Consider the following 56779-nt stretch of genomic DNA (forward strand, 5'->3'; position numbering starts at 1 on the left):
AGCCCAGTTGAGCAAGGGCCCGAGCAGCCAGCGCAGCGGCCCGCCGCCGAACACATCGCCGAAGCCGGCGCCCGTCGACCCCACCGAACCGCCCAGCGTGATGCGCGGGTAAAGGTCCGCCGTCGCGACTCCGATACGCGCGGTGTCGGCGGCCAGGCGGCGCTCGGCGGCGCGAATGTCGGGACGGCGCTTCAAGAGCGCCGCCCCATCACCGACCGGGATGGGATCGGTGATTTCGAGGCCGATGTTGCGTGTCCCCGCGATGGCGGGAAGCGCAGCGGGCGCACGACCGGTCAGGGTCGCGAGACGGAACAGGGCCGCCTGCCGCTCGGCCTCGATGGCGGGAATGTCGGCGGCGCGCTGGTCGCGGAGCGTCGTGATGCGCGCGAGGTCGAGCCCCGTCGCCATCCCGACCTCCTTGCGCCGCTGGGTCAGCGTCACCTGCTGACCCAGCAGGCCCACGATCCGCCGCGCGACGTCGAGCCGCGCCGCGCCCGAGGCGGCGTCCGCATAGGCCTGCGTCGTATCGGCGGCGACGATCACGCGCACCGCGTCGGCGTTGGCTTCGGCCGCTTCACTATCGCCGCGCGCAGCCTCGACCGAGCGGCTGACGCGGCCGAACAGGTCGACCTCGTAAGAAATATTGGCGCCGACATCGACGGTCCAATCCTCGCGGTCGGCGCTCGGGAGGCGCTGGCCTTCGGGATTGCGCCCGTAGTTGGCACCAGCACCGATCTGTGTCTGTGGCAGCCGGTCCGAACGCGCCCCGCGCAACGCCGCGCGCGCCCTGGCGATATTCGCGACCGCGACGCGGACGTCGGTGTTGCTCGCGAGCGCGTCGGCGACGAGCCCGTCGAGCACGGGATCGTCATAGAGGCGCCACCAGTCGGCTTCGACGGGCGCGAGCGAGACGGCGGGGCCGTTCGCCGAAACGAACGCACCCGTCGCGGCGGGCGCCGACGCTGACTGCGGCGCCTTATAGCCGGGGCCGACGGCGCAGGCGGCGAGCGCGAGTGCCGATACGGCGGTGACAAGGTTGCGGAGCATCATCATCTTTCTCCTTATTCCGCCGGCACGGGCAGCGCCGCGCCATGGTCGTCCGTCCCGCGCCGGCGGCGCGCGGCGAACCGGTCGCCGAGCGCGCGGCAGACGACGTAGAAGGTCGGCGTGAAGATCAGGCCGAACGCCGTCACCCCGATCATCCCGAAGAACACCGCGGTGCCGAGCGCCTGGCGCAGTTCCGCTCCCGCCCCGCTCGCGATGAGCAAAGGCACCGCGCCGAGGATGAAGGCGAAGCTCGTCATCAGGATCGGGCGCAGACGGTCGCGCGCGGCGCGCACCGCGGCATCGATCGGCGACAGGCCATCCTGTTCCTCGGCCTGCTTGGCGAATTCGACGATCAGGATCGCATTTTTCGCCGCGAGCGCGATGAGCACGACGAGCCCGATCTGCGTGAGGACATTATTGTCCATGCCGCGCAAATTCACCCCGATCATCGCCGCGAGCAGACACATCGGCACGATCAGGATGATCGCCAATGGCAGCACGAGGCTTTCATATTGGGCCGCGAGCACGAGGAAGACGAACAGCACCGCGAGCGCGAAGACGATCCCCGCGGTGTTCGCGGCCGCCTTCTGCTGGAAGGCGATGCCCGTCCATTCGGTCCCGTAACCCGCGGGCAGCGACTCGGTCGCGAGCTTTTCCATCGTCGTCAGCGCCGCGCCCGACGATGCGCCCGGCGCGGTGTCGCCGTCGATCTCGACCGCGGGGAAGAGGTTGTAGCGCGTGACGCGGTACGGCCCCGTGCGATCCTCGAAATTCGCGACCGACCCGATCGGCACCATCGCGCCGCTGTTCGACCGCGTCTGGAGGTTGGCGATGTCGGAAACGCTCTGGCGGAAGGGCGCGTCGGCCTGCGCGGTGACGCGATAGGTGCGGCCGAGCAGGTTGAAATCGTTGACGAACGCCGATCCCAGATAGACCTGCAACGCCTCGAACACCCGCTCGGGCGGCACGCCGAGCGCATTCGCCTTCGCCCGGTCGATATCCGCGAAGACGCGCGGGTTGGTCGGGTCGAAGAAGGTGAAGACGTTGGCGAGGCCGGGGGTCTGGTTCGCCTTGCCAATGAGATTGTTCGTCTCGTTCGCGAGCGCCGCATAGCCGTGGCCGCCGCGATCCTGCACGATCATCCGGTAACCGCCCGCCGAGCCGATGCCCTGGATCAGCGGCGGCGGAATGATCACGATCTGCGCCTCGGTGATGTCTGCGGTGCGCTTGCGCGCCTCGTTGATGATGTCGTCGAACTCGACGCCGAGCTTCGCCCGTTCCTCGAACGATTTGAGCGGAAAATAGGCGGCGGCCGAGTTGGGCGCGAGCGTCTGCGACGGGCCGTCGAAGCCCGCGAGCATCACCGACCCGAGCACGCCGTCGACCGGCAGCACGCGCGCCGCGACCTTTTGCAGCACTTCATCGGTGCGCTCGACCGAGGCGCCCGAGGGCAGCTTGGCGACGACGAGGAAATAGCCCTGATCCTGCGCCGGGATGAAGCCCGTCGGCGTCGCCCAGAACAAGCCGGCAGTGGCGGCGATCAGCCCCGCATAGGTGACCATCATCTTCTTCGGCGCGCGCACTAGCCGGTCGGTCAGCCGCGCATAACCATCGCTCATCCGCTCGAACCCGCGGTTGAACGCGTCGCCGGCGCGGCGGACATATTGCATGCCCTTGCCCTCGTTCGCCGGCGCCGAATGGCCGCGCAGCAGGATCGCGGCGAGCGCCGGCGACAGGGTGAGCGAAAGGATCAGCGAGATGATCGTCGCGGTCGAAATCGTCACCGCGAACTGCTGATAAAAGGCGCCCGACAGCCCGGTCAGGAACAGCGTCGGCACGAACACCGCGCACAGCACGAGCACGATCGCCACCAAGGCGGCCGACACTTCGTCCATCGACGTGCGCGCGGCCTCCAATGCGCTCATGCCCTTCTCCAGATTGCGCTCGACATTCTCGACGACGACGATCGCGTCGTCGACGACGATGCCGATCGCGAGCACCAGCCCGAACAGCGACAGATTGTTGAGGCTGTAACCGACCGCCGCGAGCACCGCGAAGGTGCCGATCAGCGACACCGGGATCGCGAGCACCGGAATGATCGCCGCGCGCCATTTCTGCAGGAAGACGAGGATGACGATCACGACGAGCACGACCGCTTCGAGCAGCGTATCCATCACCGCGTCGATCGACTGGGCGATGAACTCGGTCGGGTTGTAGATGACCCGATATTCGAGGCCCTTGGGGAAATTCTTCGACGAGGCGACCATTTCGGCCTCGACCGCTTCGGCGGCGGCGAGCGCGTTAGACCCGGGGCGCTGGAACACCGCCATGATGACCGTGGGATCGCCCGAGAGATAGGTGTTGCTGTTATAGTCCGACGCGCCAAGCTCGACGCGCGCGACGTCCGACACGCGGACCTGCCGCCCGTCGGCATCGCTGCGGATGACGATATTGGCGAAATCCTTGGGGTCGGAGAGGCGCCCCTGCGTTTCGACGTTGAGCTGGAAGTCGCTGCCATTGGCATGGGGGGGCTGGCCGAGCGTCCCCGCGGCGACCTGCACATTCTCGCGGCGCAGCGCGGCGACGATTTCGCCGGCGGTGAGGTCGAGCGCGGCGGCGCGGCCGGGGTCGATCCACACACGCATCGCATAGTCGCGCGCACCGAACAGCCGCACGTCGCCGACGCCGTCGATGCGGGAGAGCCGATCGCGAAGCTGGGTCAGTGCATAGTTGGAGATATAGGCGCGATCGAGCGACTTGTCGGGCGAGACCAGATTCACGACCATCAAAAAGTCGGGCGAGGTCTTGCGCGTCACGACGCCGAGGCGCTGCACCGTCTCGGGAAGGCGCGGGGTCGCGATCGCGACGCGGTTCTGTACCAGCACCTGCGCGGCATCGAGGTCGGTGCCGATCTTGAAGGTCACGGTGATCGTCACCGCGCCGTCGCCCGTCGACTGACTGCTCATATAGAGCATATTGTCGACGCCGTTGATTTCCTGCTCGATCGGCGCCGCCACCGTGTCGGCGACGGTTTCGGCCGAGGCGCCGGGATAGCTCGCCGACACCGTCACCGTCGGCGGGACGATGTCGGGATATTGCGACACGGGCAGGCCGATATAGGCGACCGCACCGACGATGGTGATGATGACGGCGAGCACGGCGGCGAAGATCGGCCGGTCGATGAAAAAGCGTGATAGGCGCATGGGAGAGCCCCTGTTCTATGATCTGTCAAACCTCCCCTCCCGCTCGCGGGAGGGGCAGCGAGACTTGCGAGCTTGCTCGCTAGTCGCAGCGGGGAGGGCTGCGGAACGTCACAGCCCCTTCCCCGACCCCTCCCGCAAGCGGGAGGGGAGAAGAAAGGCTATTTCGCGAAGGTCGCCTGCGCCGATACCGGCTCGTTCGGCCCTGCCGCGCCCTTCTCGGGCGCGTCGGCGGCGATCTTGCCGGCCTTGGTTTCGGCCTTGGTTCCGGGCCGCGCGAACTGGTATCCGTTGATGACGACGCGGTCGGTCGGCGCCAGCCCCGAACGGATGACGCGCAGGCCATCGACCTCGGGGCCGATCTCGACCGGCTTCGCCGCGACCATGCCGTCCTTGCCGACGACATAGAGGATCTTGCGCGCCTGGTCGGTCTGCACCGCGGCGGCGGGGACCAGCAGCGCACGCGCGGTCTGGCCCGTCGACAGGCGCATGTTGCCGAACATGCCCGGGGTCAGGAACATCTCGGGATTGTCGAAGCGGCCGCGGGCGCGGATCGTGCCCGAGCGCGGGTCGAGGCCATTGTCGGTGAAGTCGATCCGGCCCTTCCAGCGATAGTCGTTTTCGTCCTGCAAGCGGACTTCGACGTCGGCACCCTTCTGGCCACCCTCGCGCTTGGTCTTGAGGAACAGCGCCTCCGAACCCTGGAAGGTGAAATAAATGGGATCGAGCGCGTTGATCGTCGTCAGCAGCGTGCCGCCGGCGTCGCCCGCCGACACGAGGTTGCCCGCGTCGATCTGGCGGTCCGAGATGCGGCCGGCGAGCGGCGCGCGGACGGTGGTGAATTCGACGTCGAGCGCGCGCGCCGCGATGCGCGCATCGGCTCCCGCGAGCGCCGCCGTCGCCGCATTGACCGTGGCCCGAAGCCGGTCGATCTCGCTCTGCGACACCGCTTCTATATCGACGAGGCGGCTCGCGCGGTCGAGTTCGAGCCTTGCGAGCGCCAGGTCGCTGCGCGCGCTGGCCGCCGAGGCGCGCGCTTCGGCGAGCGCGGCGCGATAGGGGCGCGGATCGATGGTAAAGAGCGGCTGCCCCTTGCGGACGATCTGCCCGTCGGTGAAGTGAATCGCGGTGATCGCGCCCGAGACGCGCGGGCGCACCTCGACCGCCTTCGACGCCTCGAAGCGCCCGATATATTCGTCCCACAAGGTGACATCGCGCGCGATCGGCGCCGCGACGGTCAGCACCGGCGCGGGGGCGGCGGCCGCCTGCGGCGGACCCTCGCGCAGCAGCCACCAGGCGCCGACGATCAGGATGAGGAACGCGCCGATCCACGCGGCGCGGCGGCCGCGCGCGGGATGGAGCAATGTCTTGAGTTCGCGGCGGACCTTCGCGTCGGCGGGGTCGAGCTTTTCGATCGGGGTGTGGACGGTCATGGATATGCCCTCTTCTTTTTCGTTGGTTTCGGCCGCCTGCGCCCCGGTGGGAGGGGAGGGGGCGCAGGCAGCCGATGCCGGAAGCGCATGCCTCCGGCCGGTTTCGCTTTTGGTCCTTGGTGCCGGAGCGCCTCTTCGAAGAGGACGGCCGCCCCGTCCCGTCACACGCATCCCATGCGCGTGCGGGGTCCCTGTTATGTCTTGCGGGCGAACGCCAGCGGACGCCCGACCGGAACGAGATCCGCTCCGGCAAAAATATTCGATGGTGAAACTTCCGGCCGCCGCATGATCTTCGTCAGGCGGCGGCCGGTCTCGGGGGAGAGACTCTTTGTATACTGATCGGTATATAACTTATGTTGCGCTGCGTCAAGCGCATTCTGTACCGGGCAGTAAAATTTTTCTTTCAGGCGATTTACCGAACGGCGATGTCGCCTTTTACGCGCTTTGCCCGCTGGTTAGCGCCCCGGCCACAGCTTCAGGCTGGTTTCGACCAGCCGTTCGAGTTCGGCGCGCGTGGCGCCCGCGCCCGCCTGCACCGACATGCCCTGATTGACCGCGGTCAGGAAAGCCGCGAGCCCTTCGGCGTCGGTGTCGGGCGGAAAGTCGCCCTCTTCCTTGGCGCGCGCGAAGCGTTCGAGCATGGCCCGCTTCGCCACGGCGCCGCGTTCGAGGACCGCGTCGCGAATACATTCCGCCTCCGCGCCGCACGCGACCGAGGTGATCACGCCAAGGCAGCCGTCGGGATTCTCGGGACAGCTATACATGTCGAGCGCGCCGTGCATAAGCCGCTCGGCGACGCCGCGCGCCGTCGGGGCGGCGAGCGCCGCCTGCATATAATCGAGCTTCTCGCGCTCATAAAGGTCGAGCGCCTTGTTGAAGAGCGCCTCCTTGTTGCCGAAGGCGGCATAGAGGCTGGGTTTGGTAATCCCCATCGCCTCGGTCAGATCGGCCATCGAGGCGCCCTCATAGCCCTTCGACCAGAAGACGCGCAGCGCCGCCGCCAAGGCCATGTCGACGCAGAATTCGCGCGGGCGGCCCTTGTGCGGTGGAGCGACGGTGGCGGTCTCTATTTCCATAACGGCTGGTATATAAGTGAGGTGGGACAAAATGTCCAGTGGCGCTGCGGTCAGGGTCAGGACCTATTAATTGCGCGTTCGAGGTTTGAAGCGATTTTGTTCAGTGCGAGGAGGCAAGGCGCAGGAATATGTCGATATTTCCAGACTTGCCGACGACGCAATGGACAAAATCGGTCAAATCCCGAAGGGACGCCGAAATGGCTTCGATCTCGGGCGCGTGCGGCCTTGCGGGTAGCGATGCTACCCGCTGCGCCCGCCCGAACCCGATATCTTCGCCATTTCGACGCCTCGAACGTGCAATTAATAGGTCCTGACCCTAAGCGAGGCGCGTATCGATCGGCAGCCCGCTCTTCAGCGTCAGCGTCACCGGCGTCCGCTCGGCAATGTCGGCGAGTCGCGCCTTCTGCTCCTCGTCGAGTCCGGCGATCGTCAGCACCCGGTCGACACGCGGCCCGTCCTTGTTGACGAGCTTCAATCCGACCTCGACCGAGTCGAGCGGCCACTCCTTGCGGTCGGCATACATGCGCAGCGTGATCGCGGTGCAGGCGCCGAGCCCGGCCAGCAGGAAATCATAGGGCGCGGGCCCTAGGTTCTTCCCGCCGAGCCCCGGCCCCTCGTCGCCGACCAGCGCATGGCCGCCGACCTCGATTTCGGTGCGATAGTGATCCTTGCCGATGCGGGCGGTTCCGTGGGCCATATTGCTGTCCTTCGTTCAAGCGAGCTTGCGGGACTCTATCTTTCCCGCCGCGACCGGCAAACGGCAAGGCCCGGTTTTCGCCATCTCTTGAATCGATCGCCGAAAAGCCTAGATTATGATCATCGTCAACAAGCGAAAGGAGGTGGTCGAATGTCTCATTGTCCCACGCCGCATGCGGCAGATTTGAGCATGACCGTCCTCGCGGGGGTCAAGCTCGGCTAAGCTGTCCGCGACAGGCACGACAATGGAGGGGCCGTCCCGCCAAGGGGCGGCCCTTTGTCGTTGCGGCGGAAGCCGCGGTATCGATCTACAGGATTTTGGAGGCCCGAGCCGGAATCGAACCGGCGTGCAAGGATTTGCAGTCCTCTGCGTAACCACTCCGCCATCGGGCCTCAGACGCAGAAATGCGTGGAGACAGCGCCCCTAGCGGTTTCATTTCGCGACCGCAATCCGATTGTTTCGCTATTTCGGGCAAATATCGCGTCTTTCCCGGCGCGATGCGGGGTTGGCGGCCCGAACCGGGCGGGCTATGCGCGCCGCAGCGGGCCGCTTGGCTGTATTATCATTGCAATACAGCATCGCTTCGGCTAGAGCTGCCCCGCAACGGCTTAACCCCAGGGAATCGGAACAAGGCTGATGGCGACGAAGTTTAGCGAAATCACGGCGGCGGAGATGCGCTCCGCCATGATCGATAGCCAGCTCAGGACGAACGACGTCATCGATCCCGCTGTGATCGGTGCGATGGCCGCGGTGCCGCGCGAGGCGCATGTGCCGTCCGCGCTCGCCAGCGTCGCCTATACCGATCGCGCGATCGCGCTCGGTCACGGCCGCGCGCTCAACGCGCCGCTGGTCACCGGCCGGATGCTGGTCGCCGCCGCGGTGCGCCCCGGCATGCGCGTCCTGCTCGTCGGCGGCGCCACCGGCTATACCGCGGCGCTGCTTGCCCGGCTCGGCGCCGAAGTCCATGCCGTCGAGGAGAATGCGGAGCTGATGGCGACGGCGCAGACGGCAACCGCAGACGCTAATATCCATTGGGTCCAGGGCCCGCTCGCCGCGGGTGCGCCCGATGCCGCCCCCTTCGACCGCATCATCGTCGAAGGTGCGATCGAAACGCTGCCCGCCGCGCTCGCCCGGCAGCTCGCCGATGGCGGGCGGCTCGTCGCGGCGCGCCGCGAAGGCGCGGTTACGCGGCTGGTCGAAGGCGTCAGCGTCGGCGGCACCGTCGCGTTGCGCAGCTTCGCCGACATGGACGTCGCGCCGCTGCCCGGCTTCGCCGCACCCGCGGGCTTTCAGTTCTGACGACCGGGCCCACCCCCTTGCTACAGGCGGACACCACGATGACCGATACAGATAAGAAACAGTCCCTTCGTCGTGCCCACTGGCTTGCCGGCCTCGCCGCGGGCGCGCTGCTGCTGCCGATGGCGGCACAGGCGGAAACCCTGCAAGGGGCGCTCGCCAAGGCGTATGAAAACAACCCGACGCTGACCGGCGCGCGCGCGGGCCAGCGCGCGAACGACGAAAATGTCCCGATCGAAAAAAGCTACGGCCTTCCCGACATCGGCACGCAGGCGAGCTACGAAGAAAATCTGATCATTCCCGGCAACAGCTTCAACGCGCCCGGGCGCTCGCTGACGATGGGCGGCCAGCTGACCGTGCCGCTTTATCAGGGCGGGGCGGTGCGCAATGCGGTGCGTGCGGCGAAATTTCGCGTCGAGGCGGGGCAGGCCGACCTTCGCGCGACCGAGGCGAGCATCTTCTCGCAGGTCGTCGGCGCCTATATGGACGTCATCCGCGATCAGGCGATCGTCCAGCTCAACCAGAAGAATGTCGCGGTCCTGCGCACCAATTTGCAGGCGACGAGCGACCGGTTCGAGATCGGCGACCTGACGCGCACCGACGTCGCCCAGTCCGAGGCACGGCTCGCGCTGGCGGAGGGCGATTTGCGCACCGCCGAGGCCAATCTGATCGCCAGCCGCGAAGGCTATATCCGCCTCGTCGGCGAGGCGCCGGTCGATCTGCAGGCGCCGCCGCAGCTGCCGAACCTGCCGGGGACCGCCGAGGACGCGGTCACGGTCGCGCTCGGCAACAATCCCGACATCGAATCGGCGAACGAGCAGGTCAACGCGTCGAAGGCCGACATCGGCACCGCCAAATCGAGCCGCGCGCCCAAGGTTTCGGCGATCCTGAGCGGCGGCTATAATAATTTCCTCGGATCGCTGAACAGCGGCGTCCCCGGCGTCGGCGTGCTCCAGGAAACGTCGAACGCGGCGGCGGGGGTGCAGGTGACGCTGCCGATCTTCACCGGCGGCCGCCGCTCGGCGCAGGTGCGCCAGGCGCAGTCGCGCAGCAGCCAGGCGATCGAGCAATATATCGAGGTCGAACGCGGCGTGATCGCGCAGACGCGCGGCGCCTATGCCGCGTGGCAGGCGAACGAACGCATCATCGCCGCGACGCGGCAGGCGGTGAGCGCGAACGCGCTGTCGCTCGAAGGCGTGCGCGCCGAAAACAGCGTCGGCACCCGCTCGATCCTCGACATTTTGAACGCCGAGCAGGAATATCTGAACACACAGGTCCAGCTCGTCTCGGCGCAGCGCAACAGCTATGTCGCCGCCTTCTCGGTGCTCGCCGCGATGGGCAAGGCCGAGGCGCGCGACTTGGGGCTCGAGGGCGGCGCGCTCTATGATCCCGAAGTCAATTACCGCCGCGTGAAGGGCGAGCTGTGGGACTGGGCCGACGATCCGGCGCCGCAGCAGGTCGCGAACGATACCCGCGCGGTCCCCGCCGCCAACGCCGGCGTCCCCGAAGGACCCCCCGCGCTCGCGCCACAATAAGGCTTGGCAAAACCCGCCCCGAACCGGTAGAAGATGGTTAACCGCCCTGTTTTCGTGGGCTGAGGGGGCTTGGTGATGGGCGATATGTCGCGGGAACCGTCGATGGAAGATATCTTGTCGTCGATTCGGCGCGTGATCGCTCGCGACGAGGCGCCGGGCACGGCGCGCGACGCCCGCGCCGCCGAAGCCGACGATATTCTCGACCTTCAGGAGCAGGAAGATCGCGCCGCTGACGCTGCGGCCGAAGCAGCGCCCGAGACCGAAGAACTGGTCTCCGAAGCGAGCGCCGATGCCGCGCGCCAGTCGCTCGAAGCCCTGACCGCCGCCGTCACGCCCGGCGCTGCCGCGGCGCCCGCCGCCGCAGCGCCGGCCGCGAACGGTCGCACGATGGAAGACGTCGTCCTCGACGCGCTGCGCCCGATGCTCAAGGACTGGCTCGACACCAACCTGCCCCCGCTCGTCGAAGCGATGGTGGCAAAGGAAATCGGCCGCATTACGGGCCGCAAAGTTTAGGCGCTCCTTTCCGCGCGCCTGACGACTGCTTTCGGCTGATAGCGGAAGTTGGCAATGTAGGGGATTGTCGCCGAATGATTCGCTTAAACCGCATTGGCGCGCTCGACATTGCGGGTGCGCTGTCCGAGCGTATCGGCTCATACGTCGACCTTTACTCCATCGAGTTCATGGCGGTTGAAGGCAGCCGCATTCATTGCTGGTATCAAAGCCCGCTGCCCGAAGGACCAGTGTTCCACGTCGAGATCACTAGAATCGGCGAAGAATGGATACTCAACTTGAATGAGCATCCGCCGGGGACCGAGCAGAAAATCGAAGTGGCCTAGCGTCCGCTTCCCACCCCAAAGCCGACACCCACCGGCTCCCTACAGCCCCGCCCAATCCTCCAGCAGATACCGCGCGATCGCCAGCGACGGCGGTGCCAGGAACGGCGCGCCCATGTCGCTCGCGAGTGCCGCGCGCACCTCGGCGCGGTCCACCCACATCGCCGCCTCGATCTCGGTCGTGTCGAGCGTCAGCGCCGGATCCTTCGCAACCGCGCGGCAGCCGATCATCAGCGAGGAAGGAAAGGGCCAGGGCTGGCTCGCGACGTAAGAGACGTCCGAAACATGGATGCCCGCCTCCTCGAACAATTCGCGCGCGACCGCCTCCTCGAGCGATTCGCCCGGCTCGACAAAGCCCGCGAGCGCCGAGAAGAAGCCCGGCGGAAAGCCGCCCTGCCGCCCGACGAGGACGCGGTCCTCAAATTCGGCGAGCATGATCACGACCGGATCGACGCGCGGGAAATGCTCGGCACCGCACGCGCCGCAGCGCCGCCCCCAGCCGCCCCGGAACAGGTCGGTCGGCGTCCCGCACACCGCGCAGAAACGGTGCCGCGCGTGCCAGTCGACCAGGCTGCGCGCGCCGCCATAGAGCGCCGCTTCCTCGGCCGACAGCAAGGGCAGCAGCCGCATCACGGTGCGCGTGCGCGCATCGACACGCGCCCCCGCCGCCGCCTCGCGCACGAAGCGCGGCGCCCCCGCATCGTCGATCCCGAGCAGCATCAGCGCGCGATCATCCGCCGGATCGAGCGGCTCCCACAGCAGCCCGCCGCTCGCCCCCGGCACGAAATCGATGCCGTCGAGCGTCAGGCAGGTCGCGCGCGGATCGGCAATCGCCGCGGCGAACGCGGCTTCGTTCGTGCGCATCTGGTCGGCGCGGTCGAGCCGCGCGCCGGTAAAACCGAGCGGCAACGGCATCAGCTCGTCACATCCTTGAAGAAAGTCTCGCCGAACTTCGCCTGAAAGGGCACGGCATCGGGCGGCATGATCTGCGTATAGCCCGCGGCGCGATAGCCGAGCCCGCGATGGACGAAGCCGATCGTCCCCGCCGCGCCCGCCCAGCCGAAAATGCCCTCGCCGCCGGGCGAGCTCGGCAGCGACACGCGCCCGCCCGCGCCGAAGCCTTCGCCGTCGATGAAGCTGCCCTTGCGGTCGACGCTGTCGTCGATCAGGTTCGACATCGCGAGCCGCGCGGTTGCCGCCTTCATCACCCGCACTCCGCTGGTTGCCCCTCCGATTTGGCCTTCCCCCAGCAGCATCGCGAGGAAACGGTCGTAATCGCGCGCGCTCGACACGAGCCCGCCGCCGCCGAACGGATAGGGCGGGGGATCGAGATAGATCGAGTTCGCCGCGGGATCGAAGGGGATGAGCGCGCCGCCGAACGGCGCATAATTGCTCGTGAAGCGCCCGACGTCCTCCGCCTTCACCATGAACCCCGTGCTCGCCATGCCGAGCGGATCGAACAGTCGCGCCTTCAGGAAGGCGTCGAACGCCTGTCCCGACACCACTTCGATCAGCCGCCCCATCAGGTCGAGGCTGATCGAATAGCTCCACTTCGTCCCCGGCTCGTAAACCAGCGGCAATTCGGCGAGCCGGTCGGCCATCACCGCCAGGCTCGGTGCTGGCGTCACCTCGGCAAATCCGGGAATCGGCAGGCGGCTCGCCTGGCCGCCGACGATGCCCGCGCGGTCATAGGCGGCCTTGATCGGCCCCTTCTGGATGATGTTATAGCCGAGCCCGGCGGTGTGGGTGAGCAATTGCCGCACCGTGATCGGGCCCTTGGCCGGGCGCACGTCGGTGAGCGATCCGTCGGGGGTGTTCTGCACCTTCATATTGGCGAAGGCGGGCAGAAAATCGGCGATCGGCTGGTCGAGCGTCATCTTGCCGTCCTCGATCAGCAGCATTGCCGCGATCCCGGTGATCGGCTTGGTCATCGAATAAAGCCGCCACAAAGTGTCGGGACCGACCGGCGTCGGCAAGCCGTTCGACTGCACCCCGGCGCCGATGAACACCGGCGCTTCCTGCCCCTTGCCGATCGCGGCGAGCGTGCCGGCAAGTTCGCGGCGGTCGACGAAGCCCTTGATGAACGCGCTGGTCGCGGGATAGAGCGCCGTGCCGTCGACGCGCCACGCGAGCGCCGCGCGCGGCAGCAGCGCCCCCGCGCCGGCCAGCGCCATTCCGCCCATCAGCGCGCGGCGCGAAACCATCCTGTTCATACATCTCTCTCCAGCATCTTGTCGGTCAGCTTGCGATAGAGCGTCGGCAGCCCGGCGGCGTCAAGCTCCGCGATCGGCCACCATATACCTTCCCCTGCGGCGCCGAGGGATTCAGGCGGGGCTTCGGGCGGGGCTTCGCGGCGCACCAACGTCAGCGTCAGGTCGAAATGGGTGAAGCCATGATCGACGCGGACGATTCCCGACTCGGCTGCTCCCGATTCGAGCGGCGGATCGTCCGCCCAGTCGCCCCCAGGCAGCGCGCGCATGCCGCCGAGCATGCCCTTGTCGGGTCGCCGTATGAGCCAGATCGCCCCGTCGCGCTCGATCCACCAGGCGATCCCGTGCCGGTGCGGCTTCGCCTTTTTCGGCGGTTTCACCGGCAGGCGCTCGATGTCGGGCCGCCCGCGCGCGCGGCAGTCGGCCATCACCGGGCAGATGCCGCAGGCGGGACTGCGCGGGGTGCACACGGTCGCGCCGAGGTCCATCAGCGCCTGCGCGAAATCGCCCGGCCGGTCGTCGGAAACGAGCGGCGCCAGTGCGGCGCGAATCTCGCGCTTCGCCGCCGGGAGCGAGGTTTCGATCAGCCGGTGGCGCGCGATCACGCGCTCGATATTGGCGTCGATGACGACCGCCGCGCGCCCGAAGGCGATCGCCGCGACCGACGCCGCGGTATAGTCGCCCACCCCCGGCAGCGCGCGCAGCCCCGCCTCGCTATCGGGAAAGCGCCCGCCATGATCGGTGACGACGGCGCGCGCGCAGGCGAGCAGATTGCGCGCGCGGGCATAATAGCCGAGCCCCGCCCACGCCGCCATGACGTCGGCATCGTCCGCCGCCGCAAGATCGCCGACCGTCGGCCAGCGTTCGGTAAAGCGCGCGAAATAGCCCGCGACCGCGGCAACCGTCGTCTGCTGCAGCATCACCTCGGCCAGCCAGATGCGATAGGGATCGGGCGTCTCCGCGCTCCCCGGCGCGATCCGCCACGGCAGCACCCGCGCCGACCGGTCGTACCAAGCGAGGACGCGGTCGGTGAAGTCCCGCGCCATCATCTGGACGAAATACATAAGCCCCTCCCCTTCAGGGGAGGGGTTGGGGTGGGGTCTCGCGAGATAGCGCAAGGCTGATGGACCCAAGCTGCCAAGTTTCGCTGCCCTCCCCTGAAGGGGAGGGCGAAATCGGTGTTACTCGCAAGTTCGATAGTCTGGACGCTCACCCCCCGCCTATGGCATGGCCTCCGGCATGACGAAAGAGACGGGAGACGGCACGCCCGCCAAAAAGGCGAAGGCGAAAGGGAAGGCGAAAGGCGGGGCAAAAGCCGCGAAGGCGCCCGCGCGTCGCTATGAACGCCCGCGCGGCGGCGAGGCGCGCGCGATTTCCGATCTCGTCCCCGAAATCGGCCGCACCGCCTTTCGCAAATTCGGCTTCGTCCAGTCGTCGGTGGTCAGCCGCTGGCGCGAGATCGTCGGCGACCGGCTCGCCGACGTCACCCAGCCCGCGATGATCCGCTTTCCCGCCGGGCAGAAAGCGGGCGGCACGCTCCACCTGACGATCAGCGGCGCGCACGCGCCGATGCTTCAGCATGTCGCGCCCGACATCATCGCCGCGGTGAACCGCTTCTTCGGCTATGCCGCGATCGCCGCCGTCCGCATGACGCATGGGCAGGTCACCCCGGCCGCGCCCGTTCAGCCGCCGGCAATGCTCAAACCCGTACCCGCCGAGCTGGGGGACAGTTTGCGCGACATCGGCGACCCGGAGCTCAGGACCGTGCTCGAACGCATGGCCGCCGGCCTCGCCGCGCCGCCCACGCTCCCCAAGATCAGTTAGGACCACCATCATGTCCGCATTCGTCGACCCGCTTCTCGACCGCCGCACGGCGGTGCTCGCGCTCTCGGGCGCCGCGCTCGGCCTGATCGCGGCGGCACCCGCCAAATCCGCTCCATGGTCGCAGAGCGTCACGACCAGCCCGATCGGCGCCTTCGTCGCCGGCAATCCGGCCGCGAAAGTCCGGCTCGTCGAATATTTCAGCTACACCTGCCATATCTGCGCCGATTTCGCGAAGGCGAGCGCGCTCCCGCTCAAGAGCGGCTATATCGACCGCGGGCTGGTGCTCGTCGAATATCGCAACCTCGTCCGCGACCCGGTCGACATGACCGCGGCGCTCCTCGCGCGCGTCGGCGGTGCCAAGGCGTTCGCCGGCAATCATCAGGCGATCTTCGCCGCTTTCCCGGCGATGATCGCAAAGGTCCAGAACGCGACCGAGGCGCAAAAGAAAAGCTGGTTCGAAGGCACCACCGCCGAGCGCGCGCGCAAGATCGCCGCCGACACCGGCCTCACCGCGCTGATGCGCGCGCGCGGCTATACGCAGGCGCAGCTCGACGCGGCGCTCGACAGCGAGGTCGCGCAGGCCGAACTCACCGGCATGACCAACATCGGGCGCAGCGCCGATAACGTCCAGGGCACGCCCAGCTTCTTCATCAACGGCCGCAATGCCGAAGTCACCGCCTGGCCCGCGCTCAAATCGAAACTCGACCTCGCGCTCAAGGCCGCTTAAAAGCCCCGCATTCGCCCCTTTGTGGAGAAAGAAAGATCATGACCCTGCTGCGTACCGTCCTCCTGACCTCGATGGGCGCGCTCGCCCTTGCCGCCTGCGGCGAAAGCAAGACCGATCCCGCCAAGGAGCAGGAGGTCGTCGCGAAGGTCGCGCCGCCCGCCGGCAAGACCTGGTCGCAGGTCGTGCGCGTCGATGGCGACGGGATGATCATGGGCAACCCCGAAGCCCCGATCAAGCTCGAGGAATTCGGCGCCTTCACCTGTGGTCACTGCGCACAGTTCACCAAGGATTCGCACGAGGAGCTGAAGCGCGACTTCATCGACACCGGCCGCGTGTCGTACAAGCTGACCCCGTTCATGCTGCACCCCGTGGATGCGATCGCCGGCGCGATCGTCAAATGCGCGGGCCCCGAGCGTTTCTTCCCGCTCGCCGATGCGACCTTCATCGAGCATGAAGCCTTCATCGCCGGCGCGTCGAAGCCGCAGCCGGGGATCGAGGAAGCGATGAAGCTGCCCCCCGCGCAGCGTTTCAACGCGCTCGCGAAGGGCTGGGGGATCGACCAATTCTACCAGCAGCGCGGCGTCCCCGCCGCGACGATCCAGCAGTGCCTGAGTAAAGTCGAAAATGTCGAGGCGATCGAAAAGGGGACGAACGCGGGGGTCGAAAAATATCAGATCACCGGCACGCCGACCTTCGTCATCAACGGCCAGGTCGCCGAAGGCATCGCCGCCTGGGGCCCGCTCCGCGACCGCCTGCGCACGATGGGCGCGCGCTGACGATATGATCCTCCCTGCCGCGAAGCGGTGGGGAGGGGGACCGCTCGCGGAGCGAGTGGTGGAGGGGCCGCGACGTCGCGCAATGGCCCCTCCGTCAGTCCCTACGGGACTGCCACCTCCCCATGGCTTCGCCACAGGGAGGATTGCCCCCCCTTGCGACTCCCCCCGCCACGCGGCATGACGGCTTCATGGGGGATATGTGACACCAAGGTTGCACCAGCTCCGATTCGATGAGCTGCCCGGGGGTATCCCGTGCAGATAAAGCGGCTGCGCCTCACCGGTTTCAAAAGTTTCGTCGAACCCACCGAATTGCGCATCGAGCCCGGGCTGACCGGCGTCGTCGGCCCCAATGGCTGCGGCAAGTCGAACCTCCTTGAGGCGATCCGCTGGGTGATGGGCGAATCCTCGCCCAAATCGATGCGCGGCGGCGGGATGGAGGATGTCATCTTCGCCGGCACCTCGTCGCGCCCCGCGCGCGATTTCGCCGAGGTCGCATTGCATTGTGACACCGAAGGCGCGCTCGTCGCGGGCCTGTCGGACTCGAGCGACGGCGACGATCTCGAAGTCATCCGCCGCATCGAGCGCGGCGCGGGGTCGGCCTATCGCGCCAACGGCCGCGACGTGCGCGCGAAGGACGTCGCGCTGATCTTCGCCGACGCCGCCACCGGTGCGCACAGCCCCGCGCTCGTCAGCCAGGGCAAGATCGCGAACGTCATCTCAGCCAAGCCGACCGACCGCCGCGCGATGCTGGAGGAAGCGGCGGGCATCGCGGGGCTCCACGTCCGCCGCAAGGACGCCGAGCAGAAATTGCGCGCGACCGAGACCAACCTCACGCGCCTTTCCGAAATCGTCGCCGACATGGAGGTGCGCGCCAACGCGCTGCGCCGCCAAGCGCGCGCGGCGGAGAAATACAAGAAGCTCAGCGAAGACATCCGCGTCGCCGAGGCACGGCTGATCTACGCGCGCTGGCGCGAGGCCGCCGCCGCCGCCGACCAGGCGCGCCGCGACGCCGACGCCGCCGAAGCGGCGGTCAAGACCGCGCAGGACGAACTCGAAACCGTCTCCAAGGCCCAAGCCGAGGTCGCAACCCGCGTCGCCGCGGCGCGGGGCGACGCGCAGGCGCAGCGGGGTGCACTCGCCGAAGCGACCGCCACGCAGGTGCGCCTGCAGGGGGAGGAGCGCGCCGCGCTCCAGCGGCTCGAAGACCTCGCGGCGCAGCAGCGGCGCATCGCCGACGACCGTGCGCACGAAGGCGAGCTTGCGCGCGAAGCGCATGCCGCGCTGACCGCGCTCGACGCCGAGACGAAATCGCTGGCGCAGGACATCGCGGGACACGATGCGGGCAAGGCCGCGCTCGCCGAGGCCAGCTTCGCCGCGCAGGCGCGCCTCCGCGATGCCGAAGTCGCGCTCGCGCAGGCGCGCGCCAAAGCCGCGAGCGAAGCGGCTGACCGCCGTATCGCGGTGTCGGCGGTGGACAGCGCCGAAGCCGGCGTGCGCCGCGTCGGGCAAGACAAGGCGCGCGTCGATGCCGAGGTTGCCGCGCTCGGCGACAGCGCGGCGCTCGCCGCGAAGCTCGCCGATAGCACGAAAGCCGCCGAAGCCGCCGAAGCCGCCATCGCCGCCGCCGAAACCTCCTTGCAACACGCCGAGGCCGACCGCGAAGCGACCGCCGCCGACCTCGCGGGCGGCGAGGCGGCGCTCGCCGAAGCGCGCGCCGCGCTCGCCGCGCTCGAAGGTGAGGCATCGACGCTCGAACGCGCGCTCGCCGCCGCGCGCAGCGATGCCGACCGTATCCTCGACCAGCTCCGCGTCGCGCCCGGTTACGAAGCCGCGCTCGCCGCCGCACTCGGCGACGACCTCGACGCCGGGACCGACCGCGATGCCGCGCGCAGCTGGGGCGGCGCCGATGCGGCGAAAGGCGACCCGGCGCTGCCCTCCGGCACCAGTCCGCTTGCCGACCATGTGCAGGCCCCCGCCGCGCTCGCGCGCCGCCTCGCGCAGGTCGCGGTCGCGACAAGCGACGCCGGCCAGCCGCTCGCCGTCGGCCAGCGCCTCGTCACCACCGATGGTGTGATGCGCCGCTGGGACGGCTTCGTCACGCGCGGCGACGGCGCCACCGCGACCGAACGGTTGCAGCGCCAGAATCGCCTCGACGCGCTCGCCGCGCAGCGTCCGCAGGTCGAGCTTGGCGTGCAGGAATTGCAGGATCGCCGCGACGCCGCCGCCGCGAAGGCCGCCACCCTCGCCGAAGCCGCCGGCACCGCGCGCAAGGCACTCGCCCAGGCCGACGAGGTGCGCCGCACCGCGCTGCGCGCCGCCGATCAGGCGCAGGCCGCGCTCGACCGGCACCGCGATGCCGCCGCGATGTTCGATCGCCGCCTTGCCGAAATCGCCGACGCCGCGAAGGAAGCGGCCGAGACGCTCGCCGCACAGGAAACCGCACTCGCCGCGCTCCCCGACGAACGGCTGGCGCGCGCCGCGCTCGAAGCCGAGGAAACGGCGACCGACCGCGCGCGCGCCGACGCGGGCACGGCGCAGGGCGCCCTTGCGGCGCACGAACGCACGCTCGCGAGCCTCAGCGAACGGCAAGCGGTGGTCAGTGCCGAGATCAAGAGCTGGAAGGCGCGCGCGGGCGAGGCCGCGCGCCGCGTCACCGAGATGGACAAGCGCGCCGAGGCGCTCGCCGCCGAAGCCGCCAAGCTCGCCGACCTCCCCGCCCGGCTCGCCGAACAGCGTGCCGAGGCCGAGGCCCGGCAAACGGCGCTGCGCGACAAGGTCGCCGCCGCCGAAGCGCAGGAACGCGCCGCCGAGGCCGCGCTGCGCGAAGCCGAAACCGCGCTGAACGCGATCCGCGAGCGCGTCGCCGCCGCGCGCGAAACGCGCGCCGGCGCCGTCGCGCGCTCCGAAAATGCCGAACTCCGCCGCATCGAGATGGGCCGCCTGTCGGGCGAGCGGTTCGAATGCCCGCCGCCGCTGCTCCCGCAAAAGGCCGGGTTCGAGAGCGCGGGCGTCGGCGACGCCACCGCCGAATCGGCGCAGCACGACCGGCTGATCGCCGATCGCGAGCGGCTTGGCCCGGTCAATCTCGTCGCCGCCGACGAACTCGTCGAACTCGATACCGAGCGCGAAAAAAGCGCGGCCGAGATCGAGGAGCTGACGCAGGCGGTGAACCGGCTGCGCGGCTCGATCGGCAGCCTCAATCGCGAGGGCCGCGCGCGGCTGCTCGCGGCGTTCGAGGCGGTGAATACCCATTTCCAGCGCCTCTTCACGACCCTCTTCAACGGCGGCCAGGCGCATCTCGAACTCGTCGATTCGGACGATCCATTGGAAGCCGGGCTCGAAATCATGGCGCAGCCGCCGGGCAAGCGCCTCGGCACGCTCACCTTGCTCTCGGGCGGCGAGCAGGCGCTCACCGCCGTCGCGCTGATCTTCGGCCTTTTCCTCACCAACCCGGCGCCGATCTGCGTCCTCGACGAGGTCGACGCGCCGCTCGACGACGCGAATATCGAACGTTTCTGCGACCTGCTCGACCGCATGGCGCGCGAAACCAACACCCGCTACCTGATCGTCACCCACAATGCGGTCACGATGGCGCGCATGCACCGCCTGTTCGGGGTGACGATGATCGAGCGCGGCGTCTCGCGCCTCGTCTCGGTCGACCTCGGCGGCGCCGAGGAACTGCTCGCGGCGGAGTAGGGTTGACTTTAACAGTTTTTGTAGTTACATAAATTGAGCAGCACGCGGTAACTCTGACCAACATTTCACCTTGATCTAATCTCAGATTCTAATCTCGTATTTTGTGCGCCCTGCTTGTTCAATAGCAATTGCCCTCGGCCGGGCAGGTTGCCTCGACAGCGAGATAGATATGAAAATTAGCTACGATGAGGCGAAACGTCTGTGGACGCTCCGGGAACGAGGCCTCGATTTTGCCGATGCCGGCAAGGTTTTTGCCAAGGATTATTTGGAGTTTGTCGACGACCGGTACGACTATGGTGAGACACGCTACATCATATTTGGTGAACTCGCAGGCCGGCCTGTTTCCATTGTCTGGACACCGCGCGAAGACACGCACCGCATCATTTCGATGAGACATGTACATGACGAAGAACTCGAAGCCCGCCGAACAACCCTGGATTGATCCGGACGACGCACCCGAATGGACGGAGGATCATTTTCGCCGCGCGGCCGTCTACAAGGATGGTAAGCTGGTCAAGCCGGCGGACGGGACCTGGACCAAGCGCGGCCGGCCGAAATCCGCTGACCCCAAGCAGCAAGTGACGCTGCGTCTCGACGCGATCGTCCTCGAAAAATTCCGCGCCATGGGCCCGCGCTGGCAAAGCCGCATCAATGCGGAACTTCGCAAGGCGCTGGGTCTCTAAGGCGCCATCCCCACCACCAGCATCGCGGCGAACACCAGCAGCCCCGCAAAGCGATTGCTCCGGAACTTGGCGAGCGCATCCTCGCCGTTCGCGGGGTCGAGCGTCACCACCTGTCCGGTCAGATGCAGTGCCGCGGGCAGCAGCGCGGCGAGCGCCAGCGGATCGGGGCGCACCGCCCACAACGCGCCGCCCCAGCAGGCGAGCGCGGCGGCGTAGCACATTGCGACGCCGCCCTTCACATGGCTCCCCATTGCGCGCGCGCTCGACTTCACGCCTACAGCCATATCATCCTCGATATCCTGCAGCGCATAGATGGTGTCGTAACCGATCACCCACGCGATACAGCCGGCATAGAGCAAGGGCAGCGCCAGCCCGTCCTGCCCGCCGACCGCGATCCACGCGACGAGCGCACCCCAGCTGAACACCAGCCCCAGCCACGCCTGCGGCCACCAGGTGATGCGCTTCATAAAGGGATAGGCGGCGACGAGAATCAGGCTCGCGAGCGCGACGATCTGCGCCGGCCGCGGCAGCTGGAACAGCACCAGCAACCCGATGAGCGACAGAAAGACCGCCCACAGCAACGCGCTCACCATCGATACCGCGCCGCTCGCCACCGGCCGCGACGCGGTGCGCGCGACCTGCGCGTCGAGGTCGCGGTCGACGACGTCGTTATAGACGCAGCCCGCCCCGCGCATGGCGATCGCGCCGAGCAGCATCCACAGGAACAGCGGCCAGTGGCTGACCGCCCCGCCGCCGAGCGCGAGGCTCCAGGCGCACGGCCAGTACAGCAGCCACCAGCCGATCGGCCGGTCGAAGCGCGCGAGCAGCGCATAGGGCCGCGCCGCGGCGGGGAGCAGCGCGACGAAGCCGCGAAGCTGGCTGTCGGGGGGATGGGTGGCAGTCATCGCTGCGCGGGCGATAGCAGGCGGAGCCTCGCGAATAAATGCCCGATCGCTGTCGCTGCTCCTCCCGGAGCGAGCGCGCCGTCAGTCACAGGTGGCCGGGGTGCCCGGCGACTTCACCCCCGACAGGTCGCGCGCCTCGCGGATATTATAGGCCGCGGTCGACCGGATGGTCCGCGGGCCGAGCCAGTCGCCGAACAGCAGCGGCTGATATTCATAGGTGACTTCGACGAACATGATCGCGGTGCCCGCCACTGCGGTCACCTCGCGGCCCATCGGCCCCATGCCCTTGAAATCGGTGCCGGTCGCGCCGGTGCCTTCGACGCCATAGGCCGATGCGACCTCCATATTGCCGTAACATCGCTGCCACTTGATCGTCTGCCCGCCGTCGTCGTTGCGCTGGAGGCTCGACAGGATGATGCGGCCATTATTCTCGAGATCAAGGCCCGCCGCCTGCCGTTCGGCGCCCGCGAACACCTCGTTGATATCGACTTCGCGCACCTGCGGCTGCGTCAGATTGCTGCCCGCCGCGATACGCGCGGCATTGTCGGCGGTGTTGAGCCCGAGCTGGCTGACGCGCGTGTGCGCCAGCGTCAGATTGGCGATCTCGAGTCCGCCGAAGCCGACGAGCACGAGGAAGGGAATGGCAAAGGCCATTTCGAGCATGACCGCGCCGCGGGTGCTGCGCGCGAGATGGCGCGCGGCGATCCGCGTCCGGCGGCGAAGGCGGAAAAGCGGGGTCATCCGCACGTCTCCGCCAACACTTCGCCGTCGGCGGCGAACGGCTGGTTGCGTAGCAGCGTCGCCGAGGTGAGCGTCTTGGATTGCGGTTGCCCCAGCATCTTCCATACCGGCAGCACGCGGTCGAACTTCATCGACACCGTATATTGGACGACGTCGTCCGCGCCGCCATTGCCCTGCTTGCCGCCATCCTCCCAGCAATCGTCGGGCGAGGGATCCTGGACGCCGTTGCCGTTGGTGTCGACCCAGCGCAGCGGCTTGATCTCGCTGTAATCGTCGAAGGCGCGGCGGTTGAAACTCACCGTCGCGTTCTTGAACACCTTCTTGACCTCGGCGCCGACCGCATTGTCGAGCGCGGTCTGATCGGCGGCGAAACCTTCAAGCGTCGCGTCGCGGCCCGCCTTGGCGACCACGCCCTGCAGCACCTGCTGCGCATACATCTGCCAGCAATAATCGAAGATGCCGAGCAGGATCAGCAGAAAGACCGGCGCGGTCAGCGCGAATTCGACGAACGCGGTGCCGCGCTCGCTTCGCCGCAACCGGCGGAGCAGGGTGCGGGCGCCGGTCATTGCGACAGCCTCAGCTTGGAAATCTGCCGCGCGATCGCCTGGAACTGCTCGTTGAGCTCGGCGGCGTTGTCGGCCTCGAATGCCTCTCCCGACGAAGCGCAACTGTCCAGATTGCTGTTGCTGCCCACTCCGAATGAGACGACCCAGATCGTGATCCCGCGCTGACGCGCCGCGCGGCACAATTGCACAAAGCGGTTGTTGAGGCGGTCCTCCAATTCTCCATTACTGGTGTCGAACGATCCGCTGACACGTTGCATCAGATATTCATAACCCTGCGAAGTCAGATTGGGCACGTTGGGCGCCATCTCGCCATCGGTCATAAAGACGATGTGGCGGCTGATCGGGCGTTCGTTCGGCGCCGTCGCATTTTGGTCGGCGAACAGGCCGGTCGGCGAGAGCAGCCGCGCCCCCCAGACCATGCCGACGTCGTGATAAGTGCCTCCCAGCGGCTGCAACGACTCCACATAGTCCTCGAAGGTATCGCGATCGTCGGCCGTCATCGTCGTCAGATTCATCGCGGCGGCCGGGCATACTCCCCAACCGCTTGGCCAGTGAAATTCGAAATTCTGCCAGTTTCCGCCGGAAACGTTCCAGCTGTTCACCGTCCGCACGCCGGTGCTCGATGGCTTGCCGCCGACCGTACTGGCGCGGGGATAGGCGATTTCGGGGATCAGCAACCGCCATTTGGTGTTCTCGTCGTCGGTCGGCACCAAGTCGATGTCCATGTCGAGCGCCGTGGCCGTCGCCGAAGACGACGCGCCGAAACTGTCCGTGCGGCGCTCGATCACGCAGCCGCTCCAGCTGACCGTTCGCAACGCCCCCGAATCGCCCGTATCGACGCTGATCGTCCCGCCGCTCTTGGCGCTGCTCACGTCGAACAGGCGGTCTTCATAGCGATACTGGCTGAAAAAGGACGTCGAGCTGGGAGTTGGCGACGCAGCGTGGTCAAACGTCACGGTGCGACGTTGCAGCCAGCAGGTGTCGTCCGAGCTGTTGTAATTGTAGCGATAGTCCAAATAACGGTGCTGTGTGCCGGCGACGGTGACGAAGCGGCGCGTACCGCCGCCGTCGACGACCCGCGCCGTCCGATTCATATTCTGGGCATCCGTCAGCGCCGGCATCGTGTCGGCCGGCGGAACGACGGCCGAACAGGCGGTGCTATTCGTAAAGCCGCTGATCGGCAAAAAATCCTCCCACGCGCCGTTGACGGTCGTGCCCGTGGTGACCGACGCGGGCGGGTTGGTGCCGCTCCAGTCATAGCGGATGACCGGCGAGCGCGAAGGCAGGATGGTGAAATCCGACAGCCAGTCGGGATTCTCTTCGCGAAGGATCGCGCCGACATTCGCGGTCGAGCTATAGGGCACGACGCCAAAGCGCAGCCGCCCGTCACCGATATCGGCGGTCGTCAGCGTGTCGAAAAAGTCCATCGTTGCGTCGTGAAGCGCGGTGATGCGGTTCACCGTGTCGCCCGAATTGGTCTGCGCCATCGATCCCGTGACGTCGAGCACGAGCATGACATCGACGTTCGAAATTTCGAGCTTCGCGGTGCAATTGGCCGACAGGCGGAAGTTGTCCTTGCCGAACATGAACATCAATTCGGTGGGCAACACCGCCGACGCCTGCCCGACGACATCCGATGCGCCGTCGGCTTCGGACGAAAAGAGAATGCCCGACGCGCCATATTTGGCCTCGGGAAAGTTGAAGTTGAACATCTTGTCCGCTTCGGCTTCCGCCGCGGCCGTATAGGTCGCGCCGCCCATCGCCCGCCGTCCGGCGAGCACACCCGAGTCGCACGCCTGCTGCAGGCGCAGCTGCGTCATATAGGCGCGGCCGATGTCGACCGCCGACCCGACGATGCCGATCACCGGCACGATCGCCGCCGCGGTCAGCATGAAGGCGTTGCCGCGCTGGTCGCGACGAAGCGCTTTGGTGCCGGCGCGCAGCCGGCTGATCCAGGTCCCTCGCATGGTCAAACCCCTCTTCGGCCCGCGGCGCCCCCACCAGATGGGCCGCTGGTATTCTCGCACCTAGGGGGGAACTGCTTACCAAATGGCTAATCGGCGCGGCGCGAGGGGGGCCGGATCGGCGCTTCTGACCCGGATCGGGACAGCGCGGGGCGCCCACGGCAAAAGATGCACGACAGGCCGCCGTCTGCTATCGCGCGCTTCATGCCCGCGACTCCCGCCTGGCCGCCCGCCAGCACGCCCCGCCTGTTCATCGATCAATCGCTCGGCCCCGACGCCGCGCCCGTGATCGACGGGTCCGCCGCGCATTATCTGCTCGGCGTCATGCGGCTGAAGGTCGGCGATCCGGTGCTGCTGTTCGACAACCGGACGGGCGAATGGCTGGCCACCGTCGCCGACGCCGCGAAACGCTCGGCGACGCTGCGCATCGAGCGGCGGACGCGCGCGATCGAAGGCGTGCCCGACCTCTGGCTCTGCTTCGCCCCGGTGAAGAAGGCGCGGCTCGACTGGATCATCGAAAAGGCGACCGAGCTCGGCGTCGCACGGCTCCAGCCGGTGATCACCGACCGCACGATCGTCGAGCGCGTCAAGAGCGAGCGGATCGAGGCGCAGATCATCGAGGCGTGCGAGCAATGCGGCCGCACCGCGCTGCCCGAACTCGCCGAGCCGGTCAAATTGCCGCGGTTGCTGAGCGACTGGCCCGCCGAACGTACGCTGCTCTTCGCCGACGAAGCCGGCGGCGCCCCGCTCGCCGATGTCGCGGCGCCAGCCCCCGCCGCGATCCTCACCGGCCCCGAGGGCGGCTTCACCGACCGCGAGCGCGAGGCACTGCTCGCCCATGCCGCGGTGCGCCGCCTCGCGCTCGGCCCGCGTATCCTGCGCGCCGAAACCGCCGGACTCGCCGCGGTCAGCCTGTGGATGGCGCAGCACGGCGACTGGACGGGCGGGTAGGGGCGATCGGAAAGCGTGGGGGCTTTGGAGTGGGTCCGAACGTCCCCGTTTCCGTTCGTGTCGAGCGAAGTCGAGACACCCATCGATGCAGCGCCTAGCCCGAGGGGCATCTCGACTTCGCTCGATGCGAACGGGTTTGGAAAATCTAGCGGCGGCTACCGGCCGCTTTCAGACCTTCCGAAACCCCCCTCCTATCCCTCGACCGGCCCCTCGAACGCCTCGATCACCCAATCCTCGGCCTGCGCGCCGCCGATCCATTCCTGCATGCACGGATGGCTGATCACCGCTTGGCAATAGGCGGCGGCAAAGCGCGGCAGCGGGATCGAGTAAGTGACGAAACGGGTGACGACGGGCGCGAACATGATGTCGGCGGCCGACCAGTCGCCGAACAGATAATCGCCTTCGCCCCCGAAACGCGCCCGCGCCTCGGCCCAGATCTGAAAAATGCGCACGACGTCGGCCTGCACTTCGGGAAGCAGTTCGGCCGCGGGATAGATGCGGCGGATATTCATGCTGTGGTTGCGGCGGAGCGCGGCAAAGCTCGAGTGCATTTCGGCCGCCATCGACCGCGCCATCGCGCGCGCCGCCATATCGCCGGGCCAGAAACCCTTCGTGCCGCCGGTCTTTTCGTTGAGATAATCGATGATCGCGAGGCTGTCCCACACGACGATATCGTCGCCGTCCCACAGGATCGGCACCTTGCCGCCCGACGGCGCGAACTCGTCGCCCTCGCGCCGGTTCGACCAATCCTCGTCGTAAAGCGGGACGGTGACTTCCTCGAACGGCAGGCCGCTATGCTTGACCGCGAGCCAGCCGCGCAGGCTCCAGCTGGAATAGGCCTTGTTGCCGAGGAAGAGTTTCATGGGGTCTCCAGATTCCCCTCCCGCTTGCGGGAGGGGTTAGGGGAGGGCCTGTTTCGGCCCAAAGTCCCTTATGACATGCCCTCCCCCGACCCCTCCCGCAAGCGGGAGGGGAGAGGAATGCGCGAGAAAACTAACTCTCCACCGCCTCCAGCACCGCGGTGCGCAGCTCGGCGATCCCCATGCCCTTTTCGCTGCTCGTCGCGATCACCTGCGGGTGCGCGGCGGGGTGCTTGCGCGCCTCGGCTTCGGTCGCGGCCTGCACGGCTTCGAGTTCGGTCGCCTTGATCTTGTCGGCCTTGGTGAGGACGATGCGATAGCTGACCGCCGCGGTGTCGAGCATTTCGAGCACGTCGCGGTCGACGTCCTTGATCCCGTGACGGCTGTCGATCAGCACGAGGGTGCGTTTCAGCACCGCGCGGCCGCGGAGGTAATCGTTGATCAGAAAGCGCCATTTCTTGACGACATCCTTCGGCGCCTTGGCGAAACCATAGCCCGGCATGTCGACCAGCCGGAAAATCAGCGGCTCGCCGACGTCGAAATAGTTGAGCTCCTGCGTCCGCCCCGGCGTCACCGAGGTGCGCGCCAGCCCGTTGCGGTTGGTGAGCGCGTTGAGCAGCGACGACTTGCCGACGTTCGATCGGCCCGCGAACGCGATCTCGGGCGCGCTCGGCGCCGGCAGGTGCTGGAGCGCGGGCGCCGATTTCAGGAACGCGATCGGCCCCGAAAACAGCTTGCGCGCGCGCTCCGCCCGTCCGGGGTCGGCCCCGGGGTCGAGTTCGATTTCGCTCACTTGGCCGGTGCCGCCTTCAGCTGCGGGAACTTGCGGTACATCCACTGCTGCTGCGCGATGGACAGGATATTGTTGGTGATCCAGTAGAGCAGCAGGCCTGCGGCGAACGGCGCCATGATGAACATGAACAGCCACGGCATGATCTTGAACACCTGCTGCTGCACGGGGTCGGTCGCCTGCGGGTTCAGGCGGAACTGCAGGAACATCGTGATGCCCAGGATCACCGCGAGGATGCCGATCGACAGGATCGACGGCGGGGTGAAGGGCAGCAGGCCGAACAGGTTGAGGATGTGCAGCGGGTCGGGCGCCGACAGATCCTTGATCCACAGGATGAACGGCTGGTGCCGCATTTCGATCGTCAGCATCAGCACCTTGTACAGCGCATAGAAGATCGGGATCTGGATGACGATCGGCAGACAGCCGGCGAGCGGATTGATCTTCTCGTCCTTATAGAGCTTCATCAGCTCCTGCTGCATCTTGGGCTTGTCGTCCTTGTGGCGTTCCTGCAGCGCCTTCATCTTCGGCTGGACGAGGCGCATCTGCGCCATCGATCCGAACTGGCGCTGCGCGATCGGGAACATCAGCAAGCGGATGATCAGCGTCAGCGCCATGATCGCGACGCCGAAATTACCGACCTGCTTGAACAGCCAGTCGAGCAGCTTGAAGATCGGCACCTCGAAAAATTCGAACCAGCCCCAGTCGATCGCGTTCGACAGGCGCGTGATGCCCTGGTCGTCCTGATATTTCGACAGGATGTTCACTTCCTTCGCGCCGGCGAAGATGCGGCTCGTCGTCGTGACCTGCTTGCCCGGAGCGACCTGGCGGAAATCGCGTGCGAACAGCGTCTGATAATTGTTCGCGCTCGGCGAGCTGATCGCGGCGGTCACGCGCTCGCCCTTTGCCGGGACGATCGCGGCGAGCCAATATTTGTCGGTGAAGCCGAGCCAGCCCGCCGAATCGTAACGGACGGTGCGGTTCGGCGCTTCCTCGACATCGTCATAATCGGTGTCGAACACCGACTTGCCGCCCAGATAGCCGGTCGGGCCGACGTGGATCGTCCAGCTGTCCTGCTCGTGCGGGTCGGTCGGCTTGCCGAGGCGGTCGATCAGCGCAAAGCTGCTAAGCGAGACCGGCGCGGTGCCCGTGTTGGCGATCGTCTGCTTCGCGGTGATCAGGTAATTGCTGTCGATGCTATATTCGATGCGGAAATTCTGCCCGGTCGCATTCGCCCAGCTCAGCGTCACCGGCGTCGTCGGGGTCAGCTTGCCGCCGGTCGCGGTCCAGACGGTATTGGCGTTCGGCACCGCGATGCCTTGCGCCGCCCAGCCGAGGCTCGCGAAATAGGCGGCCTCGGTGCCGCCCGGGGCGAACAGGCGCACCGCCGGCGAATCCTTCTCGATCGTCTGGCGATATTTGCTGAGCGTCACATCGTCGATGCGCGCGCCGACCAGATTGATCGATCCCTTGATCGCGGGCGTCTCGATCGGAATGCGCTGCCCTTCGGCGAGCACCACATTGACCGGACGGATCGCCTGCGCGGCGGCAGCGGCGGGGGCGCCCGGCGCCGGCAGCGCGCTCGGCTGGCCCTGCGTCGCCGGCGTCGCGGCGGGCGCCGCGCCGTCGGCGCCGGCGACCGTCGTGGTCACGTCGGGCTTGTCGGGGGTCGGAAAGAATTTCTCCGAGACGAAATTCCAGCCCAGCAGGATGGCCACCGACAACAGGATTGCCGCGATCAGGTTACGCTTGTCGTCCACGCTTTTCGGTCTCTCTTCGTCTCAAAAATGTCGGGGAATATGGTTGCTATGGAACCGGGTCATAACCCTGACCCCCCCAAGGATGGCAGCGCAATAGCCGCTTTGTCGCCAGCCAGCCACCCTTGATCGCACCATGGCGCCGCAGCGCGACGATCGCATATTCGCTGCACGACGGCGCATAGCGGCAGGTGGGGGGCAGGATACGCGAAGGACCAAGCTGCCAGCCGCGCGCGATCAGGATGAGCAGGCGGGCGATCATACTAAAAGCCCGGAAAACTGCCGAACTTCACGCGCGATTCGCCGCCATCTCCCCTTCAGGGGAGGGGATATGGAGGCTTGGCGCGCAACGCCTAGCCGGAGTTGGAGAGGGGGAAGGCCAATGTCAACGCCGCTTTCCCCTCTCCAAGCCTCGCTAGCTCCTTGCGGAGCAAGCTCGGCTATCCTCTCCCCTGAAGGGGAGAGGGCAAGGGGCGGGAGCGGGGAAGGGGGTTTCATCGCGCCAGTTTCTTCGCCGCGCGCGTCAGCGCCGAATCGAGATGTTCGCCCAACTCGGCAAAGTCCATCTCGTTCGCCCCCGGGCGTCCGATCAGCACATGATCGGCGCCGGCGATCCCCGCGACGGGAAGCGCGGCGCGCGCGAGTTCGCGAAAGCGCCGCTTCATCCGGTTGCGCGTGACCGCGTTGCCGACCTTCTTGCTGACCGTATAGCCGATGCCCGAAACATCGTCGCCGTCGCCGCGATGGCGGACGAGCAGGACGAAGCCGGGCATGGGAAAGCGAAGGCCGCGATTCGCGGCCAGAAATTCACACCGTTTTGAAAGCGTTCGCACCAGCTCGGCCGGTGCAGAGCCGGCCCTCAGGCCGACAGTTTCTTGCGGCCCTGCGCGCGGCGGTTGGCCAGAATCTTGCGGCCGCCAACCGTCGCCTTGCGGGCACGAAAACCGTGGCGACGTGCGCGCACGAGGTTGCTCGGTTGAAAGGTACGCTTCATCGCGGTTGTCCCTAAATCTCTTGCAAGGCTCTAACAGAAAAGGGCCGCCAAACGTGGGCGGCCACTGATGGAGGCGCGGATAAGCGAGAGTCGGGTGAAAGTCAATCGTCATCCACGGCTCTTTCGAGCGCGGCGCGCGCCCGCCGCCGCGCGGCGCTGACGCGGCGCATGATCCGGTCGGCCCAGTCGCCATATTTGGGATGCCGCCATTTGAAGCGGACATAAACGCGCTTCGCCCACGCGCTGTTCTGAAGGCAAAGCATCAGCCCCAGCGGAAAGACGATCAGGAAGCCCGGACCCGGCAGCGGCCCGATCGCGATGCCGGCGATCATCAGCAGGATGCCGAGCGCGAACAAGGCGGTACGCATCTGCGCGTTCGACCGCAATCGCTGATAAAAGCTCCGCCTCGCCATAGGAGGCGATGTGGGGAGGCGGCGGCGTGTTGCAAGGTTAAGGCAGCGCCGACGGTCTCCTCCCCCTCGATGGGGGAGGGGAGGGGAGGGATCAATCCAGCATCACGAACCGCGCCATATCGCCGCGCGTCAGATAGCGCACCTCGTCGAACGGCGTCGCGTTGGTCAGCGCGTAAAATTCGCGCGCCTTCGCGGCATCCATCCCCATTTCGCGATAATAGCCCAGATATTCGGCATGCACCGGGTCGCTCGCGGGATAGTCGTTCGCCTCGCGCCCATATTCGTCGGCCCAGCTGTGGACGCCGAATTCGGCGTCGGGCGCGGCGCGGCGGACGGTGCCGGCGAGCCACAGCTCGACCGCGCCCGAGCGGACCGAGCCGCCCGCCGGGACGACCGTCTCCATCGCCGCGCGGCGGATCGCACGCGCGAGGATCAGATTGGCTTCCTCGTCGAGGCTGCCGGGGCAATCGACCATCTCCAGCCGCCTCAGCCCCGGAAAGGCCGCGAGCATCGCCGCGAACTGGCGCGGGGTCGCCGAGGTGACGTCGCCCGCCATGCGCACCGTCGTGCCGTCGACCACCGCGAAGGGCCCGAACCGCGCCTTCGCATGGCCAAGCGTCGCAAGGGTCGCCGATGGGGCGTAGCGCCGCGCCGCCGCGAACTCGGCATCCTCGGCGAGCCCCTCGTCGCCCAGCAGCGCGGCGTCTTCGTCGATATAATCCTCGTCGCCCGCATCCTCATAGGTCCACGTCACCGTCGTTGTGGTGATCGTCACCACCTGCTGCGCATGCGCTGGCGCGAACGCCAGCACCGCCGCCAAAGCGGCGACGATCAGCGTGCGGAGGAAGGCCGAGGGCGAAACCATGCGTCCGCCTTCGCGCGGGCGCGATGATCAATTGGCAAACAGGCAGCGTCAGCGCGCCGTTAACCCCGTTCCGGGACGCTCGCTCAATCGCGCTCGGGCGCGCCGAGCGGGAAGTAAGCGCGATACGGCCGTGCATCCTCGACGCAGCGCGAAATGCTCGGGTGTGCGAGCAGCCGCGCGCGATAGGCGCGCAGATTCTCGTACCGCTCGGGGATTTGGTGAACCCAGTCGGCATAGAAGAGCGACGGCGCCGCGGCGCAATCGGCCAGCGTGAAGCCATGGGGCGTCGCCCAGCCGCCGCCCGCCAACTCCTTGTCGAGCCAGCCATAGACGGTTTCGAGCGCCGCCTGCGACTGCTCGACGATCGTCGCCACGTGATTTTCGGGCCCGCGGATCGCATCGGCGACCACCGCCTGCATCCGGCCCATCACATGATTGTCGAAGATGCGGTCGAAGAAGCGAACCTTCAGCGCCGCGTCGAAATCCTGCGGGATCAGGCGCGGCTCGGCGGCGAGGTGGTCGAGATATTCGATGATGATCGACGATTCGAAATAAGGAACACCGTCGTGGACGAGCAGCGGGAACTGCCCGACCGGCCAGTGCGCCCTCAATTCGGGCATATGATCGGGGAACGCCGGATCGACCGAGCGATAGTCGAAATCGATCTCCTTCTCGTAAAGCGCGATCAGCACCTTCCAGGTGTAGGAGGAGAAGGGATGTCCGTAATAAATCAGCATCGATTGCCTTTCTTCACCCGGCTCCGACGGCTTCGCCGCGCACCGCCGCCTCGATCGTCGCGATGTCGATCTTCTGCATTGTCATCATCGCGTCGAAGGCGCGCTTCGCGACTTCAGGATCGCCGCCCATCGCCGCGTCGGTCAGCACGCGCGGGGTGATCTGCCAGTTGAGGCCCCATTTATCCTTGCACCAGCCGCACGCGCTTTCCTGGCCGCCATTGCCGACGATCGCGTTCCAGTAACGGTCGGTCTCTTCCTGCGTGTCGGTATGGACCTGAAAGGAAAAGGCCTCGCTCTGCGGAAAGACCGGGCCGCCGTTGAGCCCGACGCACGCTATGCCGAGCACGGTGAAGTCGACCGTCAGCGCGTCGCCCTGCTTGCCGCCGGGGAAGTCGCCGGGCGCCCTGTGCACCGCGCCCACATCGCTGTCCGGAAAGGTCGCGGCATAGAATTTCGCGGCTTCCTCGGCATCCTTGTCATACCACAGGCAGAGGCTCACGGGCTGGCTTGTCGGTTGGTTGGTCATTTTCACTCTCCTTTGACGGGCCCGCCGATCGACCATTGGTGGCCGAACGGATCTTTCAACTGGGCGTAGCGGTCCCCCCAGAACATATTGTCGAGCGGCATCACGACGCTCGCCCCCGCGGCGACCGCGCGTTCGAACCAGACGTCGGCATCATCGACCTGCAGGTGCAGCATCACCCCGTCGGGTTTGCCCGACGGTTCGTCGACATATTCGGGAAATTCGTCGTGCATCATCAGCGATCCGCCGTTGATCGTCAGATGCGCGTGCATCAGCCGCACGCCGTCGTCGGCGGGCACGCGCACATTCTCGGTCGCGCCGAACGCCTTCTTGTAGAATTCGATCGCCTCGCTCGCGCGCTTGTCGGCGATGGCGATATGCGGCGTCAGGCCGCCGGTCGGACCCTGGTTGTCCATCTTCGCTCTCCTCTATTTGCGCGGGCCGACGAGGCCGAAGGGCGCGCCCTGCGGGTCGATGCCGTTCATCGCATATTCGCCGCCGGGAATTTCCATCGGCTCGCTGGTGACGGTGCCGCCGTTCGCGGTCACCGCGGCATGCGCGCGGTCGATGTCGTCGACCCCGATGTAGAAACTCCACACCGGCACCGGATAGCCTTCCATCAACGGCATCACCGCGCCCAGCCCGACCTCGCCGCGCTGGATGAAGCGATAGTCGCCGAGCTCGCCCATCGGCATCGCGCCCTCCTGTCCCCAGCCGAAATGCTTTTTATAGAAGGCGACCGCCGCACCGGGATCGCTCGTCGCGAGCTCGTTCCAGCGCACATGCTGCGCCTCGGTGACCGAAAAGACGTCGCTCTCCATGCCCTCGATCCCCTCGGGCGGGATCGGGTCCATCACGTAAAAGGCCGCGCCCTGCGGATCCGAAACCATCGCGATGCGCCCGACGGGCAGGTCGGTCGCGGGCATGTGGACCGCGCCGCCGTCGGCCTCGATCGCTGCGACCGTGGCATCGACGTCGGCGACCTCGAGATAGCCCATCCACGCCGGCCGCGCGCCGCCCGCGAGCATGTCGGCATTCAGCGCGAGCACCCCGCCGGCATTGCCGCCGTCGCCGCGTCCGATCATGCGATAGTCGATGTTACCCGCTGCCGGATCAGGCGCCGACGCGATCGTCCAGCCGACGACGGCGCCGTAAAAGCGCGCCGCGCCCGCGGGGTCGGGGGTCATCAATTCGTACCAGATGAAGTTCGATGCTTTGTTCATCGTCTCTCTCCTTGATATCCCGCCGTCTTCTCGATCGGCGGGGCGCGAAAGCCCATCGCGGCCCATGCGGTCAGCAGCCGCCACAGGAATTTGCCCGACGGCGCGGCGTAATTGGGAATGTCGTCCGTCAGTTCGACACCTTCGGGCCGGTCGCCGACGATCGTCCGCATTTCGGCCGCCGGCCGCTCTTCTGCGGCGATGCGGTCCGAATAGACGCTCAGCCAATGGCCCTTGGTGAATTCGAGCGCGATCGGCGAATGGCAGCACCGCGCCACAAAGCGCCGCGTCGGCGACTCGGGGGTCAGCCGATGCTCGTCGAGCGCGCCCGATCCCGACAGCCATTCGATCCGGTCCTTGCGCATCAGCACATAGGGCGTGCCGCCATCGGCACCGACGACGGCGGGCGCGCCGGGGAGCGCCGCGAACGCGCGCCCCGCTTGCTGGCAGCTATGGCAGTAACAGGTCGCCGCGACGATCGGCTTGCCGGTGAGTTCGAGCGTCACCGCGCCGCAGGAACAGGCGGCGATGCGCGTCTTGTCGCCCGCGGGGGTCATGCGTCCAGCTCGGCCATCGCCGCGGCGATCGTCACCGGCGCCTTGGCGCGCGCATACATCCTGTCGAGATAGGCGCGGAGCGCGGGCGCATCGTCCAGCAGCGCCTCCTCGCGCGCCCAGTCGAGCGTGAAGGCGGCGTTGAAATCGGCCACCGTGACCCGGTCGCCGACGACGAACTCGCGCCCCGCCATATGCTGCTCCAGCACCGCGACCATGCGCTTGCCGTCGCGCTTCGCCAGCGCGATCTCGTCGTCCGATTTCTCGTCCTCGGCATAGAGGAACGAATGCAGCGCCACCCGCCACAGCGGCGCCTCGATCTCGGTCATCAGAAAGAACAGCCAGTGATACATCCGGCCGCGCTCCTCGGCCGTATCGGGGATCAGCCCGCCGCCGGGAAAGCGGTCGCCATATTTGTCGGCGAGATAGAGCTGGATCGCCGCCGATTCGCTCACCACCATATCGCCGTCGACCAGCACCGGCAGCTTCGCGGCGGGATTGAGCACGAGGAATTCGGGCGTCAGCTGCTCGCCGGCGTGCAGGTCTACCGGGATCACTTCATGCGGAAGGTCGAGTTCATTGAGGAGCCACATCGCGCGCACCGCACGGGTGGGGGGAGTGCCATAAAGTCTGATCATCTTTCCGGACCTTTTCATCTCGATCCTCCCTGTGGCGAAGCCATGGGGAGGGGGACCGCTCGCGAAGCGAGGGGTGGAGGGGCCGCGACGTCGCGCCATCGCCCCTCCGTCAGCCCTGCACCGTCGGCGCAGTTTACCCTGAGCGCCTGCAAGGCAGTCGAAGGGGGCTGCCACCTCCCCATCGCTGCGCGACAGGGAGGAGCAGAGCATCAGGCCTCGACGATCGGGACGAAACCGCCATAGATCATGCGCGCGCCGTCGAACGGGTTGTTGTCGGGATCGGGCTTCATCCGCTCGTCGGTCATCATCTTTTCCCAGCCCGCGGTGCGCGTTTCCTTGTCGGGCCATTCGACCCAGCTATAGACGACCGTCTCGCCGTCCTTCTTGTGCGCCGCGCGGGCATAGTCGGTGACTTTGCCGTCGGGGACGTCGTCGCCCCACGCCTCGACGACGCGCGTCGCGCCATAGTCGCGGAACACCTGCGACGCCTTTTCGGCCATCGCGCGATAGGCGTCCTTGTTCGCGTCGGGAACGGGAACGATGTAACCGTCGGCATAGCCGGTCTTACCGTCGGCCCCACCTTTCCCGGCGTCGTCGACGATCGAATCGAAACCGCCGATGATCATCCGCTTGCCGTCGAACGGCATCTCGCCGCCCATCTGTGCCATGCGCGGGTCGCTCATCATCTTTTCATTCGCGGCGTCGCGCGTCGCCTTGTCGGGATATTCGAACCAGCTGAACACGACGGTCTCGTCGGGCTTCGCCTGCACCGCGCCCTTGAAATCATTGACCTTGCCGTCGGGGACGTCGTCGCCCCAGCATTCGACCATGCGCGCGACGCCGAATTCCTTGAACAGCGGCGCCGCTTCGGCGGCATGTTTCCGGTACGCTTCCTTGTTGGCGGTCGGCACCGCGACCACAAATCCTTCTACATAGGTCATCTTCTCTCTCCTTTAGGGGGGTGGAGGGGGTTTCAGGCGGCGGGTGGACCCGCTTCGTCGCTGAAGGCGGCAAGCTGCGCGTCCATCGCGCGCTGGAAGGCGGGCCGCGCGAGGCAGCGGTCCAAATAAGCCTGCAACCGCGGCTGCTCGGCGATCAGCCCGGCTTCAACACCTTCGCGCAGCACCGTCGCCATCGCGATGTCGGCGACGCTGAACGCGCCCGTCAGATATGGCTTGTCGCCCATCGCATCGTTCAGGCGGCCGAGCCGGCCCTGGATGAATTCGATCAGGCTCGGGCGGCGCAGCTTCGCCCATTCCTCGTCGCTGGCGAAGATGTCGACATTGCCCAGCTCGAACAGCATCGGCTCGACGCTGTTGTATGCGGCGAACAGCCAGGCGAGCGTGTTGGCGCGCGCCTGCGCGTCGCGCGGCATCAGCCGTTCGTCCTTCTCGGCAAGGTGGAGCAGGATCGCGCCGCTCTCGAACAGGCGCACGCCATTGTCGTTGAGCACCGGCACCTGTCCCCACGGCTGGAACAGGAAATGGTCGGCGGGACGGTTGACCGCGCTGATCAGATGCTCGGAATAGTCGAGGCCGATTTCCTCGCACGCCCAGCGCGGGCGCAGGTCGCGGACATAGCCGCGCGCGAAGTCGGGGACCCAGTCGAACGCGGTGACTTCGATCTTGCTGTCGGGGTTTACGGGCATGGCGAAACTCCTCTCCTTATCTTCTTGGGGGGATCAAAAGGACGGCGGCGGCGGCGCCTTGTCGTCGAGGAAGGGCGTCACCATCGCGGCGATCGTCGCCGCTTCGCCCATGATGCCGATGTGCGACGTCGCGGGCAGGATCGCGAGCCGAGCGCGCGGCGGCGCGGTCAGGAAACCCTGCGTCGCCGCACCGACGTCGCCGCCGCCGCGCAGCTTGAACAGCGCGATGGCATGGTCGAGCGTGACGCCGTCGGCGTCGCCGACGATCACCATCGTCTTGCCGGGAATCCGCCGCACATCCTCGTCGGACCAGCCGAAGGGCCTGGCGTCGAGCGCCTTCACCTTCTCGATCATCGCCCCGAACTTTTTGGGACTCGGCGACAGGCGCTTATATTCGCTCTCGATCGGGCTGCCGGCAAAGGCCTCGGGGGTCAGCTTGCCGATGACGGTCAGCACTTCGGGATACCAGCCGTCGAGCCGCGAGGTGCCCGACAATATCACCTGCTTGCCGGTCTTGTCGGGATGGCGGACCGCCAGCGCGATCGCCAGCGTGCCACCCATCGAATAGCCGAGGACGTCGGCCTTTTTGACGCCGAGTTCGGCGAGCACCGCGGCGGCATCGTCGGCCATGCGTTCGTAACTGAGTTCGCTTTCGACCCCGCTCGAGCGGCCCTGGCCGCGCGCATCGATCGCGATCACCGGGCGCGAGGCGGTGAAGGGCGCGATCAGCGGCATCATCGCATCGCCCGACATGAAGGATCCGTGGAGGACGAGCAGCGGGCGCTTGCCGCTGCCGAGGTCGCCGTGCAGCTGATAGTGGATCGCGGCGCCGGCGACATCGACATGACCGCGCTTCGGTTCGTTCCGGGGCGCGTCGGCGGCCGGCTGGCTCGCGGCGGGCGTCTGCGCCGCCGCCGCCCGCGGTATCGCGGCAAGGGCGGCCGCGACCGCGATCGTCGCGAAGGCGGAAGCAAGCATGGGGAGGGGAGAGCGGCGTATCATCGAACCATCCTCTTCTTTTACAAGACGGTGTTCAGGCATATTTGCCTTTGAATGGGCGATCAGGCCCGTCGCGGCGTCACCAGCAAGCGCAGTGCGGGCGAACGTAGCCACAGGCCCGCCCAAAGCATCACGCCGAGGTAGGCGCCGAACAATATGTGGCTGAACAGCGGGCTGCCGATGCGCAGGTGGGTCGCGATCGCGCCGCCGAGATAGCCGGTGATCAGGATCGCGCCGATGACGGCCGTGCGCGGCCAGATATAAAGCAGCGTCGGGATCAGCAGCAGCAGGCCGAGCGTGTACATCGTGCCGACCTCGAGCGGCCAGCCGAGGCCGGGCGGGCTGTATTTGATCGCCACTTCGGGCGCGACGAGCTTGAGCCCGGCATCGAAGAGCAGGAAGAGGATCACGAGGCCGCTAAGCACGCGGCCGGCGATCAACTGGCCCTTGTTGGGGGTCGTATCGGTCATCCTCTTCCTCCTCCCTTATGCGCCGATTACGCGGCGGCTTCGGCGGGTTCGCCGGTCGGGATCGCAGTGGGGTCCATCCACATCACTTCCCAGATATGACCATCGGGATCTTCGTAGCTGCGGCCGTACATGAAGCCGAAATCCTGCGTCGGGGTCGGGTCGGCCTTGCCGCCCGCCTTGACCGCCTTGTCGACCTGTCCGTCGACCTCGTCGCGGCTGTCGGCCGAGACGCAGAGCAGGACCTGCGCGGTCGTATGCGCGTCGGGGATCGTCTTCGACGTGAAGGTCGCCCATTTTTCGTGCGTCAGCAGCATGACGTGGATCGACCCTTCGGTGACGACCATGCACGCGGCGGTGTCGTCGGTGAAGGCGGGGTTGTTCACCGCACCGACCGCTTCATAAAAGGCCTGTGACCTTGCAAGGTCGGTCACGGGCAGGTTCACGAAAATCATCTGGGGCATCGTCTGTCTCCTTGGGGTGGTGATGGGAAATCAGCGTGGACGGCGCGCGGCCGCAATTACCTGTCGCATCATGCCGCGCCTCCGCGTCCGAACAGCATCCGGACATAACGCTTCAGGTGCGTGACGCTCTCGCGGGCGATCGCGGGGTCGTTCGTCGTCTTGGCGAGGACGAAGCTGCCCTGCAGCACCGACTGGATATGCTGCGCGAGGCCGATCGCGGTGACGCCTTCGGGGGCGCCGTAACGATCGACCGTGGCCTGAATATCGGGGGCGAGCGCTTCGCAATAGGCGTTGATGCTCGCCTCGCACGCGGCGCGGATGCGGTCGCTCGTCGCATAGGCTTCCTGCACCATCGTGCCGACGAAGCAGGTATAATCCTCGGTGGGCCCGTCGAGCATCGCCAGGCGGAAATCGATATGGCCGAGCAACCGGCCCAGCGGATCTTCGAGCTTCACATGCGGCGGCATCTCGAACATCGGCCGCGCGCGGTCGGTCCAGCCCTCGGCCGCGGCGACCGCCAGATCCTCCTTCGACGCGAAGTGATGGAAAAAGGCGCCCTTGGTCACGCCCGCCGCCGCGCAGATCTGGTCGACCGTCGTCGCCGAATAGCCCTGCTTGCGAACGGCGGCATGCGCCGCCGCGATCAACTTGGCCCGCGCGCTGCCGCGCGGCGCGCGCTCGCCGCGGGTGCCGCCGCCCGCCGAGGGGACGCGGGCGGCGGCTGCGGGGCTCGCTGCGGAGGGGGAGGAAGGGCGATTCGTCGTCGTCATGTGAATCAACATACCGACCAGTTGGTATGTTGTCAACGCTCGCCCGACCCCACGCTCCGCGGCACCTTCGTCACCTTCCGGAAAAGACTCGACCTTTCCGCCACATCGCCTAAAGGAGGGCTCGGAACAAAGGGGGCACATCGTGCTGTTCCGGGGGAGCAAATGGTCGCAGTCGTTTCAACCACGGCCTATCTCGGCATCGAAGCGCGCGGGGTCGAGGTGCAATGCCAGGTCACGCCCGGCGTGCCGCGCTTCGTCGTCGTCGGCCTGCCCGACAAGGCGGTCGGCGAAAGCCGCGAGCGCGTCCGCGCCGCGATCGCCGCGATCGGGCTGTCGCTCCCGCCCAAGGTCATCACCGTCAACCTGTCGCCCGCCGACCTGCCCAAGGAAGGCTCGCACTATGATCTCCCGATCGCGCTCGCTCTCCTCGGCGCGATGGGAGTCATCGACCCCGAAACGCTCGCTTCTTATGTCGTCGTCGGCGAACTCGGCCTCGACGGCCGCGTCGCGGCGTCGCCCGGCGTGCTGCTCGCCGCGATCCACGCGGGCAGCGTCGAGCGCGGGCTCATCTGCCCCGCGGTCCAGGGCCCTGAAGCCGCATGGGCGGGCAATGTCGAGGTGATCGGCGCGCCCGACCTCCTGTCGCTGCTCAATCATTTCAAGGGCAATGCGCCGCTCGCCCCGCCTGTGCCGGGCGAAGTCGAGATGCCGATCCGCACCGCCGACCTGTCGCAGGTCAAGGGACAAGAGACGGCAAAGCGCGCGCTCGAAATCGCCGCGGCGGGCGCGCACAATCTGATGATGTCGGGGCCGCCGGGCGCGGGCAAGTCGCTGATGGCGGCGTGCATGCCGGGCATCCTTCCCGACCTCACCCCCGCCGAGGCGCTCGAAGTATCGATGATCGCATCGGTCGCGGGCCGGCTCGAGGGTGGCCGCCTCGTCCGCGCCCGCCCGTTCCGCAGCCCGCATCATTCGGCCTCGATGCCCGCGCTCGTCGGCGGCGGGCTGCGCGTGCGGCCGGGCGAGGTCAGCCTGGCGCATCTCGGCGTGCTCTTTCTCGACGAATTACCCGAATTCCAGCGCGGCGTGCTCGATTCGCTGCGCCAGCCGCTCGAAACGGGCGAGGTCAGCGTCGCGCGTGCGAACGCCCATGTCACCTTTCCGGCGCGCGTCCAGCTCGTCGCGGCGATGAACCCGTGCCGCTGCGGCCATCTCGGCGATCCCGCGCTCGCGTGCAGCCGCGCGCCGCGCTGCGCCGCCGACTATCAGGCAAAGCTGTCGGGGCCTTTGCTCGACCGCATCGACCTGCACGTCGAGGTGCAGGCGGTGAGCGCCGCCGACCTCGTCCTGCCGCCCCCCGCCGAGGGCAGCGCCGAGATCGCGGCGCGCGTCGCGGCGGCGCGCGATGTGCAGACCGCGCGCTACGCCGGGCACAAAGCCCGTACCAATGCCGAGATCGACGGTGAACTGCTCGAAGCGGTCGCGACCCCCGACGAACCGGGGCGTAAACTGCTCGCCCAGGCGGCTGAGGCGATGCGGCTGTCGGCGCGCGGCTATACGCGAATCCTGCGCGTCGCGCGGACGATCGCCGACCTTGCGGGCGCTGAAACGGTCGGGCGCATCCATATCGCCGAGGCATTGAGCTATCGCCGCCAGGCGCCGAGGAACTGATGGAGACTTTCCGCTTCGGGGCTGAAATCATCGAATGGCGCGGGCCGGCGCCCTTCCTTTTTGCGGTCGTTCCCGACGAGCATATCGGCGCGATCCGCTATGCCGCGATGACGGCAAGCTATGGTTGGGGCGTTGTGCCGGCGGTGGCGACGATCGGCGGGACGGAATTCGCGACGTCGCTTTTCCCGCGCGACGGGAGCTATTTGTTGCCGGTCAAGCTAGCGGTGCAGAAAGCGGAGAGCATTGGCCTCGGCGACCGGGTCGCGGTCGCCATGCGGGTCGGCCGACCCGCCGCGCGCTGAAGAGAATTTGCCCTATGGCAAAGAATTCACAACACATTGATGCCATATGGCGGCGATGACTGCGATGGGCGATCTGGTGGAAACATGGGCGGGGCGGCTTTGGCTCGGCCTGTTCGCCATGCTGGTCGTCCTGATCGCGGCCCCGGCGCAGGCGCGTGCACTCGATGTCGAGCGCGACCTTTGCCATGCGGTGAGCGGCACCGCGCTGGGCGACGATGCCCTGTCCGGACTTCGCTTTTCGTGCAGCGGAGCGCCGGCGCGCTATCAGCAGGGAAGTCTCTGGCTTCGTGCCCCGCTCGACGGTGCCGCGCCGCGCCGCGATCTGGCGCTGATGGTCCATAATTCGCGCTTCGACCGGCTCGCGGTCGGTTTTTCATATGCCGACGGCGCAACGCGCTGGCAGCGGGTGCGCAGCGGCGATTTCGCCTCGCACTGGCGCGCCGGCGGCCAGATATTGTTCGAAGCGCCCGGGCGCAGCGTGCCGCTCACCGCCGTGACGATGCGCTTCGACGGGCTGTCGGGATACCAGTTCGTCCAGGCGCGGATCGTCTCGAAGGATGAGGCGGGAATGCAGTCGGCGGGCATGGCGGCGGCGGTCGGCGCCGCGCTGACCCTGCTGCTCGTCAGCTGCATCTACAGCCTCTCGCTCGCCGTCGCGGTGCGCCGCCAATATCTCGCCTGGCAGGCGGCCTGGGCGGCGACGATGCTGTTCTGGGGCACGCTCTGGTCGCAGGCGCATCTGATATTCGTTCCGGCGACGGCGGGAGCGGTCACGGCGCAGGCCGGAACCTTCCTCGCCTGCCTCGCAATCGCCGTTGCGACGGCCAGCGCGGTAACCGCCGTCGAACGCGGCCTCGTGCCCAAGGGACTCCGGACCACCACGCTGCTCGTCGGAGCCGGCGTCGGTCTTGCGGGCGTTCCGCTCGCGCTCATCCGCGGCGGCGGCCTTGCCGCGCTTGCCGATCTGCTCGGACTGCTCGTTATCGCCGATCTGGTTATGGTCGCCCTCTATCTCGGCTGGGCGTGGCGGCGCGGTTCGATCGAGGCGCGCGATTTTCTCGGCGCGTGGGGGCTGCCCATGGCGGTGCTGGCCTTCATTCACGTCGTCGACATCGAGGCCGGCTTCTGGGGCGGCGGATCCAAACTCGTCGTGCTGGTTGCGGCGACCTGGCAGGCCCTGTGGCTCGCCGCGGCGGCGACCCGCCGGCTCGCCCATCTGCGGATCGAGCGCGACCATGCGCGCGATGCCGAGGCACAGGCGCAGCGACTGGCGCGGCGCGACCCGCTGACCGGCCTGCCGAACCGTCGCGGCTTCGTCGACAGCGTGACGCCGCTCCTCGACCGCGCGCGCGCCGATAATCTGCCGGCGGCGTTGCTGCTCGTCGACATCGACCGCTTCAAGTCGATCAACGATATTTATGGGCATGAGGCGGGCGACGCGGTGCTGTGCGGTATCGGTCGCCGGATCGAACGATGGGAAGGTCCGATGTGCACCGTCGCGCGGCTGGGGGGCGAGGAGTTCGGTCTGCTGACGATCGGGATGGAGGGCATCATCCTCGGCCGCTTCGCCGAAAGCATCCGGCGCGGGATTGCCGCCTGCGATCATAGCGAGGTCGTGGGCGAACGCTTGGTGACCGCGAGTGTCGGGGTGGCCGAGGTGCGGCCGGCGTGCGACTTCAAGCAGCTCTACCGGCTCGCCGATGAAGCACTTTACGACGCCAAGCGCGGCGGCCGGAACCGGGTCGCCGTCCAGCGACACCACGACGGCGCTGATCGTGCGCCCGGCCGCGAGATCGCCGTATCGAAATGACCGCGGCCGCGCCGATGCGCGGCGCCGATCAGAGTGCGGCCGACTTGTTCTCGACGACTTCGAGCGGCGGCGGGGCCTTGGCCGCCACTGCACCATGGCGGCGATGCGACAGCTTGCCGTCGACCTTGCCGCCATTCTCGATCGTGATCGTTTCATAGACGACGTCGCCGGTGATCCGTGCGGTCGCATGGACGATCAGCGTCTTCGCCTCGATCGACCCGTCGAGCAGACCCGCGATCTTCGCGGTCTCGGCGGTCACCGCGCCCTTGATCTCGCTTGCCTCGCCCTGAACGAGGTTCGCGCATTTAAGGTCGCCCTCGATCTTGCCATCGACATGCAGGTCGACGCTCGCGGCGACATTGCCGGTGACGACGACGTCCGATCCCAGGATCGAAAAGGTCGTATGACGCGCGCCGGTCGCCATCTTAGCGGGCACCGCGGGCACCGCGGGCGGCAGCGACGGAACCGACTCGCTGGCGGGCATCGGCTTTGACTTCGAGAACATCGGCTTTTGCCTCCAGGAATCTGCGTGGATTGACCGCTTGGCCGTTCAGGCGGACTTCGAAATGCAGGTGGCTGCCGGTCGAACGGCCGGTCGAGCCCATTTTGGCGATCTGCTGCCCGGCGGTGACCTGCGTGCCGACCTTGGTCGTGAAGCCCGACAAGTGAGCGTAGCGTGTCAATATGCCTTGGCCATGATCGACCTCGACGACATTGCCATAGCCCGACTTGCGGCCGACGAAGCTGACCCGGCCGGGTGCGGCGGACAGGATCGGCGTGCCGACCGGGCCGCGGAAGTCGAGGCCCGCGTGCATCGCGCCCGCGCCGGTGAAGGGATCACTGCGATAGCCGAAACCCGACGACATCATCAGCACATTGGCGGGGTTGCCCGACGGCACCGCGACGAGCGTGCGTTCGAGCACTTCCATGCGGAACAGCGCGCTGTCGAGCGCCGCGAAGCTGGCGCCGAGCGTCTTGGCTTTGCCCATGCGGTCGCGATAGGGGATGAAGGGACCACCGCGGCCGGCCGCGGCGTTGCGGACGAGCCGGTCGGGGTTGAGGCCGAGCGCCGCGACCGCGGTTTCGGCATTCGCCGCGCGGTCCTCGACCGCCGCGAGCAGGCGGGCCGCGAAAGCTTCCTGCCGCGTGGCGAGCCGCGCGAGAATCTGCGCTTCGGGGGGCAGGTTCGGATCGATCGCGCTGGTCTTGACCGGTTCGGCGGGAACGACGGCCTGCTGCGTCGCGGGTTCGGCGGGCATCGCCGCTGGATCGATCCCGAAATGGGTTTCGGCAACGCTTTCGAGTAGCGCCTGGCGCTCCTCCAGATCGGCGGCGGTCTCGGCGACACGGTCGCGATATTTGGCGATGCGCGCTTCCGACGCGGTGGCGGCGGCTTGCTGCTGCGCGACCGCGGCGCGTTCGTCGGCGGTGAGCAGCTGGTTGATCAGCACGGCGAGCGTCGCGCCCGCCCAAGCGAGCAGCACGACGCCGGCGATCAGCGCGACGCGCTTCTGCCAGACGGCACTGACCCGCAGGAACCGGACATGGCCGTGCGTGCGAACGAAGATTTCATGGTCCTGAAACAGCGCGGAGACGCGCTGGCGCAAATCGCGCAGGCCCGTTGTTTTCGACGACAAGTGGCGACCCCATCTTGTTTGTTTTATGGAGCCCTCCGCCCCGATTGATGCGCGCCTTATCAGCCCGATCGGGCCCAGGCGAATCTTTGCGCGCCGAGTCGCGTTGAATCGAAACCATCGCGCGGTGAACGGTGTCAACTTGCGCAACTACTGCCAAATTGGCTGGATTCGGTGGGCGAATCGGGCTTTTATATTGACGGCTTGCTTACCCTTTTTGGCTAGGTCTAAGCGGATGAATATCATGGCCGAATCCGCTTCTTCCGCTCCGTCCGAATCGGCGCACGACGTATCCGCGTCGAGCGCCACGCGCCCGTGTTCGGCGGTCAGCACCGGAGTCGGCATCGTCGGGCTCGCGGGGTTGGTAAGCTATTTGCTCATTGCGCGCTTCGCGCCCGAAATCGCGAATTTCCTTGGCATCGACTGGGGATCGCGGGGGGCGATGAGCGGGCCGAATTCGGCGATCGCGAGCGTGCTCGCCTGCGGCGTGCCGATGGTGCTGTGGTCGGTCCTTGTCGACAAGGTGCACCGCAATCCATCGACCGGAATCGACTGGGCGCAGCGGCGCCCGTGGCGCGAAACGCTCGACACCAGCCTGACCAAACTCGCCGGCATGTGGGCGACATGGGGGCTGATCGCGCTGATCTATGCGACGATGCGCTATTATTGGGAGGGCAATTACGCCTTTTCGATGAACCTGCTCGAGACGGTCGCGCCGTGGCTGCTGCTCGTCTCGGTCCCCTATATGCTGTGGCTCGATCGCCGCATGATCGAGCCGCGCGACGGCTGCTGGCAGTTCGGGCGCTGGCTGATCGCAGCCGGCCAGCCGGTCGATGGCAAGGCGATCGGGCATCATCTGCGTGCCTGGGCGGTGAAGGGCTTTTTCACCGCCTTCATGCTCTCGATCGTGCCGGGCAATTTTTCGGCGCTGGTCACGGCGCCGCTGAGCGAGGTCACCGCCAACCCCTATCTGACCGGGCTGTGGGCGATCAACTTCCTCTATCTGGTCGACGTCCACATCGCGACGGTCGGCTATATATTGACGCTGAAGCCGCTCGACGCGCATATCCGCACCGCCAATCCCTATGGCATGGCGTGGGTCGCGGCGCTCGTCTGCTACCCGCCGTTCATCCTGATGAGCGGCGGCCCGCTCGATTATCAGGTTTACGGTTCCGACTGGGGCTATTGGCTTTCGGGTCACGAGGGGCTGCTGATCGTCTGGGGCGCCTTGCTGGTGCTGCTCACCGCGGTCTACAGCTGGGCGACGATGGCGTTCGGCATCCGCTTTTCGAATCTGACGCACCGCGGCATCATCACGCACGGTCCGTATAAATATACGCGGCACCCGGCCTATATCTCCAAGAATATGACGTGGTGGATCGGCTCCTTGCCCTTCCTCGTGACCGCGGGCGGCTGGATCGAGGGCGCGCGCAACGTCGCGCTGCTCGGGCTGGTCAGCGGCATCTATTACTGGCGCGCGAAGACCGAGGAGAAGCATCTGCTAGCCGATCCCGCCTATGGCGCCTATTGGAACTGGGCGCAGGAGAATGCGCTGGTTCCGCGTTTCCTTGCGAAGCTTACGGGGCGGAAGCGCCCGCTCGTCCGGCTCGAACCCGACGAACGGGTAGGACCGGTGGCCTGATGACTATCCTCCCCATGCCCTTGGGGCACAGGGAGGATCGTTTCGGTCAGAACTTGAAGCCCGCCTCGACGCCATAGATGCGGGGTTCGTTGACGTAGCTCGTCAGATTGTTGAAATCGATGCCGCCGGTCGGCGATTCATCATTGGTGATGTTGCGCACGAAGGCAGCGACGTCGAAGCGGTCGGTCTTGTAACCGACGCGCAGCCCGCCCTCGATCATCTTGTCGTCCGAAAATTCGACCGAGCGATAGAGGAAGAACTGGACCTTCGAACGATAATACCAGTCGGTGAAGGCATAGATGGCGCCGTCGCCGACGGGGATTTCATAACCCGCGGTCCAATTCAGCGTCCATTTCGGCGATTGCGGCAATTGATTGCCGTCGATCGAGAAGATGCCCGGGCTGCCCGGGCGCTGCGGATCGAGTATGGTGCACGGCGTCGCCGAACCACAGCCCGCGACGAAGGCATTGGCGTCGTCGATCTCGGCGACATTCCACGCGCCGCCGACCGAGAAAGTCAGCCCGCGCGCGGGCGCCGCCTGCAGCTCGGCTTCGATCCCGTGGCCCTTGGCATCGACGTTGAGCAGGCTCGCGACGTTCGCGGTGCCGCCGACCGCGGTCAATTGCAGATCCTTGGTGTCGAAGAAATATCCGGTCAGGTTGAAGCGGACGCGGTCATCGAGGAAGGCGGTCTTGATCCCCGCCTCGTACGACATCGTCTCTTCCTGATCGGCGGTCGAGATCGTCCGTGCGAAGGTCAAGCGCCCCTGCACCGACGGCGCGCGATAGCCGCGCGCAACACGGGCGTAGAGGGTGAGCGCGTCCGACGCCTCATAGGTCGCGCTGGCGTCCCACGTCAGCAGCTTGCCCTTGACGCGCGCGGCCTGCGGCGGGACCGGCGTGTTCGGATTGACGACGAAGTCGGGACGCGTTTCGACCGGACGCGACGCGACGAAATCGCGCGTGTCATGGTTGTAGCGCGCGCCGGCTTGCAGCTTGAAACCATTGTCGAAGGCGTAATTGACCGACCCGAAGATGCCATAAGCTTCACTGTCCTGACGCTGGACCGCGATCGCCGACGGGGTCGCGTCGGTCGGGCCGCCGAACTCGAAGCTCGAAATGTCGAGCTTTTCGTCGAAGTAAAAGGCGCCGAACTGATAGCCGAGCCCGCCGCTGTTGTTCGACGCGATGCGGATCTCCTGCGTGAACTGGTCGAGGCTCGGCACATTGTCCTGGCTCTGCGCCTGGAACGGGATCAGGCCCGGGCCCGATTCGGGCAGGAACGCCGCGCCGAAGCCGCCGTCGATGTCGCCGCGGCTGCGGAAATTGCCGTTCCAGTAGGAGGTGATCGAGTAAGCGGTCACCGGCCCGAAGTCATATTCAAGGTTCAGCGCGGCGTTATAGGTGTTGAGTTTCTGGAAGTTGATCCCGTCCTGCCACACCTTGTCGCGCTCGAACTCGGTGCCCGCGCCGCCGAGGCCGACGAGCTTGTTGCTGCCCGGAACCTGCGTGTTGGCGCGGAAGATGATTGCCGAACCGTCATAGACGCGGACCTGCCCGGTCACGCGGCCGGTGAAGGGGCCGTTCTCATATTGGAGCTGGAGGCGCGCGGCGATGTCGTCATAGCCGCCGAGATCGTCCTTCTTCGTCGTCGCGATATTGTCGACCCAGTCGTCGCGATGCTGGAACAAGGTGGACAGGCGGACCGAGAAGCCGCTGTCGTCGGCGGCGCCGGCCGCGACCTCGACCTGACTGGTGCCGTAACGGCCATAGCTGACGCGCGCATAGCCGCCGGTCTTGCCGGGCTTGACGGTGTCGAACTTGACGATGCCCGCCGGCGTGTTGCGGCCGAACAGCGTGCCCTGCGGCCCGCGCAGCACTTCGACGCGGTCGAGGTCGAAGATCGGGAAGCCCTTGAGGATCGGGTTTTCGAGCACGACATCGTCGTAGACGAGGCTGACCGGCTGCGACGCGTTGAGGTCGAAATCGGTGTTGCCGAGCCCGCGGATATAGAAGCGCGGGAAGGTGCGCCCGAACGAGCTCTCGATGTTGAGGCTGGGGACGCGGCCCGCGAGCACGCGCACGTCGGCGCCGGTCGAGGTGATCGCGCCGAGCGTGTCGCCCGACAGCACCGAAACCGAAACCGGCACGTCCTGCAGGCTTTCCTCGCGGCGCTGCGCGGTGACGACGATGTCGCCGAGGCCGCTGTCGCTCTCGACGACGGGTGCGGCGGGTGCGTCCTGCGCGGCGGCGGGCGCGGCCCAGGCAGCGGTTGCAAGGGCGATGCTTATAGCGATAGTAGAAGGAAAGTGGCGCATGGCGAGCTTCCTGAAACAGAGTTGACGATGGGAGAGTGGAAAAACCAAAGGCTCTTTGGCTTTCCCCGCACGCGCAATCAATCGCCGAAACGCGCGGTGCTGACGTTCGTGTCAGCAGTGTTGCGAAATTGCTGCACTTTGGCGACCGCGCTGCCGCCGTTGACTCCTCGCGGGCGCAATCCTATATTGCGACCATACCCCACGGTCCGAGATAGAGCCTGACTTTGCGCGGCAGGTTGTACGGATAGGGCGGCGGGGATTTCGACAAGCGTTTGAAAGCTGCGGTAAACCGGCAACGGTTGCCTGCGGCTTTTTTCGCGTCGATGCGCTCGCGACCTGATTTTTTGTAAGGCGAGACAAGCACTTATGGCGACCAAGGCGAAGTCGGTGGGCAAGGCCCTCGAAGCAACCGCAAGCAAGCGAATCCGCAAGCTGTTCGGCAACATCCACGAAGCGGTTGAGATGCCCAACCTCATCGAGGTGCAGCGCGAATCCTATGAGCAGTTCCTGCGCTCGGATCCCTCGATCGGTTATGTTTCGGGTCTCGAAAAGACGCTGCGCAGCGTTTTCCCGATCCGCGATTTCGCCGGCACCGCCGAACTCGACTTCGTCCATTACGAACTCGAAGCGCCGAAGTACGACGTCGAGGAATGCCGTCAGCGCGGCATCACCTATGCGGCACCGATGAAGGTCACGCTGCGCCTGATCGTCTTTGAAGTCGACAGCGAAACCGACACCCGCTCGGTCCTCGATATCAAGGAGCAGGACGTCTACATGGGCGACATGCCGCTGATGACCGAGAACGGCACCTTCTTCGTCAATGGCACCGAGCGCGTTATCGTGTCGCAGATGCACCGTTCGCCGGGTGTGCTCTTCGACCATGACCGTGGCAAGACCCACTCGTCGGGCAAATTCCTGTTCGCCGCGCGCGTGATCCCGTATCGCGGGTCGTGGCTCGACTTCGAATTCGACGCCAAGGACATCGTCAACGTCCGTATCGACCGCAAGCGCAAGCTGCCGGTCACCAGTCTGCTCTATGCGCTGGGCATGACGGGCGAGGAAATCCTCAACACCTTCTATGACCGCCTCGTCTTCGAGCGTGCCGAAAACGGCTGGCGCGTGCCGTTCCAGGTCGAAAACTGGCGCGGTTCGAAGCCCGCGTTCGACGTGGTGGATGCCAAGACCGGCGAAGTCGTCTTCGCGGCCGGCCACAAGATCAGCCCGCGCCTCGCCAACAAGGCGGCGAAGGACGGTCTCGACACGCTGTTGATCCCGACCGAGGAAATCTTCGGCCGTTACAGCGCCTATGACCTCATCAACGAAGCGACCGGCGAGATTTATATCGAAGCCGGCGACGAAGTGTCGGCCGACAATCTCGAAAAGATCGACGGCGCCGGCCTCGACAAGCTCGTCCTGCTCGACATCGACCACAACAACACCGGTCCCTGGATCCGCAACACTCTGAAGGCCGACAAGGCCGAGGACCGCGACCAGGCATTGAGCGACATCTACCGCGTCATGCGCCCCGGCGAGCCGCCGACGCGCGAAACCGCCGAAGCCCTGTTCGGCGGCCTGTTCTTTGACGCCGAGCGTTACGACCTGTCGGCGGTGGGCCGCGTCAAGCTCAACATGCGCCTTGGCCTCGACGCCGAGGACACGGTGACGACGCTGCGCAGCGAGGACATCCTCGCCGTGGTCAAGGAACTGGTGAACCTGAAGGACGGCAAGGGCGAGATCGACGACATCGACAACCTCGGCAACCGCCGCGTGCGTTCGGTCGGCGAGCTGCTCGAAAACCAGTATCGCGTCGGCCTGCTCCGCATGGAGCGCGCGGTGAAGGAGCGCATGAGCTCGGTCGACGTGTCGACCGTGATGCCGAACGACCTGATCAACGCGAAGCCGGCGGTCGCCGCGGTGCGCGAATTCTTCGGTTCGTCGCAGCTTTCGCAGTTCATGGATCAGACCAACCCGCTGTCGGAAGTCACCCACAAGCGCCGCGTCTCGGCGCTCGGGCCGGGCGGTCTGACCCGCGAGCGCGCGGGCTTCGAAGTTCGCGACGTTCACCCGACCCACTATGGCCGTATCTGCCCGATCGAAACGCCCGAAGGCCCGAACATCGGTCTGATCAACTCGCTCGCCACCTTTGCGCGCGTGAACAAATACGGCTTCATCGAGACGCCATATCGCAAGATCATCGACGGCAAGGTGACGACCGACGTCGTCTATCTGTCGGCGATGGAAGAGCAGAAGCACACCGTCGCGCAGGCGAACGCCGACCTCAACCCCGACGGCAGCTTCATCGACGAGCTGATCTCGGCGCGCGAAGCCGGCGAATTCCTGATGGCGCCCAAGGACCAGATCACGCTGATGGACGTGTCGCCGAAGCAGCTTGTTTCGGTCGCGGCATCGCTGATCCCGTTCCTGGAAAACGATGACGCCAACCGCGCGCTGATGGGTTCGAACATGCAGCGTCAGGCTGTGCCGCTGCTGCGGGCCGAAGCCCCGGTCGTCGGCACCGGCATGGAAGAAACCGTTGCGCGTGACTCCGGCGCGGCCATCGCGGCGCGCCGCGGCGGCGTGATCGATCAGGTCGATGCGACGCGTATCGTCATCCGTGCGACCGATATGGTCGAACCCGGCAAGTCGGGCGTCGACATCTATCGCCTGCAGAAGTTCCAGCGTTCGAACCAGAACACCTGCATCAACCAGCGTCCGCTGGTGAAGGTGGGCGAAGTGGTCCGCACCGGCGACATCATCGCCGACGGTCCGTCGACCGAGCTTGGCGAACTGGCGCTCGGCAAGAATGTGCTTGTCGCGTTCATGCCGTGGAACGGCTACAACTATGAGGATAGTATCCTCATCAGCGAACGCATCGTGAAGGACGACGTCTTCACCTCGATCCACATCGAGGAATTCGAAGTCACCGCGCGCGACACGCGCCTCGGCCCCGAAGACATCACGCGCGACATTCCGAACGTCGGCGAGGAAGCGCTTCGCAACCTCGACGAAGCGGGCATCGTCTATATCGGCGCCGAAGTCGGCCCGGGCGACATTCTGGCCGGCAAGATCACCCCCAAGGGTGAATCGCCGATGACGCCGGAAGAAAAACTGCTGCGCGCGATCTTCGGTGAAAAGGCCAGCGACGTGCGCGACACTTCGCTCCGCCTGCCGCCGGGTGTGTCGGGCACCGTCGTGGAGGTCCGCGTCTTCAACCGTCACGGCATCGACAAGGACGAACGCGCGATCGCGATCGAACGCGAAGAGATCGAGCGCCTGAAGCAGGACTCGGACGATGAGCGCGCGATCCTCAACCGCGCGACCTTCTCCAGCCTCAAGGACCTCTTGATCGGTCAGACGACCAGCGCGGTGCCGAAGGGCCTGAAGAAGGGCGACGTCGTCAGCGAAGAGATGCTGGTCGAACTCGACCGCGCCGACTGGTGGAAGCTCGCCGTCGTCGAAGACAATGCCCAGACGGCATTGGAAGCGATCAAGGCGCAGTATGACGACGCGATCAAGCGGATCAACGCGAAGTATGAAGATCGCGTCGAAAAGCTCCAGCGCGGCGACGAACTCGCCCCCGGCGTGCTCAAGATGGTCAAGGTCTTCGTCGCGGTGAAGCGCAAGCTGCAACCGGGCGACAAGATGGCCGGCCGTCACGGCAACAAGGGCGTCATCAGCCGCATCCTGCCGAACGAGGACATGCCGTTCCTCGAAGACGGGACGCATGTCGACATCGTGCTGAACCCGCTGGGCGTGCCGTCGCGCATGAACGTCGGGCAGATCCTCGAAACCCATCTGGGTTGGGCTTCGCGCGGTCTCGGCCGGCAGGTCACGCAGGCGCTGGACGAATGGCGCGATGCCAATCCCGACGCGGTCGGCGGGCAAATGCCCGAAGCCGTGCGCGACGCGCTCGAGCATGTCTATGGCAGCGAATATCTTGACGACATCAAGTCGCGCGATGCCAACAACATCGTCGAACTGGCCGACAACCTCCGCGTTGGCGTGCCGTTCGCGACCCCGGTGTTCGATGGCGCCAAGGAAGCCGACGTGTCGAACATGCTGACCCTCGCGGGCCTGCATGACTCGGGTCAGTCGGACCTCTACGACGGGCGTACCGGCGACAAGTTCGATCGCAAGGTGACCGTGGGCTACATCTATATGCTGAAGCTCCATCACCTCGTCGACGACAAGATCCACGCGCGCTCGATCGGCCCCTACAGCCTCGTCACCCAGCAGCCGCTGGGCGGTAAGGCGCAGTTCGGCGGCCAGCGCTTCGGTGAAATGGAGGTCTGGGCGCTCCAGGCCTATGGCGCGGCGTACACGCTCCAGGAAATGCTGACGGTGAAGTCCGATGACGTGATCGGCCGCACCAAGGTTTACGAGGCGATCGTCAAGGGCGACGACACCTTCGAGGCCGGCATTCCCGAAAGCTTCAACGTGCTCGTCAAGGAAATGCGCTCGCTGGGCCTCAACGTCGAACTGTCTTCCTATGCGGAAGAGGATCCCGACGAAGGTCCGGACGCTCTTCCCGAAGCCGCCGAATAAGACATTTTCCTCACCCCTCTCGTCCATGGCGAGGGGGGAAGACGGAGCTAGAATATGAACCAGCTTACCAACTTCATGAACCCGGTCGCGAAGCCCGAAACCTTCGACATGATCAAGATCGGCATCGCGAGCCCCGAGCGTATCCGCTCGTGGTCGTTCGGCGAGATCAAGAAGCCGGAAACCATCAACTACCGTACGTTCAAGCCCGAGCGTGACGGCCTGTTCTGCGCGCGCATCTTTGGCCCGATCAAGGATTATGAATGCCTGTGCGGCAAGTATAAGCGCATGAAATACAAGGGCATCGTCTGCGAGAAATGCGGTGTCGAAGTCACGGTCACGAAAGTCCGCCGCGAGCGCATGGGCCATATCGAGCTCGCCGCGCCCGTCGCGCACATCTGGTTCCTGAAGTCGCTGCCGTCGCGCATCGGCCTGCTGCTCGACATGCAGCTGAAGCAGCTCGAGCGCGTCCTCTATTTCGAAGCCTATATCGTTCTTGAGCCCGGCCTGACCCCGCTCGAAAAGTTCCAGCTTCTGACCGAAGACGAATTGCTCGACGCGCAGGACGAACATGGCGAAGACGCGTTCAGTGCCGGCATCGGCGCCGAGGCGATCCGCGTGCTCCTCGAGAATCTCGACCTGGAGCAGGAACGCGTCGACCTGATGGAAGATCTCGCGACCACCAAGTCGGAGCTGAAGCCCAAGAAGATCATCAAGCGCCTGAAGGTCGTCGAGAGCTTCATCGAATCGGGCAACCGCCCCGAATGGATGATCCTCGAAGTCGTGCCGGTCATCCCGCCCGAACTGCGCCCGCTGGTGCCGCTCGACGGCGGCCGCTTCGCGACGTCGGATTTGAACGACCTCTATCGCCGCGTGATCAACCGCAACAACCGCCTGAAGCGCCTGATGGAGCTGCGCGCGCCGGACATCATCGTCCGCAACGAAAAGCGCATGCTGCAGGAAGCCGTCGACGCGCTGTTCGATAACGGTCGCCGCGGCCGCACGATTACCGGCGCCAACAAGAGGCCCCTCAAGTCGCTGTCCGACATGCTCAAGGGCAAGCAGGGCCGCTTCCGTCAGAACCTGCTCGGCAAGCGCGTCGACTATTCGGGCCGTTCGGTCATCGTGACCGGTCCCGAACTCAAGCTGCACCAGTGCGGCCTGCCGAAGAAGATGGCGCTCGAACTGTTCAAGCCCTTCATCTATGCGCGCCTCGACGCCAAGGGTCTGTCGATGACCCTGAAACAGGCGAAGAAGTGGGTCGAAAAGGAACGCAAGGAAGTCTGGGACATCCTCGACGAAGTCATTCGCGAGCACCCGGTCATGCTGAACCGCGCCCCGACGCTTCACCGCCTGGGCATCCAGGCGTTCGAGCCGGTGTTGATCGAAGGCAAGGCGATCCAGCTTCACCCGCTGGTCTGCTCGGCGTTCAACGCCGATTTCGACGGTGACCAGATGGCCGTGCACGTCCCGCTGAGCCTTGAGGCGCAGCTGGAGTGCCGCGTCCTGATGATGTCGACCAACAACATCCTGAGCCCCGCGAACGGCAAGCCGATCATCGTGCCGTCGCAGGACATGGTGCTGGGTCTCTATTATCTGTCGATGGAGCGTCCGGGCGAACCGGGCGAGGGCATGTTGCTGGCCGACATGGCCGAAGTGCACCAGGCGTTGTTCATCGGTGCGGTCACTCTGCACACCAAGGTGACGAGCCGCATCCCGCAGACCGACGAGAAGGGCAATGAATATTTTCAGCGCTTCGAAACGACCCCGGGCCGCATGCTGATCGCCGAGTGCCTGCCGAAATCGCACACCGTGCCCTTCGACGTCGTCAACCGTTTGTTGACGAAGAAGGAAATCGGCGACGTGATCGATCAGGTCTATCGCCACACCGGCCAGAAAGAGACCGTGCTGTTCGCCGACGCCATCATGGCGCTGGGCTTCCGCCACGCGTTCATGGCGGGCATTTCCTTCGGCAAGGATGACATGATCATCCCCGATTCGAAGGAAGGCATGGTCAACGAAACCCGCGCGCTGGTGAAGGATTTCGAGCAGCAGTATCAGGACGGCCTGATCACGCAGCAGGAAAAGTACAACAAGGCGATCGACGCCTGGTCGCAGTGCGGCGACAAGGTCGCGAACGCGATGATGGACGAAATCCGCGCCGAGCCGAAGGATGCGAAGACGGGCCGTCTGGCCCCGATCAACTCCATCTATATGATGGCGCATTCGGGTGCTCGTGGTTCGCAGGCGCAGATGAAGCAGCTTGCCGGTATGCGCGGCCTGATGGCCAAACCGTCGGGCGAGATCATCGAAACGCCGATCATCTCGAACTTCAAGGAAGGCCTCACCGTTCTCGAGTATTTCAACTCGACCCACGGTGCGCGTAAGGGTCTCGCCGATACGGCGCTCAAGACGGCGAACTCGGGTTATCTGACCCGTCGTCTGGTCGACGTGTCGCAGGATTGCGTCGTGATCGAGGAAGATTGCGGCACGACACGCGGCATGGAAATGCGTGCGATCATCCAGGGCGGTTCGACGATCGCCTCGCTGGGCGAGCGCATCCTTGGCCGTACGACGCTCGAAGATGTCGTCGACAAGGACGGCAATGTCATCGCGCCGGTGGGCACGCTGCTCGACGAACCGACGACGCAGCGCATCGAGGACGCCGAAGTCCAGTCGGTCAAGATCCGTTCGCCGCTGGTATGCGAAGCGACGCTGGGCGTGTGCGGCAAATGCTATGGCCGCGACCTTGCCCGCGGTACGCCGGTCAACATCGGTGAAGCCGTCGGCGTTATCGCCGCGCAGTCGATCGGTGAGCCGGGCACGCAGCTGACCATGCGTACCTTCCACATCGGCGGTGCGGCGCAGGTCAACGAGCAGTCGAACGCCGAAGCGATTTCGGACGGTACGATCGAATATCGCGACATGGCGACGATCGTTGACCAGCGCGGCCGCCGTCTGGCGCTGTCGCGTTCGGGCGAAATCGCGATCATCGACAGCGAAGG

General features: G+C 66.4%; 52 protein-coding genes and 1 tRNA gene (2 of these 53 running past the window's edge). 17 read left to right on the forward strand and 36 right to left on the reverse strand.

What is annotated here, in order from left to right; genetic code table 11:
• From GGR90_RS16010 to GGR90_RS16035, 6 genes are all read right to left on the reverse strand, one after another.
• On the reverse strand, positions 1–1050 hold the 5' portion of the coding sequence (locus tag GGR90_RS16010) for an efflux transporter outer membrane subunit (protein WP_167922388.1). It extends 360 nt beyond the left edge of the window; only the first 1050 of its 1410 coding nucleotides appear in the window; its start codon is at positions 1048–1050; its stop codon lies off the left edge, out of view.
• Positions 1051–1061: 11 nt separating this feature from the next.
• Positions 1062–4250, reverse strand: a complete 3189-nt coding sequence (locus tag GGR90_RS16015) for an efflux RND transporter permease subunit (protein ID WP_167922389.1) — start codon at positions 4248–4250, stop codon at positions 1062–1064.
• A 158-nt stretch (positions 4251–4408) separates the two neighbouring features.
• Positions 4409–5680: an efflux RND transporter periplasmic adaptor subunit gene (locus GGR90_RS16020; RefSeq protein WP_167922390.1), complete on the reverse strand. Its 1272-nt coding sequence runs from the start codon at positions 5678–5680 to the stop codon at positions 4409–4411.
• Positions 5681–6135: 455 nt separating this feature from the next.
• Positions 6136–6756: a TetR/AcrR family transcriptional regulator gene (locus GGR90_RS16025; protein ID WP_167922391.1), complete on the reverse strand. Its 621-nt coding sequence runs from the start codon at positions 6754–6756 to the stop codon at positions 6136–6138.
• A 316-nt stretch (positions 6757–7072) separates the two neighbouring features.
• Positions 7073–7453, reverse strand: coding sequence for an OsmC family protein (locus tag GGR90_RS16030; RefSeq protein ID WP_167922392.1), 381 nt, complete (start codon positions 7451–7453; stop codon positions 7073–7075).
• Between the two features lie 318 nt (positions 7454–7771).
• Positions 7772–7845: transfer RNA gene (locus GGR90_RS16035), tRNA-Cys, on the reverse strand.
• Between the two features lie 244 nt (positions 7846–8089).
• Here GGR90_RS16035 and GGR90_RS16040 point away from each other — a divergent pair.
• From GGR90_RS16040 to GGR90_RS16055, 4 genes are all read left to right on the forward strand, one after another.
• Positions 8090–8752 (forward strand): protein-L-isoaspartate O-methyltransferase family protein, encoded by a 663-nt coding sequence (locus tag GGR90_RS16040; RefSeq protein ID WP_167922393.1) that lies wholly within the window; start codon positions 8090–8092, stop codon positions 8750–8752.
• Between the two features lie 38 nt (positions 8753–8790).
• Positions 8791–10284, forward strand: a complete 1494-nt coding sequence (locus GGR90_RS16045) for a TolC family outer membrane protein (RefSeq protein WP_167922394.1) — start codon at positions 8791–8793, stop codon at positions 10282–10284.
• A gap of 102 nt (positions 10285–10386) precedes the next feature.
• Positions 10387–10797: a DUF2497 domain-containing protein gene (locus GGR90_RS16050; RefSeq protein WP_342449956.1), complete on the forward strand. Its 411-nt coding sequence runs from the start codon at positions 10387–10389 to the stop codon at positions 10795–10797.
• 74 nt (positions 10798–10871) lie between these two features.
• Positions 10872–11120, forward strand: coding sequence for a hypothetical protein (locus GGR90_RS16055; RefSeq protein WP_167922396.1), 249 nt, complete (start codon positions 10872–10874; stop codon positions 11118–11120).
• Positions 11121–11159: 39 nt separating this feature from the next.
• On the opposite strand, the gene nudC is transcribed toward GGR90_RS16055, so the two are convergent.
• Genes nudC through GGR90_RS16070 form a run of 3 tightly spaced genes read right to left on the reverse strand, consistent with a single transcriptional unit; the run spans position 11160 to position 14391 of the window.
• Positions 11160–12032 (reverse strand): NAD(+) diphosphatase, encoded by an 873-nt coding sequence (gene nudC, locus GGR90_RS16060; protein ID WP_167922397.1) that lies wholly within the window; start codon positions 12030–12032, stop codon positions 11160–11162.
• A complete protein-coding gene (locus GGR90_RS16065) occupies positions 12032–13330 on the reverse strand; it encodes a serine hydrolase domain-containing protein (protein WP_167922398.1) in 1299 nt (432 codons plus the stop codon). Before GGR90_RS16065 ends, nudC begins: the two co-directional genes overlap by 1 nt.
• Entirely contained in the window at positions 13327–14391 is a 1065-nt protein-coding gene (locus GGR90_RS16070) for an A/G-specific adenine glycosylase (protein WP_245198730.1), read from the reverse strand. Before GGR90_RS16070 ends, GGR90_RS16065 begins: the two co-directional genes overlap by 4 nt.
• Before the next feature lie 175 nt (positions 14392–14566).
• Here GGR90_RS16070 and GGR90_RS16075 point away from each other — a divergent pair, with 175 nt between their 5' ends.
• The 6 genes from GGR90_RS16075 (at position 14567) to GGR90_RS16100 (ending at position 21033) form a co-directional block, all read left to right on the forward strand.
• Positions 14567–15151 carry a DUF721 domain-containing protein gene (locus tag GGR90_RS16075; RefSeq protein ID WP_167922399.1) on the forward strand — a complete coding sequence of 195 codons (585 nt, stop codon included), beginning with the start codon at positions 14567–14569 and terminating at the stop codon, positions 15149–15151.
• Between the two features lie 10 nt (positions 15152–15161).
• Positions 15162–15878 (forward strand): thioredoxin domain-containing protein, encoded by a 717-nt coding sequence (locus GGR90_RS16080; protein WP_167922400.1) that lies wholly within the window; start codon positions 15162–15164, stop codon positions 15876–15878.
• A gap of 38 nt (positions 15879–15916) precedes the next feature.
• The gene (locus tag GGR90_RS16085) at positions 15917–16654 is read left to right on the forward strand and encodes a thioredoxin domain-containing protein (protein WP_209023809.1); all 738 of its coding nucleotides are present in this window, start codon (positions 15917–15919) and stop codon (positions 16652–16654) included.
• Positions 16655–16906: 252 nt separating this feature from the next.
• Positions 16907–20350, forward strand: a complete 3444-nt coding sequence (smc, locus tag GGR90_RS16090; protein ID WP_167922401.1) for a chromosome segregation protein SMC — start codon at positions 16907–16909, stop codon at positions 20348–20350.
• Positions 20351–20519: 169 nt separating this feature from the next.
• Positions 20520–20792, forward strand: coding sequence for a BrnT family toxin (locus GGR90_RS16095; RefSeq protein WP_167922402.1), 273 nt, complete (start codon positions 20520–20522; stop codon positions 20790–20792).
• Positions 20746–21033 (forward strand): BrnA antitoxin family protein, encoded by a 288-nt coding sequence (locus tag GGR90_RS16100; RefSeq protein ID WP_381448617.1) that lies wholly within the window; start codon positions 20746–20748, stop codon positions 21031–21033. Before GGR90_RS16095 ends, GGR90_RS16100 begins: the two co-directional genes overlap by 47 nt.
• Here the strand turns inward: GGR90_RS16100 and ubiA are convergent.
• The 4 genes from ubiA to GGR90_RS16120 all read right to left on the reverse strand — a co-directional run bounded on the left by ubiA (position 21030) and on the right by GGR90_RS16120 (position 25212).
• Positions 21030–21938, reverse strand: a complete 909-nt coding sequence (gene ubiA / locus GGR90_RS16105) for a 4-hydroxybenzoate octaprenyltransferase (RefSeq protein ID WP_167922403.1) — start codon at positions 21936–21938, stop codon at positions 21030–21032. The genes GGR90_RS16100 and ubiA overlap by 4 nt on opposite strands.
• A gap of 81 nt (positions 21939–22019) precedes the next feature.
• The gene (locus GGR90_RS16110; protein WP_167922404.1) at positions 22020–22679 is read right to left on the reverse strand and encodes a TadE/TadG family type IV pilus assembly protein; all 660 of its coding nucleotides are present in this window, start codon (positions 22677–22679) and stop codon (positions 22020–22022) included.
• The gene (locus tag GGR90_RS16115) at positions 22676–23245 is read right to left on the reverse strand and encodes a TadE/TadG family type IV pilus assembly protein (RefSeq protein WP_167922405.1); all 570 of its coding nucleotides are present in this window, start codon (positions 23243–23245) and stop codon (positions 22676–22678) included. Before GGR90_RS16115 ends, GGR90_RS16110 begins: the two co-directional genes overlap by 4 nt.
• Positions 23242–25212 (reverse strand): TadE/TadG family type IV pilus assembly protein, encoded by a 1971-nt coding sequence (locus tag GGR90_RS16120; RefSeq protein ID WP_167922406.1) that lies wholly within the window; start codon positions 25210–25212, stop codon positions 23242–23244. The genes GGR90_RS16115 and GGR90_RS16120 overlap by 4 nt, the downstream gene beginning before the upstream one ends.
• Before the next feature lie 201 nt (positions 25213–25413).
• Here GGR90_RS16120 and GGR90_RS16125 point away from each other — a divergent pair, with 201 nt between their 5' ends.
• Positions 25414–26160 carry a 16S rRNA (uracil(1498)-N(3))-methyltransferase gene (locus GGR90_RS16125; protein ID WP_167922407.1) on the forward strand — a complete coding sequence of 249 codons (747 nt, stop codon included), beginning with the start codon at positions 25414–25416 and terminating at the stop codon, positions 26158–26160.
• 191 nt (positions 26161–26351) lie between these two features.
• Here the strand turns inward: GGR90_RS16125 and GGR90_RS16130 are convergent, their stop codons facing one another.
• The 20 genes from GGR90_RS16130 to GGR90_RS16225 all read right to left on the reverse strand — a co-directional run bounded on the left by GGR90_RS16130 (position 26352) and on the right by GGR90_RS16225 (position 39856).
• Positions 26352–27023, reverse strand: coding sequence for a glutathione S-transferase family protein (locus tag GGR90_RS16130; protein WP_167922408.1), 672 nt, complete (start codon positions 27021–27023; stop codon positions 26352–26354).
• A 130-nt stretch (positions 27024–27153) separates the two neighbouring features.
• Positions 27154–27813: a ribosome biogenesis GTP-binding protein YihA/YsxC gene (yihA, locus tag GGR90_RS16135; protein ID WP_167922409.1), complete on the reverse strand. Its 660-nt coding sequence runs from the start codon at positions 27811–27813 to the stop codon at positions 27154–27156.
• Positions 27810–29567, reverse strand: a complete 1758-nt coding sequence (yidC, locus tag GGR90_RS16140) for a membrane protein insertase YidC (RefSeq protein ID WP_167922410.1) — start codon at positions 29565–29567, stop codon at positions 27810–27812. Before yidC ends, yihA begins: the two co-directional genes overlap by 4 nt.
• Before the next feature lie 46 nt (positions 29568–29613).
• Positions 29614–29826: a membrane protein insertion efficiency factor YidD gene (gene yidD / locus GGR90_RS16145; protein ID WP_167922411.1), complete on the reverse strand. Its 213-nt coding sequence runs from the start codon at positions 29824–29826 to the stop codon at positions 29614–29616.
• A gap of 232 nt (positions 29827–30058) precedes the next feature.
• Positions 30059–30397: a ribonuclease P protein component gene (gene rnpA / locus GGR90_RS16150; RefSeq protein WP_167922412.1), complete on the reverse strand. Its 339-nt coding sequence runs from the start codon at positions 30395–30397 to the stop codon at positions 30059–30061.
• Between the two features lie 26 nt (positions 30398–30423).
• Positions 30424–30558, reverse strand: a complete 135-nt coding sequence (gene rpmH, locus GGR90_RS16155; protein WP_039570342.1) for a 50S ribosomal protein L34 — start codon at positions 30556–30558, stop codon at positions 30424–30426.
• Positions 30559–30659: 101 nt separating this feature from the next.
• On the reverse strand, positions 30660–30971 hold the full coding sequence (locus tag GGR90_RS16160; RefSeq protein WP_245198732.1) for a PGPGW domain-containing protein: 312 nt from the start codon (positions 30969–30971) through the stop codon (positions 30660–30662).
• Between the two features lie 91 nt (positions 30972–31062).
• On the reverse strand, positions 31063–31836 hold the full coding sequence (locus GGR90_RS16165) for an alpha/beta hydrolase (RefSeq protein WP_167922413.1): 774 nt from the start codon (positions 31834–31836) through the stop codon (positions 31063–31065).
• 83 nt (positions 31837–31919) lie between these two features.
• Positions 31920–32573 (reverse strand): glutathione S-transferase family protein, encoded by a 654-nt coding sequence (locus tag GGR90_RS16170; protein ID WP_167922414.1) that lies wholly within the window; start codon positions 32571–32573, stop codon positions 31920–31922.
• A 13-nt stretch (positions 32574–32586) separates the two neighbouring features.
• Positions 32587–33099, reverse strand: coding sequence for a VOC family protein (locus GGR90_RS16175; protein WP_167922415.1), 513 nt, complete (start codon positions 33097–33099; stop codon positions 32587–32589).
• 2 nt (positions 33100–33101) lie between these two features.
• Complete coding sequence (locus GGR90_RS16180) at positions 33102–33512, reverse strand: VOC family protein (RefSeq protein ID WP_167922416.1); 411 nt, start codon at positions 33510–33512, stop codon at positions 33102–33104.
• A gap of 12 nt (positions 33513–33524) precedes the next feature.
• Positions 33525–34319: a VOC family protein gene (locus GGR90_RS16185; protein WP_167922417.1), complete on the reverse strand. Its 795-nt coding sequence runs from the start codon at positions 34317–34319 to the stop codon at positions 33525–33527.
• Positions 34316–34873 carry a GFA family protein gene (locus GGR90_RS16190; protein WP_167922418.1) on the reverse strand — a complete coding sequence of 186 codons (558 nt, stop codon included), beginning with the start codon at positions 34871–34873 and terminating at the stop codon, positions 34316–34318. Before GGR90_RS16190 ends, GGR90_RS16185 begins: the two co-directional genes overlap by 4 nt.
• Positions 34870–35508, reverse strand: coding sequence for a glutathione S-transferase family protein (locus tag GGR90_RS16195; RefSeq protein ID WP_167922419.1), 639 nt, complete (start codon positions 35506–35508; stop codon positions 34870–34872). The genes GGR90_RS16190 and GGR90_RS16195 overlap by 4 nt, the downstream gene beginning before the upstream one ends.
• A 209-nt stretch (positions 35509–35717) precedes the next feature.
• Positions 35718–36449, reverse strand: coding sequence for a DUF1428 domain-containing protein (locus GGR90_RS19780; protein ID WP_167922420.1), 732 nt, complete (start codon positions 36447–36449; stop codon positions 35718–35720).
• Positions 36450–36481: 32 nt separating this feature from the next.
• Complete coding sequence (locus GGR90_RS16205) at positions 36482–37156, reverse strand: glutathione S-transferase family protein (RefSeq protein WP_167922421.1); 675 nt, start codon at positions 37154–37156, stop codon at positions 36482–36484.
• A 33-nt stretch (positions 37157–37189) separates the two neighbouring features.
• On the reverse strand, positions 37190–38134 hold the full coding sequence (locus tag GGR90_RS16210; protein WP_167922422.1) for an alpha/beta fold hydrolase: 945 nt from the start codon (positions 38132–38134) through the stop codon (positions 37190–37192).
• A gap of 83 nt (positions 38135–38217) precedes the next feature.
• Positions 38218–38625, reverse strand: coding sequence for a DoxX family protein (locus tag GGR90_RS16215; protein ID WP_167922423.1), 408 nt, complete (start codon positions 38623–38625; stop codon positions 38218–38220).
• Between the two features lie 26 nt (positions 38626–38651).
• Positions 38652–39086, reverse strand: coding sequence for a VOC family protein (locus GGR90_RS16220; protein ID WP_167922424.1), 435 nt, complete (start codon positions 39084–39086; stop codon positions 38652–38654).
• 68 nt (positions 39087–39154) lie between these two features.
• Positions 39155–39856, reverse strand: coding sequence for a TetR/AcrR family transcriptional regulator (locus GGR90_RS16225; RefSeq protein ID WP_167922425.1), 702 nt, complete (start codon positions 39854–39856; stop codon positions 39155–39157).
• Positions 39857–40018: 162 nt separating this feature from the next.
• Between GGR90_RS16225 and GGR90_RS16230 the strand changes: the two genes are divergently transcribed.
• The 3 genes from GGR90_RS16230 to GGR90_RS16240 are packed head-to-tail and all read left to right on the forward strand — an operon-like array spanning position 40019 to position 43639.
• Positions 40019–41527, forward strand: coding sequence for a YifB family Mg chelatase-like AAA ATPase (locus tag GGR90_RS16230; RefSeq protein ID WP_167922426.1), 1509 nt, complete (start codon positions 40019–40021; stop codon positions 41525–41527).
• Entirely contained in the window at positions 41527–41829 is a 303-nt protein-coding gene (locus GGR90_RS16235; RefSeq protein WP_167922427.1) for a DUF1905 domain-containing protein, read from the forward strand. Before GGR90_RS16230 ends, GGR90_RS16235 begins: the two co-directional genes overlap by 1 nt.
• A 46-nt stretch (positions 41830–41875) precedes the next feature.
• Positions 41876–43639, forward strand: a complete 1764-nt coding sequence (locus GGR90_RS16240) for a GGDEF domain-containing protein (protein ID WP_245198733.1) — start codon at positions 41876–41878, stop codon at positions 43637–43639.
• A 28-nt stretch (positions 43640–43667) separates the two neighbouring features.
• Here the strand turns inward: GGR90_RS16240 and GGR90_RS16245 are convergent, their stop codons facing one another.
• Positions 43668–44123 (reverse strand): bactofilin family protein, encoded by a 456-nt coding sequence (locus GGR90_RS16245; protein WP_425337882.1) that lies wholly within the window; start codon positions 44121–44123, stop codon positions 43668–43670.
• On the reverse strand, positions 44065–45276 hold the full coding sequence (locus GGR90_RS16250) for a M23 family metallopeptidase (RefSeq protein WP_167922428.1): 1212 nt from the start codon (positions 45274–45276) through the stop codon (positions 44065–44067). The genes GGR90_RS16245 and GGR90_RS16250 overlap by 59 nt, the downstream gene beginning before the upstream one ends.
• Before the next feature lie 241 nt (positions 45277–45517).
• Between GGR90_RS16250 and GGR90_RS16255 the strand changes: the two genes are divergently transcribed.
• Positions 45518–46915 (forward strand): methyltransferase family protein, encoded by a 1398-nt coding sequence (locus tag GGR90_RS16255; protein ID WP_381448619.1) that lies wholly within the window; start codon positions 45518–45520, stop codon positions 46913–46915.
• Between the two features lie 46 nt (positions 46916–46961).
• On the opposite strand, the gene GGR90_RS16260 is transcribed toward GGR90_RS16255, so the two are convergent.
• Positions 46962–49232, reverse strand: coding sequence for a TonB-dependent receptor (locus GGR90_RS16260; protein ID WP_167922430.1), 2271 nt, complete (start codon positions 49230–49232; stop codon positions 46962–46964).
• A gap of 366 nt (positions 49233–49598) precedes the next feature.
• Here GGR90_RS16260 and rpoB point away from each other — a divergent pair, with 366 nt between their 5' ends.
• A complete protein-coding gene (gene rpoB / locus GGR90_RS16265) occupies positions 49599–53777 on the forward strand; it encodes a DNA-directed RNA polymerase subunit beta (protein WP_167922431.1) in 4179 nt (1392 codons plus the stop codon).
• A 54-nt stretch (positions 53778–53831) separates the two neighbouring features.
• A protein-coding gene (gene rpoC / locus GGR90_RS16270) for a DNA-directed RNA polymerase subunit beta' (RefSeq protein WP_167922432.1) crosses the window boundary here: on the forward strand, positions 53832–56779 show its 5' portion. Its footprint extends 1339 nt past the window's final position; the window shows 2948 of its 4287 coding nt (coding positions 1–2948); its start codon is at positions 53832–53834; its stop codon lies beyond the right edge, outside the window.

The organism is Sphingopyxis italica (assembly GCF_011926545.1).
Taxonomy (GTDB): Bacteria; Pseudomonadota; Alphaproteobacteria; order Sphingomonadales; family Sphingomonadaceae; genus Sphingopyxis; species Sphingopyxis italica.

What these genes read in the sequence shown, in the direction of transcription:
- GGR90_RS16210 (WP_167922422.1), bottom strand. Translation starts at nt 38,134, where the DNA reads ATGCTTGCTTCCGCCTTCGCGACGATCGCGGTCGCGGCCGCCCTTGCC.
- GGR90_RS16070 (WP_245198730.1), bottom strand. Translation starts at nt 14,391, where the DNA reads ATGTATTTCGTCCAGATGATGGCGCGGGACTTCACCGACCGCGTCCTC.
- GGR90_RS16045 (WP_167922394.1), top strand. Translation starts at nt 8,791, where the DNA reads ATGACCGATACAGATAAGAAACAGTCCCTTCGTCGTGCCCACTGGCTT.
- rpmH (WP_039570342.1), bottom strand. Translation starts at nt 30,558, where the DNA reads ATGAAGCGTACCTTTCAACCGAGCAACCTCGTGCGCGCACGTCGCCAC.
- GGR90_RS16185 (WP_167922417.1), bottom strand. Translation starts at nt 34,319, where the DNA reads ATGAACAAAGCATCGAACTTCATCTGGTACGAATTGATGACCCCCGAC.
- GGR90_RS16225 (WP_167922425.1), bottom strand. Translation starts at nt 39,856, where the DNA reads ATGACGACGACGAATCGCCCTTCCTCCCCCTCCGCAGCGAGCCCCGCA.
- nudC (WP_167922397.1), bottom strand. Translation starts at nt 12,032, where the DNA reads ATGCCGTTGCCGCTCGGTTTTACCGGCGCGCGGCTCGACCGCGCCGAC.
- GGR90_RS16030 (WP_167922392.1), bottom strand. Translation starts at nt 7,453, where the DNA reads ATGGCCCACGGAACCGCCCGCATCGGCAAGGATCACTATCGCACCGAA.
- GGR90_RS16120 (WP_167922406.1), bottom strand. Translation starts at nt 25,212, where the DNA reads ATGCGAGGGACCTGGATCAGCCGGCTGCGCGCCGGCACCAAAGCGCTT.
- GGR90_RS16025 (WP_167922391.1), bottom strand. Translation starts at nt 6,756, where the DNA reads ATGGAAATAGAGACCGCCACCGTCGCTCCACCGCACAAGGGCCGCCCG.
- GGR90_RS16080 (WP_167922400.1), top strand. Translation starts at nt 15,162, where the DNA reads ATGTCCGCATTCGTCGACCCGCTTCTCGACCGCCGCACGGCGGTGCTC.
- GGR90_RS16220 (WP_167922424.1), bottom strand. Translation starts at nt 39,086, where the DNA reads ATGCCCCAGATGATTTTCGTGAACCTGCCCGTGACCGACCTTGCAAGG.
- GGR90_RS16110 (WP_167922404.1), bottom strand. Translation starts at nt 22,679, where the DNA reads ATGACCCCGCTTTTCCGCCTTCGCCGCCGGACGCGGATCGCCGCGCGC.
- GGR90_RS16175 (WP_167922415.1), bottom strand. Translation starts at nt 33,099, where the DNA reads ATGACCAACCAACCGACAAGCCAGCCCGTGAGCCTCTGCCTGTGGTAT.
- GGR90_RS16235 (WP_167922427.1), top strand. Translation starts at nt 41,527, where the DNA reads ATGGAGACTTTCCGCTTCGGGGCTGAAATCATCGAATGGCGCGGGCCG.
- GGR90_RS16015 (WP_167922389.1), bottom strand. Translation starts at nt 4,250, where the DNA reads ATGCGCCTATCACGCTTTTTCATCGACCGGCCGATCTTCGCCGCCGTG.
- GGR90_RS16160 (WP_245198732.1), bottom strand. Translation starts at nt 30,971, where the DNA reads ATGGCGAGGCGGAGCTTTTATCAGCGATTGCGGTCGAACGCGCAGATG.
- GGR90_RS16180 (WP_167922416.1), bottom strand. Translation starts at nt 33,512, where the DNA reads ATGGACAACCAGGGTCCGACCGGCGGCCTGACGCCGCATATCGCCATC.
- GGR90_RS16165 (WP_167922413.1), bottom strand. Translation starts at nt 31,836, where the DNA reads ATGGTTTCGCCCTCGGCCTTCCTCCGCACGCTGATCGTCGCCGCTTTG.
- GGR90_RS16255 (WP_381448619.1), top strand. Translation starts at nt 45,518, where the DNA reads ATGGCCGAATCCGCTTCTTCCGCTCCGTCCGAATCGGCGCACGACGTA.
- GGR90_RS16100 (WP_381448617.1), top strand. Translation starts at nt 20,746, where the DNA reads ATGTACATGACGAAGAACTCGAAGCCCGCCGAACAACCCTGGATTGAT.
- GGR90_RS16205 (WP_167922421.1), bottom strand. Translation starts at nt 37,156, where the DNA reads ATGCCCGTAAACCCCGACAGCAAGATCGAAGTCACCGCGTTCGACTGG.
- GGR90_RS16085 (WP_209023809.1), top strand. Translation starts at nt 15,917, where the DNA reads ATGACCCTGCTGCGTACCGTCCTCCTGACCTCGATGGGCGCGCTCGCC.
- GGR90_RS16240 (WP_245198733.1), top strand. Translation starts at nt 41,876, where the DNA reads ATGGCGGCGATGACTGCGATGGGCGATCTGGTGGAAACATGGGCGGGG.
- GGR90_RS16050 (WP_342449956.1), top strand. Translation starts at nt 10,387, where the DNA reads ATGGAAGATATCTTGTCGTCGATTCGGCGCGTGATCGCTCGCGACGAG.
- GGR90_RS16215 (WP_167922423.1), bottom strand. Translation starts at nt 38,625, where the DNA reads ATGACCGATACGACCCCCAACAAGGGCCAGTTGATCGCCGGCCGCGTG.
- ubiA (WP_167922403.1), bottom strand. Translation starts at nt 21,938, where the DNA reads ATGACTGCCACCCATCCCCCCGACAGCCAGCTTCGCGGCTTCGTCGCG.
- GGR90_RS16115 (WP_167922405.1), bottom strand. Translation starts at nt 23,245, where the DNA reads ATGACCGGCGCCCGCACCCTGCTCCGCCGGTTGCGGCGAAGCGAGCGC.
- rpoB (WP_167922431.1), top strand. Translation starts at nt 49,599, where the DNA reads ATGGCGACCAAGGCGAAGTCGGTGGGCAAGGCCCTCGAAGCAACCGCA.
- GGR90_RS16245 (WP_425337882.1), bottom strand. Translation starts at nt 44,123, where the DNA reads ATGCCCGCCAGCGAGTCGGTTCCGTCGCTGCCGCCCGCGGTGCCCGCG.
- GGR90_RS16190 (WP_167922418.1), bottom strand. Translation starts at nt 34,873, where the DNA reads ATGACCCCCGCGGGCGACAAGACGCGCATCGCCGCCTGTTCCTGCGGC.
- GGR90_RS16260 (WP_167922430.1), bottom strand. Translation starts at nt 49,232, where the DNA reads ATGCGCCACTTTCCTTCTACTATCGCTATAAGCATCGCCCTTGCAACC.
- yidD (WP_167922411.1), bottom strand. Translation starts at nt 29,826, where the DNA reads ATGATCGCCCGCCTGCTCATCCTGATCGCGCGCGGCTGGCAGCTTGGT.
- GGR90_RS16095 (WP_167922402.1), top strand. Translation starts at nt 20,520, where the DNA reads ATGAAAATTAGCTACGATGAGGCGAAACGTCTGTGGACGCTCCGGGAA.
- GGR90_RS19780 (WP_167922420.1), bottom strand. Translation starts at nt 36,449, where the DNA reads ATGACCTATGTAGAAGGATTTGTGGTCGCGGTGCCGACCGCCAACAAG.
- GGR90_RS16195 (WP_167922419.1), bottom strand. Translation starts at nt 35,508, where the DNA reads ATGATCAGACTTTATGGCACTCCCCCCACCCGTGCGGTGCGCGCGATG.
- GGR90_RS16040 (WP_167922393.1), top strand. Translation starts at nt 8,090, where the DNA reads ATGGCGACGAAGTTTAGCGAAATCACGGCGGCGGAGATGCGCTCCGCC.
- GGR90_RS16075 (WP_167922399.1), top strand. Translation starts at nt 14,567, where the DNA reads ATGACGAAAGAGACGGGAGACGGCACGCCCGCCAAAAAGGCGAAGGCG.
- GGR90_RS16170 (WP_167922414.1), bottom strand. Translation starts at nt 32,573, where the DNA reads ATGCTGATTTATTACGGACATCCCTTCTCCTCCTACACCTGGAAGGTG.
- GGR90_RS16055 (WP_167922396.1), top strand. Translation starts at nt 10,872, where the DNA reads ATGATTCGCTTAAACCGCATTGGCGCGCTCGACATTGCGGGTGCGCTG.
- GGR90_RS16065 (WP_167922398.1), bottom strand. Translation starts at nt 13,330, where the DNA reads ATGAACAGGATGGTTTCGCGCCGCGCGCTGATGGGCGGAATGGCGCTG.
- GGR90_RS16020 (WP_167922390.1), bottom strand. Translation starts at nt 5,680, where the DNA reads ATGACCGTCCACACCCCGATCGAAAAGCTCGACCCCGCCGACGCGAAG.
- GGR90_RS16230 (WP_167922426.1), top strand. Translation starts at nt 40,019, where the DNA reads ATGGTCGCAGTCGTTTCAACCACGGCCTATCTCGGCATCGAAGCGCGC.
- GGR90_RS16130 (WP_167922408.1), bottom strand. Translation starts at nt 27,023, where the DNA reads ATGAAACTCTTCCTCGGCAACAAGGCCTATTCCAGCTGGAGCCTGCGC.
- GGR90_RS16125 (WP_167922407.1), top strand. Translation starts at nt 25,414, where the DNA reads ATGCCCGCGACTCCCGCCTGGCCGCCCGCCAGCACGCCCCGCCTGTTC.